The following is a 54845-nucleotide window of genomic DNA, read 5'->3' on the forward strand; positions in this document are numbered from 1 at the left end:
GTCCTCCGCCGTCCTGACCCCGGGCGGCCGGGTGCTGCGGCGCTCCGCCGCCGAAGCGGACCTGCCGGCCGCCTACGCCACCCGGTTCTCGCTCTCGCACGGCTGCTGGCTGCTGACGTACCCGCTCGCCGGATGGCTGGCAGCGGGCGCCGGAGTGCCCGTCACGGCGATGGTGCTCGGGGCCCTGTCGCTGGCCGCCGGGGTCACCGCCACGGCCGCCTGGCCGGCCCGCGACCCCGCCCGGATCGCCCACGTCCACCCCGACCTGCCGCCCGGCCACCCCCACCTGTCCACCGGCGGCCGACGGCACACCCACCACTACGTGATCGACACGCACCACCCGGCCTGGCCCTGACCGCCGGCTACCCGACCCGGGCCGTCCGGACGAGCAGCAGCACGAACGATCCGGCGAGCACGGCGAGCCAGAAGCAGAGCGTGGCCGCGCCCTTCATGTAGACCAGCCGTCCGCAGCCGGCGCACCGCCGGCCCTCCGCGCACTTCACCAGCCCCCGATGGCGGCACGGCGCCGTGATCACGACGCACCCCGCGCCCGGTCGATCTCCTGCAACCGCGCCGGCCGCAGATCGGCGGCGGTGGCCCGCCAGTGGACATCGGGATCGTCGAGCGCCCGCAGGTCCAGCGGCAGCCCGCACGTGGCGGCGAACATCACCTCGCCCACCCGGTTCTGCCGGTCACTCCACAGCGCCATCCCCGGCAGTACGGCCGGACGCAGCGCCCCGGCGAGCAACTGCGACCCGACGCGGCGCGCGACGGCCACGCGCATCCCCAGGATGTTGATGACCGGCGGCGCGGACCCGACCTTCACCTCCTGCACGGCGGTGGGCGGAACATCCAGCAACGCCAGCAGATCCCGCAACTGCCGCACCACCCGCTCCCCGTCGCGGCTCACCGCCCGCCCCTCCGCACCAGCGCGGCGAGCGCGCCCGCCACCTCGGGCGTGCAGCGCCCGAGTTCCACCAGAGGTCGCACGGACGACCCGCTGAAGGTGTGCAGGTCGACGTCCAGCGAGGGCAGCACCACCCCTCGTGCGCCGAGCACGTCCCGGAGATCGTCAACAGCACGCTGCGCGGCCTGCCGTGACGCTGTGAGATCAGCCGTGGTCATGGTGCCTGTGGTGACCGGTTCCGCTGCCATGAACGATGCCCCTTCGCTGTGTGTTTCCTTCGGTACACAGCGTCGGCTCTGCGCCATACGATCCACCAGTGGGTTGCTGTCCCACCCCGCGAAACGGGACGTGGAGCGAAGATGTTCAACGCGAGTGCGCTGACTCCCAACCAATCGGCGCGTCACTTCTACGGTGCTGAACTCCGTCGCCACCGCGACGGCGAGGGTTGGTCGCTCTCGCGTGCCTGCGAACGGCTACTCGTCAGCAAGAGCACGCTGGCCCGTCTTGAGACGGCAGAGGTCATGCCGCAGCCGGGGTTCAGTGAACGGGCGGATCATGTTTACGCCACGGAGGGCCATTTCCTGCGTCTCTACGGCCTGGTGCGCAAGGAACGCTTCCCGGACAAGTACCGGCGTCGGATGGAGCTGGAGGAACGCGCCCGTGTGATTGAGGAGTTCGCCGGGCACGTGGTGCCGGGTCTCCTCCAGACCCCGGACTACGCGCGTGCCCTCTTCCGGGTGAGCAACCCGAAGGCGGGGCCCGAAGCGATCGAGGACATGGTGAGCATCCGGACGAGTCGCCAGGACATCCTGCTGTCCGATGCGCGTCCCGACATGTCCGCGATCATCGACGAGGCCGTCCTGCGCCGTCCGGTCGGTGGGCGGGCAACCATCCATGCACAGCTCGCCCAGTTGGCCTCGCTCGCGCGAAGCCCTCGGACAACCATCCAGGTCCTGCCGTTCGCGCATGGGGAACATGCTCTTCTCTCTGGTTCCCTCACGTTGTTGACCCTCCCCGATGCAAGGTGCGTCGCCTACGAAGAGGGCATCACCACGGGCTTCCTGCTGGAAGACGCGGAAAGCGTCATCGCTCACCGTCGGTCGTACGATCTGCTGAGGGCGTACGCCCTCACGCCGCCGGAGTCAGCGGCTCTGATCCAGCGAGTGATGGAGGACTACCGAGCATGCGATCCCCTCAGCTGAGCACAGAATGGCGCCGGTCCAGTTTCAGCAATGGCGACGGAGGCAACTGCGTCGAGGTGGCGGACGGATGGCCCGGAGTGCTCCCGGTCCGTGACAGCAAGGATCCCAGCGGGCCCATCCTCCGCTTCGGTCACGCTGAATGGGCGGTGTTCGTGGCCCAGATTCGTGCCGGGCGGCTGTGACCGCATGGCTTCCGGTGTTGTCGGAGGCCGCAATCGGTGGCATGGCGACAGCGCAGCGAATCCACCAGAGCGGCGGCGCCGCATGGCGCCGGTCCAGCTACAGCAATCAGGACGGCGGTCAGTGCCTTGAGGTGGCCGATGGCCACCCGGGCGTCCTGCCGGTCCGGGACAGCAAGCGGTCCGACGGGCCCGTCGTCCGCTTCGGTTCCGGTCCGTGGTCTGCTTTTGTCGCCGCGTTGCGGGGCGGGCAGCTCTGAGTTCGACGGAGAAACTCTTGATCACCGAGCAGGTCCGGGCAGATGCCCGGCTGGTCTGGGCGTACCACCGCATGGAGCACGAGGCGCGGCCGTGTGATGTGGTGATCGGGCTGGGCAGTCATGATCTCGGGGTCGCGGATGTCGCCGCCGGGCTGTACCTGCGGGGGCTGGCGCCGGTGGCGCTGTTCACCGGCGGGAACAGCCCGACGACCCGGGCGCGGATGCCGCGCGGTGAGGCCGTGCACTACCGGGAGCGGGCGATCGCGCTCGGGGTACCCGAGGACGCCATCCTGCTGGAACCCCGGGCGTCGAACACCGGCGAGAACATCGCCTTCTCCCGCACTGTCCTCGCCGACGCCGGCCGTTCCGTCTCCTCCGTGCTGCTGGTCAGCAAGCCGTACGAGGAGCGCCGGGCGCACGCCACCGCGCGCAAGGTGTGGCCCGAGGTGGAGGTGGTCAGCGCCTCGGCGCTCGTGGATTACGACGGGTACGTATCCGCCCTCGGTGACGAACGGCTGGTCATCGACATGCTGGTGGGGACGCTCCAGCGGCTGATCACCTACCCGGCGCTCGGGTTTCTCGTCGGGCCGCCCGTACCCCCGGGGGTACGGGCGGCCTTCGAGCGTCTCTGCGCGTCGGGGTTCGTGTCGCGGCTCAGCCGTTCAGCGCGTTGAGGAAGGCCGCCGCCACCGGGCCGGCGTCGCTGCCGCCCGAGCCGCCGTCCTCCAGGACCACCGCGAACGCCAGATCCCGCTCGCCGAGGTAGCCGATGATCCAGGCGTTGGTGGACAGTTCGCCGTCCGCGTTCTCGAACTCCGCCGTGCCTGTCTTGCCGTGCGGCACTCCGGGCACCTCGCGCAGCGCCGACGCCGAGCCTTCGGTGACCGTCGCCCGCATCATCGTGCGCAGGCCGTCCACCGTCTGCGGGTCCAGCGTGATGGGGGCCTCGTGCCGTTCCTCCACGGCGTCCGGGACCAGCACCGGCTGCCGGAACGTCCCGTCCGCGACCGTCGCCGCCACCGACGCCATCACCAGCGGGCTGGCCTGCACGCGGGCCTGGCCGATGAGGGAGGCGGCCAGCTCGTTGTCGTTCTCCGCCACCGGAACGTTGCCGTCGTAGGTGGACGCGCCCACGTTCCACTCCGTGCCGATGCCGAACGCCTGCGCCGTCGTGTGCAGGGAGTCGTTCGCCAGCCGGTCGCGGTTCTCGATGAGCGCCGTGTTGCAGGAGGCCGTGAACGCCTCGTGCAAGGTGGTGTCCGGGCCCAGCTCGAACTCGTTCTGGTTCTCGTACCGGAACCCGTCGACGGTCGCGTACTTCGGGCAGCCGATGACATCGCCCGGCGTCAGGCCGCCCTCCAGCAGCGCCGCCGCCGTCACCACCTTGAAGGTGGAACCCGGCGCCAGCTGTCCGGTCAGCGAACGGGCGAAACCGTCGACGGGCCAGTCGGCGGCGGCCAGCACCTCGCCCGTCGAGGGCCGGACGGCGACGATCGCGCCCTCACGAGCGGCGTCCTCCAGCGCGGCCTCGGCCGCCCGCTGCGCCGCCGGATCGATCGTCGTGGTCACCGGCTCGCCGGGGTCACCGCCCTCCTGCTCGTACAGGGGCTCCAGCGCGGCGCCCGACTCCCGGTCGGCGATCACGACGGCGGCCGACGCCGTACCCGCGAGCTGTTCGTCGTAGCGTTCCTGGAGTCCGGACGTCCCGGCGCCGCTGCCGTCCACGCCGCCGACCACGGCCCGTGCCGCGTGCGCCAGCTGGCGGCTGCCCTCGGTGAACTGGAGACCGGGCGCGGCCCGCAGGTCCTCCGCGTGCTCCTGGAAGACGCTGTCGCGCAGCGTCACCACCGGAACCGCCTCGTCCGGGTCGGCCTCCGCGACGCGGTCGGCGAGCGCGTCGGTGTCGATCCCGGCGTCGAGCGCGTCCAGGGCCGCCCAGGCGGCGGTCGGATCGGTCAGCCGCGCGGGCCACACGCTCACTTCCCACACGGTGGACGGGCCGGCCAGTTCGCTGCCGTCCGCCGCGAGGACCGGCGCCCGCTCGGCGTCTCCGTGGGAGAGCACCAGCGTCTGGCCCTCGGCCAGCTCCGGGTGGACGAGGGCGGACTCCCACGTCACCTGCCAGCCGTCGTCCGCGCCGCCGGGGCGTAGCACGGCCTGTGTGTCGTAGGTCCAGGGGCCGAGGCCGGGCAGGGTGAAGGTGACGGTGAACGGTACGGCCCACGCGTCCCCGCCGTCCGTCCCGCCGTCCTCCCCGCCATCCGCCGCGACGGCCTCGCCCGGCGTGCCGAACGTCAGCTCCTCGGCGCGCAGGTTGTTCTCCACCGACTCCAGCAGCGACTGTGCCGCCTCCGGGTCGTCCGTGAATCCGGCGGCCCGCTCCAGCTCTCCGGCCGCCCAGGCGTCCAGGAACCGCTGGGCACCGGCGTTCGCCCGGTCGGCGGGGTTCCCACCGTCGTCCCGGCGCAGCACCAGTACCGCGGCTGCTGTCGCGAGGAGGACGAGTACGAGCGCGAGCGCGAGCAGCCCGCTCCTCTTATATGTCCGGTTGGTCATGCGCCTCAGCATCGGCCGGTGCCGCGCGGCGGTCCAAGACACCATTGCGCGGCTTGATGCCGTTTCGGCATGGGGTCGGTCGGCGGTCGGTGGCCCGCCACCCCACGCCGATCAGGATTCGAGAAGCCCGTATCCGCTCCGGATGGCTACCGTGAGTGGCACCGAGTACCGCCGCGACCAGAGGAGCCAGGCCCATGAGCAGCGCGCCGAAGTCCAGTGACCGGAAGAGGAAGACCGCGTCCTCCGCCTCCTCCGGGGAGGGGTTCTCCGAGCAGGAGCGTGCGGCCATGAAGGAGCGCGCCGCGGAGCTGAGGACGCAGACGCGCCGTGGCCGGGGCGCGGCCAAGGCGGCGGCGGAGGAGAAGGAGTGTCTGGCCAGGATCGCCGAGATGCCGGACGGGGACCGGGAGCTGGGCGAACGCCTGCACGCCCTGGTCACCGAGGCCGCCCCGGACCTCGCGCCGAAGCTCTGGTACGGGCAGCCCGCGTACGCCAGGAACGGCAAGGTCGTGTGCTTCTTCCGCAGCGGGCGGATGGACAAGACCCGATACACCGTTTTCGGCTTCAACGAGACGGCGAACCTCGACGACCCCAGCGGCCTGTGGCCAACGTCCTACGCCATCACCGACGAGCTGAGCGAGGCGGCGGAGGCCACCCTCCGGGATCTGATCACCAAGGCCGTTTCCTGACGCGGATCCCGGAGCCGTCGCCGGTGTGCGGCCGGACCTCCCCGCTCCCCGTGGAGAGGTCCGGCACCCGAGATGCGCGGTTGCCGTGGAAATACGGGTTCTGCCGGTCGCACCGCTCCTAGCGTGGTCGCGGGCCGCGCGGCGCGGCCCCGTGAGCGCGCAGACACCAGGGGGCACCATGAGCGCATACCGTCCGGACCGGCGCGGGGTACTGAAGGCGGCCGGGTCGATCACCGCCGCGATGGCGTTGGGCGGCGGTGCCGTCCTGGCGACGGCGTCGGCGGCGCACGCGGTCGGCGACGGCTTCGGGCTGCGGATCGTGGAGCGCAACGAGGACAACGCCCGGATGCGGTACTACCGGTTCGCGACCGACGCGATCCAGTGGAACCCGGCCGTGAACGTGCTCCTGCCCGACGACTATCACACCAGCGGGCGCACGTACCCCGTCCTCTATCTCTTCCACGGCGGGATGGAGGACTTCAGGACCTTCGACACGGACCCCGGGCGCGACATCCGCGCCGTGACGGCCGGCAAGCCGCTCATCGTCGTGATGCCGGACGGCGGCCCGGCCGGCTGGTACAGCAATCCCGTCAACTCGCTCACCGGGCCCCGGAACTGGGAGCACTTCCACATCAACCAGCTCCTCCCGTGGGTCGAGGCGAACTTCCGCACCTACGCCGAGTACGACGGCCGCGCGGTCGGCGGCTTCTCGATGGGGGGCTTCGGCGCGCTGAAGTACGCCGCAAAGTACTTCGGCCACTTCGCCTCGGTGAGCGCGCACTCAGGACCGGCCAGCCTGCGCCGCGACGACGGCGCGGTGGTCCACTGGGCCAACGTGTCCTCCGCCGCCGTGGAACTGGGCACCGGCACGGTCTACGGCGTGCCGTGGGACCAGGCCCGGGTCAGCGCCGACAACCCGGTGGAGCGGCTGGAGAGTTACCGCAACAAGCGGATCTTCCTGGTCGCCGGGACCAGCCCCGATCCGACCAACCCGTTCGACACCCTCAACGAGGTGCATGTGCTGGCGGGACAGCGGGAGTTCCGGTCGCTGCTGACCGGGGCCGGTATCGGTCACGAGGGGCACGAGGTGGAGGGCGGGCACTTCGTCCGCAGGGATCTGCTGGCCGACGACATCAACGGCATCATCGGCCGGCTCCGCAAGGCGTAGCCCGGCACACCGCCCCGCCTCGCCCTGTACGCCTCGCCCCGGCCCGCCCCGAACGGCGCCGGGGCGGGGCGACTTGCGGCAGCCTGGCCTGCGGTGGGGCGTCAGGTGAGCAGGCGACGGCGGTAGCCCTCGGCCACCGCCGAGGCGCGATCGCGCACGCCGAGCTTGTCGTAGATGTGCTGCAGATGGGTCTTGATGCTCGCCTCGCCGATGAACAGCGCCGCGGCGGCCTCGCGATTCGACCTGCCGTTCGCGACCAGTTGCAGCACCTCCTTCTCGCGGTCGGTCAGCGTGCCGGCGCCGGGCCGGCGCACCTGCCCCATGAGGTGCTGCATCACCGACGGCGCGAGCACCGGTTCTCCCCGCGCGGCGGCGCGGACGGCGCGCATCAGTTCGTCGGGCAGCGCGTCCTTCAGGAGATATCCGATCGCACCCGCCTCGATCGCCGGCAGGACGTCGCTCTCGCTGTCGAAGGTGGTCAGGATCAGCACGCGGGCACGCGGAACCCGCTCGCGCAGGGCCGCGGTCGCGGCGACGCCGTCCATCCCGGGCATCCGCAGGTCCATGAGCACGACATCCGCTGCCAGCGACCGCGCGCGTTCGACGCCCTCGGCGCCGTCCCCGGCCTCACCGACCACGACAATGTCCCCGACGTCCGCGAAGGTGTCGCGCAGACCGCCCCGCACGATCGGATGGTCGTCGACAACGACCAGTCGGATCATCGGTCGATCTCCCCCTTCGCTCGCGTGCCCCCGGGCGCGATCGCCGGAACGCGCGCACTGACGGACACCCCGTCACCCGGTGCGCTCTGCACCTCCAGGTGACCGCCGACCCCTCTGATGCGCTGGCGCATGCTCGTCAGGCCGAAGCCGGTGCCGACCTCGTTCGCGAACCCGCGTCCATCGTCGCGCACGTCCAACAGCACCTCGGTGCCCGTGTACGACAGCGTGACACCGACGCGCGAGGCGTCCGCGTGCTTCGCCACGTTGGTCAGCGACTCCTGCGCGACCCGGAAGAGAGACACCTCGATCGCCGGGCTCAGCGGCTCCCGGGCGCCGGTGACCTCCACGTGCGCGCTGGTCCCCTGCTCCCGCGACCATCGCTCGGTCAGCGTGCGCAGCGCCTCGGGGAGGTGCGCCCGCCCCAGCTCCCGTGGAGCGAGCGCCTGTACGGACCGTCTGGCCTCGGTCAGGCTGCTGCGCGCGAGCCGAAGCGCGCGTCCCACATGCTCTTCCGTCTCGCCCCGCACCCGCGCGGAACGCTCCGCCGCCTGGAGCTGCGTGATGATGCCGGCGAGGCCCTGGGCCAGCGTGTCGTGGATCTCGCCGGCCAGTCGCTGCCGCTCGTCCTGCGCCCCGGCTTCACGGGCCTGGGCGACCAGTTGCGCGTGCAGTCCGGCGTTCTCGTGCAGGGCCGCCTCAAGCCGCTCGACGAGCGCCTCCCGCTTGCGTTCCTCGGGTTCGCTGCGCGCGGTCAGCACGATGCCCACCCCGATCGCCGCGGTCTGCACGGTGACGATCAGGATGAGTTCCGCGAGCGTCGGTGGGGTCGGGTCGTCCCACACGCTCATCGCCGCGCCGTTGAGGGCCACGGAGGTGGCCAGGACTCCGAGCACTCCCAACGGCCACGGCTTGAGCACGTACGCGTGGAAGAAGCCCGCGACGGTGAAGACGAGGAAGATGTCGGAGTACGTCATGAGGGTGACGGACAGGGCCAGTAGTCCCACGAAGTACAGGCCCGCCGACACGGGCCGCAGCGTCCTCCTTCTGAGGGGCAGTGTGTGCCCGAAGAGCACCCACAGCACCGAGGCCGCGACCAGCCCGAGGACGGACGCGCCCTCGGGCCAGAAGCGGTCACCGGAGGCCGGCAGCGTCCACGAGAAGTAGACCGCCGTCGAGATCGTCAGCAGCAGCCACGGTGTGACCAGCTGCAGCAGACCCCAGACCCGCAGTTGCTCCGCTTTCCAGGCCAACCGGGAGCGGTGCGCGCTTTCCACCTCTTCCGCGATGGCGGATGCGTGCGTCCCGGAGCCCGGGTGCTCACCGGCCCCGGCATCCCGCATCATCGACTCCTACTCCCACCGGAAGAGCTTCGCGGCGATCGCGCTCGCGGTCACGGCGATGCCCGCCATTATGGCAATCTGCAGCCAGAAGGGCTGGCCACCGGCGGTGGCGGTGACCTCGCCCGCCTCGGCGGACCACGCGGTGGTGAGAGCCTGAAGCCCGGGCGGTATGAACTCGCCGACGGTGCGCAGCACATCGGGCATGAGGGCACGGGGCAGGAAGGCCCCGCCGAAGAACATGAGTGCGACGAACATCAGGGTGCCGGTCTGGTTCGCGGCACTGCTCGTGCGGGCCACGGCCGCGGAGATCATGCCGATCCCCAGCAGCGCCGCGTAGCCGACGACGGAGGCGACGACGAACGCCAGGGGCCGCTCGGGCGGCGCGATGTCCAGCACCGCCCACGCGAGGAGGATCATGAGCGCCGCGGAGACGACCACCGAGGCGAACGCGACCATCATCTGCGCGAGCAGGACACCGCGCGGATGCGCGGGGGTGGTCGAGAGCCTGCGCAGGATGCCGCGCTCCCGGTACGTCGCGACCACCGCCGGGATGTGCTGCACGGCGATCATCACCATCCCGAACACCAGCGCCGTCGGCGCCCAGATGTCGATGGACCGGAGCCCCCCGTTCTCCGGCGACACCTCCCGGAGCGCCGGGATGGAACCCAGCACGAGCAGGAGCCCCGCCGGGAACAGCACACCGAAGACGACGGTGGCGGAGTCCCGGAGGAAGAGTGCCGTCTCGACCTTGACCAGCTTCAGCAGAGCAGGCATCAGTCCACCTCCGTGCCGGAGATTTCCGGGGTCTGCGGGGCGCGTCCGGTGAAGGCCACGAACGCGTCGTCGAGGCTGCGCTGGTCGACGCGGAGATCCTCCGCCACGACCTGCGCCCTGGCGAGAGCCCCCGCCACGCTGCTCAGCAACTGCCCCTGGCCGGTGACCCGCCAGCGTCCCCCGGTGATCTCGACATGGCTCACGTCGGGAAGATCGGTCAGGACACCCATGTCCAGCGGTTGGCTCACGCGGAACCGCACCTGCTGCACCGCGCTCGCCCGCGCGATCAGCCCCGCGGGCGTGTCCACCGCGGCGACCCGGCCACCGTCGATGACGGCGATCCGGTCGCTCAGGCGCTCCGCCTCATCCATGAAGTGCGTGACCAGGAGGATCGTGACACCCGTGTCGCGAACCCGCTCGATGAGGCTCCAGGTGTCGCGCCTCGCCTGCGGATCCAGGCCCGTCGTGAGTTCGTCCAGAATCGCGATCCTCGGATTGCCGACGAGCGCGAGCGCGATCGAGAGCCGCTGCTTCTGCCCGCCCGAGAGCGCCTTGTACCGTGTGTCGCGCTTCCCGGTCAGACCGAGGAGCTCCATGAGCTCGCGCCAGTCGGCGGGGTTCCGGTAGAAGGAGCTGTACAGATCGAGGGCTTCGGCGACCTTGATCGCGTCCGGGAAGCTGCTCTCCTGGAGTTGCACGCCGAGCAGCTCACGCACCTCGGCCCGGTCCTTGACCGGGTCGAGTCCCAGCACGGAGATCGAGCCCGAGTCGGGCGTTCGCAGGCCCGCGATGCTCTCGACGGTGGTCGTCTTGCCGGCGCCGTTGGGCCCGATGATGCCGAAGATCTCCCCCTCTTCGACGGTGAAGGAGACGTCCTCCACAGCAACGTGCCGCCCATAACGTTTGTGCAGATGTCGCACGTCCAATGCGGTCATACGGCGACGCTACGAGCGCACCACACCCCGCCACATCGACCATGAGGTCCGGGCTTCGGTTGATCCCCGTATCCACCGATCGGTGGATACGGGGCACCGTGCGGGGCCCCGCCGGCGGGCGGTGTCAGGCCGGGCGGACGGCGCTGTGCCAGGGCATGTAGTCGATCGACTCGACCTTGATCACATCGCCCGGCTTGGGTGCGTGGATCATCTGGCCGCCGCCGATGTACAGGCCCACGTGGCTGATGTCGCTGTAGAAGAAGACCAGGTCGCCGGGTTGCAGGTCGGACTTGGCGATCTTGGTGCCGATGTTCACCTGGTCCCAGGTCACGCGGGGGATGGTCACCCCGGCCTCGCGCCAGGCGGCCTGGGTCAGCCCCGAGCAGTCGTACGAGTTGGGGCCGGTGGCGCCCCACACGTACGGCTTGCCGATCTGCGCCTCCGCGAAGGCGATCGCGGCCTCCGCCTTCGTCGCGTACGTGCCGCCCGTGTCCGAGCCACCAGAGCCGGAACCCGAACCGGAGCCGGAGCCCGACCCGGAGCCGCCCGAGCCCTGCCCGGCCGCCGCGTCCGCCTCCTCCTGCGCACGGGCGGCCTCCTCGGCCGCGGCCCGTTCCGCAGCCTCGCGCTCCAGGCGCTCCTGCTCGGCGACCCGCTCGGCCTCTTCCCGCTCCAGCCGCTCCAGCTCGGCCAGTTCGTCCTGCTCCTCCTCGGTCAGCTGCTCCAGCAGCTGCCGCGCCTCCGCGAGCTTGCCCTGGACCGTCTCCTTCTGCTCCTGGAGTTCGTCCTCGCGCACCACCAGTTCGTCCAGCGCCTCCGTCGCGGCGTCGCGCTGCTCGGTGGCCTGCGACTGCCGTGCGGTGAAGTCGGTGAGCGCCTGCTGCTGCTGTTCGCCGAGCCGGTCCAGCGCGTACCGCTGGTCGAAGTAGCTCTGCGGATCGGCCGACAGCATGAAGGTGATGGTGGACGGCATCGCGGAGCCGGCGCCCGTACGGTACTGGGCGGCGGCGTAACTGCCGAGGGTGCGGCGGGCCTCGTTGACCCGGTCGGTGGCCTGGGCCGCCTCGTCCAGCAGCTGCTCGACCAGCTCCTGCTGCGCGGTCACGTCCTCCTGCGCCGCGTTGTAGTGCTGGGTGGCGGTGCCGGCCTCCCGGTAGAGCGCGTCCACCCGGTCCTTGACGTCGGAGGCGCGGCCGGCCGCGGCCTCGGCGCGTTCGCGCTGGTCGTCGATGTCGTCGGCGTACGCGGTCTGCGACGACAGCAGGGTGGCCGAGGCGAGCGCGGCGGCGCCCATGCCCAGGGCGCCCCGGCGGCCGGCGGGGGATTCCAGGATTCCGGTACGCGGCTTGCGGTGAGTACCCAAGGCCGGAGGTCTCCTTCTGTGTCCACTTCCTCTGCCGCCTACCGGGGGATGGTGGCCCCCACGGCGCACCCGGAGTCAGCGGTCGGCGGCTCGTGCCGCCGGGACCGGCGGGCGGGGGAGCGAGCCACCTGCCGTCGCACGGTAGCCATCATGAGGGGCTCTTGTGAAGACTGATGTGCGATATGACCGAAATCAATTTGTGACCTAGGACGGGTTTTCCCGCAGCCGACGCCGTTCCCACCGGTTCGGATGGCGGACGGTGACGCCGCCGATGCCGCCGTTTCCGGTCAGCCGCAGCCCGGGCGTGTGCTCGTCCGGCACCGCGTGCTCGGTCTTGACCTTGAACCCGCCGATGTCCGGTTCGAACTCGCTCGCCTCGATCACCCAGCCCACGGGGACCACCAGGGTCACCCCGCCGATGCCGGCGTGGATCTCCACCTCGGTCTCCACCGCGGTCAGTTCGGCCCGCGTGAAGTCGAGTTTGATGCCGCCCATGCCGCCCTTGGCGACGATCCTGGCCGGCGCCACCCAGTGGCCGGTGCGCTCGGCGCCGCTGACCCCGCCCTTGACCGTGATCTCGGGCGGGGTGGGGCGGGCCGGGGGCCGGGGCGTGAGCTGGGCGGGCGGGGCGGGCGCCGCCAGGGGTGCGGCGGGGGCGCCGGGCGCGGCCGGGCCCGGCAGGTCGGTGGTCAGTGCCGCCAGCTCGCCGTAGGTCCTGGCGGTCAGCGCCCGTTCCAGCCGCTCTTCCAGCTCATCGAGATCGAGCCGGCCCTCCCCGGCTGCCTCGCGCAGCCGTTCGACCACGATGTCCCGGTCGGCGTGCGAGGCACGCAGTTCGTCCTGCGATTGGCGCTCGGTCATGAGACCTGATTGTAGGAGCGGACGGCGATTCCGTGGACCCTCGGCCCGGCCAGAGCCCGACCGGACCTGGGCCGGAGCCAGCCGCGCCGAGGGCCGGACGCACGGCGGGGCCGCCACCCGGCGCGGGGTCCTAGACTCGGGAGACGATGAGCGGCCTCTTTGACGACAGTGTTCTGGCGGATCTCGTACCCCCCGGTGCGGAGCCGCCGCCTCCCCCTCCCGAGGACGACCACCACGAGGAGGAGGTCCCGCATGCCCTCTTCTCCGCGTCCTCCGAGGTGGCCGAGCGCGACCTCTGGTACCGCAACGGTGCCCCCAAGCCCGTCATGGACCCGGCGCAACTGCTCGAAGGACTGAACGAGCAGCAGCGCGCCGCCGTCACCCACAGCGATACGCCGCTGCTCATCGTGGCCGGCGCCGGTTCCGGCAAGACCCGCGTCCTCACCCACCGCATCGCGTACCTGCTGGCCGCCCGCGGCGCCCACCCCGGGCAGATCCTCGCCATCACCTTCACCAACAAGGCCGCCGGTGAGATGAAGGAGCGCGTCGAGGAACTGGTCGGCCCGCGCGCCGCCGCGATGTGGGTGATGACCTTCCACAGCGCCTGCGTGCGCATCCTGCGCCGCGAGAGCAAGCACCTCGGCTTCACCTCCAGCTTCTCCATCTACGACGCCGCCGACTCCAAGCGGCTGATGGCGCTGGTCTGCCGCGACCTGGACCTGGACCCCAAGCGGTTCCCGCCCAAGTCGTTCAGCGCCAAGGTCTCCAACCTCAAGAACGAACTCATCGACGAGGAGACCTTCGCGGGGCAGGCGACCGATGGTTTTGAGAAGACCCTGGCGGAGGCGTACGCGCTCTACCAGTCGCGGCTGCGCGAGGCCAACGCGCTGGACTTCGACGACATCATCATGACGACCGTCCACCTGCTCCAGGCGTTCCCCGACATCGCCGAGCACTACCGGCGGCGCTTCCGGCACATCCTGGTGGACGAGTACCAGGACACCAACATCGCCCAGTACACCCTCATCCGCGAGCTGGTGGGCACCGAGGAGCCGGGCGAACTGTGCGTGGTCGGTGACGCCGACCAGTCCATCTACGCCTTCCGCGGCGCCACCATCCGCAACATCCTCCAGTTCGAGGAGGATTATCCGCAGGCCACCACCCTGCTCCTGGAGCAGAACTACCGCTCCACCCAGACCATCCTCTCCGCCGCCAACGCCGTCATCGAGCGCAACGAGAGCCGCCGTCCCAAGAACCTGTGGACCCAGGCCGGCGCCGGCGCCCGCATCATCGGCTACGTCGCGGACACCGAGCACGACGAGGCCCAGTTCGCGGCCGACGAGATCGACCGGCTCACGGACGCGGGCGACGCGAAGCCCGGCGACGTCGCCGTCTTCTACCGCACCAACGCCCAGTCCCGCGTCTTCGAAGAGGTCTTCATCCGGGTCGGCCTGCCCTACAAGGTCGTCGGCGGCGTCCGCTTCTACGAGCGGCGCGAGGTCCGCGACGTCCTCGCCTATCTGCGGGTGCTGGCCAACCCCGAGGACACCGTGCCGCTGCGCCGCATCCTCAACGTCCCCAAGCGCGGCATCGGCGACCGCGCCGAGGCGATGATCGACGCGCTCGCCCAGCGCGAGAAGATCTCCTTCGCGCAGGCGCTCGCGCGGGTGGAGGAGGCGTACGGCATGGCGGCGCGTTCCATGAACGCCGTCAAACGCTTCAACGTCCTGATGGAGGAGCTGCGCACGATCGCCGAATCCGGCGCCGGGCCCGCCACCGTACTGGAGGCCGTGCTCGAACAGACCGGCTATCTCGCGGAGTTGCAGTCCTCCACCGACCCGCAGGACGAGACCCGGGTGGAGAACCTCCAGGAGCTGGCCTCCGTCGCCCTGGAATTCGAGCAGGAGCGCGAAGGCGAGGAGGAGGAGACCTCCGGCACCCTCGCCGAGTTCCTCGAACGGGTCGCGCTGGTCGCCGACTCCGACCAGATCCCGGACGAGGCGGAGGGCGAGGACAAGGGGGTGATCACCCTCATGACCCTGCACACCGCCAAGGGCCTGGAGTTCCCGGTGGTCTTCCTCAGCGGCATGGAGGACGGCGTCTTCCCGCACATGCGCTCGCTCGGCAAGACCAAGGAGCTGGAGGAGGAGCGCCGGCTCGCGTACGTCGGCATCACGCGGGCGCGCGAGCGGCTGTACGTCACCCGGGCCGCGCTGCGCAGCGCCTGGGGGCAGCCGCAGCACAACCCGCCCTCCCGGTTCCTGGAGGAGATCCCCGAACAGCACCTGGAGTGGCGCCGCACCGGCCCGCTCGCGCCGCCCCCGCCCGCCCCGGTCAGCCGCCGCCCCGCCGCCTCCGGGACGGCGACCGGCGGCTTCGCGACCAACCGGGCGCCCGCCAGGGGCGGTACGCAGCGGCAGGTGGTGGCGCTGACGGCCGGCGACCGGGTCAGCCACGACTCGTTCGGTCTGGGCCGGGTGGTCTCGGTGCAGGGCAGCGGGGACCGGGCGGAGGCGACGATCGACTTCGGCGGGGAAAAACCCAAGCGGTTGCTGCTGCGTTACGCTCCGGTGGAGAAGCTCTGAGGCATGTCGCTGTACTGTCACAGACGGGATAAAAACCTTGTGAAGTCACCCCGGACGAGATGAGATGACTCGGCATTGCCTTCGTCATTGCCTTAGTCGTTTCGTACGTGCTCCTCTTCATCACTGACCACGGAGTACGGATCACTCTCCACCCAGGGGGACTTCATGAGCCAGCCGTGGCAGCAGCCGCAACAGCCGGGCGGGTACGGCCAGCAGCCGCCGCCGAACCAGCCGCCGCCCGGCGGTGGCTACGGCCAGCCGCAGCCCCAGCAGCCGCCGCAGCCCGGTTACGGCTACCCGCAGCAGCCCCCGGCCGGTGCCCCCGGCGCCTACGGGCAGCCGCCGCAGCAGCCGTACGGCGGGGCGCCGCAGGGCGGCTTCCCGCCGCCTCCGCCGCCGGCCGCCGCCGGTGGTAACAAGGTCCTGCTCGCGATCCTGGCGGCGCTGGGCATCGGCATCGTGCTGTTCATCGCGTACGGCTACATCGTGGCCCAGATGTTCGACGAGGAGTCCGGCGAGTACCCGCAGTTCACCTATGCCGCGGTGGTCATCGGCGCGCTGATCGGGCTGCCGATCGGCAAGCTGGTCCCGCGCAACTGGGGCCTGTACGCGGCGGGCGCGGCGATCGCGCTGGTCTCGATGTTCCTCGGTGAACTGTTCGCGCTCTCGGCGATCATCGCCGACCAGGCCGACAGCATCTCCGCCAGTGAGGCGGCCATGTACGGGATCGAGCAGAAGAGCGCCTTCGGTTACCTCTTCGGCGACTTCGGGGACATCTTCGACTCCTGGAAGGAGTCGGCCGAGGCGATCAACTGGATCTTCGTCTTCGTGGCCCCGCTGGCCGCCCTCGGTGTCGCCTACCGGGTGGGTCAGAGCCAGAACTGACCGGCACCTCGGGCCCGCACGCGCAATGGCCCGCCTCCCTTCGGGGAGGCGGGCCATTGCGCGTGATCAGCCGTGCGTCAGTTGGGCTCAAGACCCTTGTTGCGCAGCCAGGTGAGCGGGTCGATGGTGCCGCCGGACGCCGGTCGTACCTCGAAGTGCAGGTGCGGCCCGGTGGAGTTGCCGGAGTTGCCGGAGTAGGCGATGACCGTGCCGGCCTGGACGTAGCCGGACTGGTAGGCGGTGCTGCTCAGATGCGCGTACCAGGTCTCGGTGCCGTCGGCCGCGGTGAGGATCAGCAGGTTGCCGTAGCTGATGTGCCACTGGGTGCGGATGGTGCCGTCGGTGGCGGCCTTCACGGGGGTGCCGTAGCTCACCGGGAAGTCGATGCCGGTGTGCAGCGAAAGCCAGTTGATGCCGGCCTGGCCGTAGTACGAGCTGAGGCCGCGCTGGTCGACCGGGAGCGCGAACTTGGGGCGCTCCGCCTCGATCCGCGCGGCCTCGGCCTCGGCGTCCAGCCGTTCCTGCTCCAGCCGTTCCTCCAGGTCAAGACGGCCCTGGGTGCGGTTGGCGCGGTCGGCGTAGTCGTCGACGGCGGCCGACAGGCTCTCCAGCTGGGTGTCGAACTCCTTGTTCGCCTCGACCGTCTTGGCCTCGCCGGGGTCGGGGGCGGCCACCGGGGGCTCGTCCTCGACGCTGTCGGAGGTGGAGACGGTGGCGGCGGTGGCCACGGCGGTCATGCCCAGGACGGCGAGGGAGGGCGCGGCGACCGAGAGGAAGGCGGAGCGCTTGGGCTTGACGCAGCGGCGCCGGCCGCGGCCCGCCGGGCGTTCGGGGGCGCACTCGTCCTGGAGGTCGTCCTGCGGGCCCTCCGAGGGCTGCCAGGGCTCCGGCGTCCAGGCGTCGGCCGTGGACGGGTCGTCGCCGGCCTCATCGGCCGTCTCCCGCTCGTACGGTGCCTCGGTGTCCGGTGCGGCCACTGTGGTGGCGTCCGGTTCGCCGTGCGCCTCCGCGCCCATCCCCGGGGCCGTGCCCGGCTCCTGTTCGGGTTCGGGCTGATACTCCTGTTCGTACAGGGGAGTTCCGTGCACGGGGGTGTCGTACGGGTCCGCGGCCGGGGAGCCGTAGGTCTCGTACGCGTCGTAACCGGCGTACGTCTGCTGCCCGTCGGCGGTGGCGGTGGAGGCGGCCTCGTGCTCCGGCGCCAGGGTGGCGGTGCCGGTCGCGGGGGTCTGCTGCTCCCAGCCGTAGGTGCTGTCCCAGCCGCCCTGGCCCTGGTACGCCTCGTACCCGTCGTACCCGTGGGTCTGTGCCGGCGTCTGCCCGTGGGCCTGCGCGTAGGTCTGCTCCGGTGCGTGGCCCGGTGCCTGGTACCCGTCGTACGTCGCGTAACCGTCGTACGAGAGCGTCCCGTAGGAGGGGTTTCCGATCTCGTCAGTGTGGCCAGTCGGAGTGAAGACTCCCGACGGGTGACGATCGCTCACTGACTACGCCTTTCGGCTCGACTACAGGAGCTGGGGTGGGGACCCGGCGGCTGCGTACGGCAGCGCGACTGTACCTGCCGTTTCCGGGCCGCGACAATCTTTCCCGGGGTTTCGCGAGTTCAAGAATCGGGCAATCAGTCGTCATTCGGGACCGGCACCATCGGTGCCACACGATTTGTTCGATATCTGTTCGGATGAAAGGTCCCGCCGGTGCCCCGCGCCCCCTCTTTTCCCCCTCCCATGTGATCTGTCTCGCGGCGCGTGCGTAAGCCTGGCCCGTTGCGGGATGCTGAGGTTAATGTCCGTTCACTCCGGCATCGGTGCCGGAGCTCCTCGGGAGGCTTCTGATGGGTGTTTCCGGACCGATCCGCGTCGTGATCGCCAAGCCAGGGCTCGACGGTCACGACCGCGGCGCGAAGGTCATCGCGCGCGCCCTGCGGGACGCGGGGATGGAGGTCATCTACACCGGCCTGCACCAGACCCCCGAGCAGATCGTGGACACCGCCATTCAGGAGGACGCCGACGCGATCGGCCTTTCCGTCCTCTCCGGCGCGCACAACACACTCTTCGCCCGGGTGATCGAACTCCTGAAGGAAAGGGACGCCGCCGATATCAAGGTCTTCGGGGGAGGGATCATCCCGGAGGCGGACATTCCGCCGCTGAAAGCCGCCGGTGTCTCGGCGATCTTCACCCCCGGGGCGCCCACCGGCGACGTCGTGACCTGGGTCCGCGACCACATCAGGGTCGCCTGAGGGGTCCGCGGCGACCCGTGCCGTACGGTTTTGTGACCCTTGTCACCACCCAGGTGTGACCTGGATTTCAGATAGGCAAATTGCCCCCCGGTACGCTGCTCTGCGGACCTGCCGCGTGCTCGCATGCGCTGCGGCCACCCGGCACGCCCACGCTGAATCGACGAACCGCGAGACCACTGATTGAGGGACGGACGCGCGTGGACCTGTTCGAGTATCAGGCGAGGGACATCTTCGCCAAGCATGACGTACCGGTGCTGGCCGGTGAAGTCATCGACACGCCGGAGGCGGCGCGCGCGGTGACCGAGCGACTGGGCGGCCGTGCGGTCGTCAAGGCGCAGGTCAAGGTCGGTGGCCGCGGCAAGGCCGGCGGCGTGAAGCTGGCCTCCGACCCGCAGGACGCGGTCGAGAAGGCCGGCGCCATCCTGGGCATGGACATCAAGGGCCACACCGTTCACAAGGTGATGCTGGCCCAGACCGCGGACATCGCGGAGGAGTACTACGTCTCCTTCCTGCTGGACCGCACCAACCGCACCTTCCTCGCCATGGCCTCCGTCGAGGGCGGTGTCGAGATCGAAGAGGTCGCGGCCACCAACCCCGAGGCCCTGGCCAAGATCGCGGTCGACCCGATCGACGGCGTGACCGAGGCCAAGGCGCGCGAGATCGTCAAGGCGGCGAAGTTCCCGGCCGACATCGCCGACCAGGTCGTCTTCACCCTCCAGAAGCTGTGGGACGTCTTCATCAAGGAAGACGCCCTGCTGGTCGAGGTCAACCCGCTGGTGAAGACCGGCGACGGCAAGATCATCGCCCTGGACGGCAAGGTCTCCCTGGACGCGAACGCCGAGTTCCGTCAGCCCGGCCACGCCGAGCTGGAGGACAAGGCCGCGGCCAACCCGCTGGAGGCGGCGGCCAAGGCCAAGGGCCTGAACTACGTCAAGCTGGACGACGGCAACGTCGGCATCATCGGCAACGGCGCCGGGCTCGTCATGAGCACCCTGGACGTCGTGGCGTACGCGGGCGAGGCCCACGGCGGCGCCAAGCCGGCCAACTTCCTCGACATCGGTGGCGGCGCCTCCGCCGAGGTGATGGCCAACGGTCTGGAGATCATCCTGGGCGACCCCGACGTCAAGTCGGTCTTCGTCAACGTCTTCGGCGGCATCACCGCGTGCGACGCGGTCGCCAACGGCATCGTCCAGGCGCTCGATCTGCTCGCCGGCAAGGGCGAGGAGGTCACCAAGCCGCTGGTCGTCCGTCTGGACGGCAACAACGCCGAGCTGGGCCGGCAGATCCTGACCGACGCCAACCACCCGCTGGTGGAGCAGGTCGACACCATGGACGGCGCGGCCGACCGTGCCGCCGAGCTGGCCGCCAAGTAACGACGGACGAGGACACCGAACACACCATGGCTATCTTTCTCACCAAGGAAAGCAAGGTCATCGTCCAGGGGATGACCGGCTCCGAGGGCCAGAAGCACACCCGGCGGATGCTCGCCGCGGGCACCAACATCGTCGGCGGTGTCAACCCGCGCAAGGCGGGCACCACCGTTGACTTCGACGGCACCGAGATCCCGGTCTTCGGCGGCGTCAAGGACGCCATCGAGGCGACCGGCGCCGACGTGACCGTCATCTTCGTGCCGGAGAAGTTCACCAAGGACGCGGTCATCGAGGCGATCGACGCCGAGATCCCGCTGGCCGTCGTGATCACCGAGGGCATCGCGGTGCACGACACCGCCGCGTTCTGGGCGTACGCCGGCAAGAAGGGCAACAAGACCCGCATCATCGGTCCCAACTGCCCCGGCCTGATCACCCCCGGCCAGTCCAACGCGGGCATCATCCCGGCCGACATCACCAAGCCGGGCCGGATCGGTCTGGTGTCGAAGTCCGGCACCCTGACCTACCAGATGATGTACGAGCTGCGCGACATCGGCTTCAGCTCGGCGGTCGGCATCGGCGGTGACCCGATCATCGGCACCACCCACATCGACGCCCTGGCGGCGTTCGAGGCCGACCCCGACACCGACCTGATCGTGATGATCGGCGAGATCGGCGGCGACGCCGAGGAGCGGGCCGCGGACTTCATCAAGGCCAACGTCACCAAGCCGGTCGTCGGCTACGTGGCGGGCTTCACCGCGCCCGAGGGCAAGACCATGGGCCACGCCGGCGCCATCGTCTCCGGCTCCTCCGGCACGGCGCAGGCCAAGAAGGAGGCCCTGGAGGCCGCGGGCGTGAAGGTCGGCAAGACCCCGTCCGAGACGGCGCTGCTGGCGCGCGAGCTGCTGGCCGCGAGCTGACCGTTCCGTAGTACCCGTAGCACCCGTAGCACCCGTAGCACCGCACGAGGGTGCCCTCCGCCGCACGGCGGAGGGCACCCTCGTGCGTTTTCCCGGTCCCCCTTCCGCCGTGCGGCGGGCGCTCACGGCGTGCGCAGCGTGCCCAGCGGCTCGGGGTCCGCCTCCAGTGCGGTGGCCGCCGCCTTCCAGCGCGTGTCACCGGGGCGCAGGGCGCTGTGCAGGAAGGCGGTGCTGAGCCGCTGGACCAGCGCTACCCGGGCGGGGTTCTCGTCGGTCGTCTCGGCGGCCTCGTACCCGCTGATGCCGCCGAGCGAGTGTTCCGCGCCGGACAGGGTGAGCAGGGACGTGGTTCCGGGGCTGTGGGTGTGGGCGTCGGTGAACCAGTCGGGGCCCCGGGTGGAGAGCGCGGACTGATCCCGGTCCCCGGCGACGATGAGCGCCGGTGTCGTCATGGTGGCGAAGGACGGCCGCATGAAGGGGAGGTGCTCCCGCGCGAAGGGGCTCAGGTCATCGCCCAGACCGGTCACGGCGAACAGCGCCCCCGCGCGGACCCGGGGGTCGGACAGGTCGTCGCCCGGCGTGCCGTCGGCGTCCAGGACGCGCGCGCCCAGCAGCATGCTGGCGCTCTGGGCGCCCCAGGAGTGGCCCGCCACGGCGATCCGCTCGTGGTCGACACGCCCGGCGAGGCCCGGTACGGCGGCCTCCAGTACGTCGAGACGGTCCAGCACACGGAACAGGTCCTCGACGCGGAAGCGCCAGATCCTGGGCGTGCGGGGATCGTCGGCGGACAGGGCGAGCGTGCGGGAGTCCAGGTGGGTGGGCTGGAGGACGACGAACCCGTGGGCCGCCCAGTGGTCGGCGAGCGGGCCGTAGCCGTGCAGCGAGGACCCGTGGCCGTGCGAGAGGACGATGACGGGCAGGTCGCCGCCGGTGGCGGGGGCCGACACCCGTACCCGCAGGTCCGTTCCCCGGCCGGGGGCGGGGAGGACGACGGGCTGTGCGGATATCACTGTGGCGGGCGCGTGGGTGGGGGGCGTGGTGGCGGTGGTGGTCGGGTCGGTCATGGCTGTGCCTTCCGTCGTGTCCCGCCGCGCGCTCCCGGCCTGATCAGGGCAGGGGAGGGCCCGGCGGTCTGTCATCATGGGAAAACGGAACCGTGCTCCGCTCCCGACGATACGGAACGCTGTTCCGCTTTGCAATCTCGTGGAAGGACCTCGTCGTGAACGACAGCGGCCAGGGCGCGGACGGCGCGCCCGGAGCACGGCGCAAGGACGCCCGGCGCAACCGCCAGACCCTGCTGGAGGCGGCCGCCACGGTCTTCGTCACCTCGGGCGTGGAAGCCCCGGTGCGCGACATCGCCACCGCGGCCGGGGTCGGCATGGGCACCATCTACCGGCACTTCCCCACCCGGGCGGACCTGGTCATCGCCGTCTACCACCACCAGATCGACGCCTGCGCCGATGCGGGGCCCGCCCTGCTGGCGGAAGGGCCGTCCCCGCATGCCGCCCTGGGGCGGTGGGTCGACCTCTTCGTCGACTTCCTGGTCACCAAGCACGGCCTCGCGGCGGCCCTCCAGGCCGACAACGCCCGCTTCCAGACACTGCACGCCCACTTCCTGGACCGCCTCGTACCGGTGTGCGCGCACCTCCTGGACGCCGCCGTCGACTCCGGTGAGATCCGCCCCGGCATCGAGGCGCTCCAGCTCATGCACGGCATCGGCAACCTCTGCATCGGCGCCGACCGTGACCCCGACTACGACGCGCGCCTGCTGGTCGGCCTCCTCGTCGCGGGACTGCGCCGACCGGACCCCGTGCCGTAGCCCGGACGCCGTAGCCCGGACGCCGGACGCCGCACCCGGGGCGGCCACGCGTGCGGCGGAATGTGGGAGAGTCCGCTCGTCCGCTCGCCGCCGCCGTCGAGTGCCCGCGCCGGACCTCCCCCGGCGCGCTTCCCCCGGCCCGCAAGGAGGCCCGCGCCATGACCGTCCCGCACGCCTTCCCCCTGGAACCCACCCCGATCCGGGTGCCCGACCAGGCCCTCGACGACCTGCGCACCCGCCTCGCCCTGACCCGCCCACCGCTGGACGAGGCGAACGAGGACTGGTCCTACGGCGTCCCGGCCGGATACCTCCAGGAACTGGTCGCGTACTGGCGGGACGGTTACGACTGGCGTGCGGCCGAGGCCGCCATCAACGCGTACGAGCACTACCGGGTGGACGTCGCCGGTGTCCCGGTGCACTTCCTGCGCCGCGCGGGCCGCGGCCCCCGTCCGGTCCCGCTGATCCTCACCCACGGCTGGCCGTGGACGTTCTGGCACTGGTCGAAGGTCATCGACCCGCTCGCCGACCCCGCCGCCCACGGCGGTGACCCGGCCGACGCCTTCGACGTCATCGTGCCCTCCCTGCCCGGCTTCGGCTTCCCCGGCCCGCTCACCGGCTTCCCGGACGTCAACTTCTGGAAGGTCGCGGACCTCTGGCACACCCTGATGACCGAGACCCTGGGATACGCGCGGTACGCCGCCGGAGGCTGCGACATCGGCGGGCTCGTCTCCAGCCAGCTCGGGCACAAGTACGCCGATTCCCTGTACGGCATCCACATCGGCTCCGGACTGCCGCTCGACTTCTTCAACGGCCCCCGCGCCTGGGACTTCACCCGCAACCGGCCCCTCACCGATGACCAGCCCGCCGAGGTCCGGGCCCGGATCATCGACCAGGACCGCCGCTTCGCCTCCCACCTCACCGTGCACATGCTGGACGGCGCCACCCTGGCCCACGGACTGAGCGACTCGCCCGCCGGACTGCTCGCCTGGCTGCTGGAGCGCTGGAACGCGTGGAGCGACAACGGGGGCGACCTCGCCTCCGTCTTCACCCGGGACGACCTGCTCACCCACGCCACCATCTACTGGGTGAACAACTCCGCCGCCACCTCCCTGCGGTACTACGCGAACGCCAACCGCCACCCGTGGACCCCCGCCCACGACCGGACGCCCGTCGTGCAGGCCCCGGCCGGGCTCACCTTCGTCACGTACGAGAACCCGCCCGGCATCCACACCGCGGACGAGCGCGTCCGGGCGTTCACGGCCGGCCCGCAGGCCGACTGGTTCCACCCCGTCAACGTCAACGCGCACGAGCACGGCGGCCACTTCATCCCCTGGGAGAACCCCGACGCCTGGGTGGACGACCTGCGCCGCACCTTCCGGGGCCGCAGGCCCTGAACGAAGCCGCCCGGAGCGCCAACTCAGCGCATGGCCGGGAGCAGGGACGCCGTGATCGCGGTCAGGGTCACCGCCATCAGCAGGAGGCAGGCGCGGGTGCGGCGGGCCGTGGCGCGTTCGCCGGCCCGGCGGACCGCGTCGGGGCGGCGGGTGCGTACCGGTACCGCCGCCGCCAGCGTGGCCAGGGGCGGGAACCCGGCGGGCAGCGCCGCCCGCCCCGTCGCCAGCCGCGCCCCGGTCACCGCCACGGTGGCCTCCGTCTCCGCCGCCGCCGCGCTCAGCCCGACGCCCGCGCAGTCGTGCAGCACCACCGTGCCCCGCTGGTGCGGGGGCAGTTCGAGCAGCACCGGCAGGACGGGCCGGGGCCGGCCCCACGGCCGCAGCCGGTGCCACGGCGAGAGCGCGTACCCGTACACCGCCGCCCGCACCCGCCCCACCGGGTCGGCGTCCGCCGCCACGGCGGGCCACTCCTCCCAGCAGCGCTGGAAGCCGCGCTCCATCGCCCGGGCCGCGAACCGCGTGTCACCGCCGCACAGCAGATACGCCTGCCGGGCCAGGGAGGCCGCGTGCCGTTCGTACAGGGCCGCGAACGCCGCCTCCGGTGAGCCCGCCGGGTTCAGCCCTCGAACGAGCGTGCGTCTTCGGCCCGGTGCGCTGGTCAGAGTCTCCACTGGCTGCCGTTCCTTCCCTGTCCGGACCGTGGCGATACCTCAGCCTGCCGGGCGTTATTGGCAGCATGGCCGCGTGCGCCTCCTTATCCAGCGATTTGCCCCGGACGGCCGAGTCGCCCGCACCCGATGGTTCGGTGAGGGCCTGGTGGCGGCGGGACTCGGGTTCGGCGTGCTGGCCGTGACCGGCCTCGTGCTGTGGACCACCTCCCCCTTCCCCGACAGCGGCGCGGGCGGCGCGCTGCGCGTGGTCGCCGGACTGTGGCTGCTGGCGCACGGCACGGAACTCGTGCGCGCCGAGACGCTCAGCGGCGTCCCCGCGCCCATCGGGCTGACCCCGCTGCTGCTGACCGCGCTCCCGTGCTGGCTGCTGCACCGGGCGGTGCGGGTGGCGCTGATCGGCGAGCGGAACCCTGCGGTGGGGCCGCGCGCCGCCGCCTGGGTCAGCGCCGGCTATCTGCTGCCCGCGGTGCCCGCCGTGCTGTACACGCTCGGCGGGCCGATCAGCGCGCGCCCGCTCAGCGCGCTGGCGGTGATGCCGCTGCTGACGGTGGTGGTGACCGGGGCGTCGGCGGTGGCGGTGCTGGGCTGGCCGGCGCCGTGGCCCGACCCCTACCGGCTGGCGGCGGCCGGCCGGGCGGCGCTGGCGGGTACGGCGGCGGTGTGCGGGGCGGGCGCGCTGCTGGCGGCCGGGGCGCTGGTGCTGCACGCGGACACGGCGCAGCGGACGTTCGGGCAGCTCTCCGGGCCCTGGTCGGGGCGGTTCGCGGTGCTGCTGCTCGGCCTGGCGCTGGCGCCGAACGCGGCGGTGTGGGCGGCGGCGTACGGGCTCGGCCCCGGTTTCACGCTGGGGGCGGGGAGCGTGATCGCCCCGCTGGGCCTGGCCGGAACGGGCACGGACGGCGCCGAACCGCGGCTGCCGGCCTTCCCGCTGCTGGCGATGGCACCGGGCGGGGTGGGCGACGGCTGGGCGGTGTGGGCGACGGCGGCCGTCGTGCCGGTGGTGGGGGTGGGGGTGCTGGCGTGGTTCACGGCCAGGGGCGCCGTACGGTCCGGCTCGGGGCCGGCGGCCACGGCGCTCACCGCGCTGCTGGCGGCGCTGGGGTGCGGGCTGACGCTGGGCGGTCTCGCGGCGCTGGCGGGCGGCCCGCTGGGCACCCTGGCGCTGGCCGAGTTCGGCCCCGATCCGGTGCTGACCGGAGCGGCGGCGGCCGGGTGGGGTGCGGTGGTGGGGGTGCCGCTGGCGCTGTTGCTGCGGGTGTGGCAGCTGCGGACGGTGAGCCCGTGGGAGGCGGTCGCGGGGAGGCTGCGGCGGCGGCGCGCGGAGCCGCCGGTGGGGGAGGGGGCGCGGAGCGCGGGCGCGGCGGAACGGGGCGGTGCCCCGGAGGGCATGGCCCACGAGGGGCGGCGGCCGGAGCGGCGCGGGCGCCGGTGGTGGCGCCGGCGCGCGGGCGAGGAACACCCGCTGCACACGACGATCAGCCGCCTCCGCCGGCGGCTGCGTCCCGACCCCGCCGACACGCCGCCGCCCGTCGGCGTGCCCCGCACCCCGGACATGCCCTTCGACCAGGAGACGGACCTCTCCCCCCTGAAGGACGCGGCCCGGGAGCCCTGAGTGGCGCGTGTGAGGATGCCGTCATGGATACGAGTTCGCACACGCGTGCCGTGGTGGAAGAGCTGCTGAAGCGCATCGGCGCCGGCGACCCCGAGCGGATCGCGGAGCTGTACGCGCCGGAGACCGACTGGAAGCTGGACTGGCCGGAGGCCGAACACGGCCGCGCGCGGACCCCGTGGATCCGGCACCGCCGCACCCGCGCCGACATAGCCGCCCACTACCGGGAGGTGGCGGAGCACCACGTCCCGGAGGAGGCGGGCACGGTCATCGACCGCATCCTGGTCGACGGTACGGACGCGGTGGTCACCGGAGAGATCCGGCAGACCGCCCGGCCCACCGGCCGCGCCTACACGGCGGCGTTCGCCCTCTACCTGACGGTCGAGAACACCCAGGTCACCCGCCACCACATCTACGAGGACAGCCTGGCCGTGGCCCAGGCGTTCGCCCCCGGCGACTGACCCGTGCCCGGCGTGCCCGGCCGGAGGCGGCACGACGGCGGCGCGGCACCGGCGGGGGTGTCCCGGCTGGTGCCGCGCCGCCGCCGTCAGTCCCGCTCGCCCAGGATCGGGCGCAGCTGCTTGGGCAGCTGGTCCTCGCACGCCTCGCGCGTGGGGGTGGTCAGCGCGTCCTGGACGCAGTCGAAGTAGTCCTTGTACACCAGCTGAACGGTGTAGGTGGTGAAGACGATCACCAGCGCCATCCCGGCCAGCACCAGCCCGCCGATCGCCATCCCGACCGGGGAGCGCCGGGCGGCGGCCCCGGCACGCGGCGGGGTCGTGGGGCGGGGCGGGAGCGGGGCCTCGCCCTCCACCTCGGCGACGGTCGCGCGGTGGTGCTCGGGGGCGGGCTTCTCCTCCGGCTCCCCCTTCTCGCCGCTCTCGCCGGGCTTCTTCTCGTCCTTGGGGCCGCCGCGCAGCGCGCTGATGCCCCAGTACAGGGCGAGGGCGCCCAGCAGCAGGCCCAGCCACTCCCAGCCGAACACACCGGCGAAGATGCCCCACAGGCCGGCCAGCACCGCGTACCGCGCGTGCCGCTGCGCCGGGTCGGTCGGGTCCCAGCGTGGCCCGAAGGGCCCGCCGCCGCCCGGGCCGCCGTCGCGGCCGTTGCCGCCGGGCTGCCGGGGTTCGCCGAAGGCTCCGTTGCCGCGGCCCGGCTGGCGCCGGCTCCACTGGCTGCCCCAGCGCGAACGCTGGTTGTCGTCGCCGGTCTCGGAGTCCTTGTGGTCCTCGCCGTTCCCGCTGCCGCGCCCGCTGTCGCCGTTGTCGTTCCGGCGGGACCGCCACGGCCGGTCGGGCTGGTTCTCGGGAGGAGCTGCGAAGGGGTTGTGCTCCTCGCCGGGCAGGTCCTGTCGCCCCGAGGCTCGCCGTCGATCGGTCATTTGGTCGGCTGTCCCCTTCGTCCACGGTTCCGCTGGCAATGACCGTACCCGGCAGTGGCCGCACCCGTCGCACGGGGGAGGCCCGGTATGCCGGTATGGTGACCGGTGGCCGACGGCCTGTCGTGCTTCGCCCACCGCTGAAGGAAGATTCCCGCCGTGGCCCCAGCTCCGCAGCCCAAGGATCCCGCACGCCTTGTCGTACTGGTATCCGGCTCCGGTACCAATCTTCAGGCCCTGCTGGACGCCCAGTCGGCGCTCGGGCCCCGCTGGTACGGAGCGCAGGTGGTGGCGGTCGGCGCCGACCGCGAGGGCATCGAGGGGCTGCGGCGTGCCGAGCGCTCGGGGGTGCCGGCGTTCGTTCGCCGGGTGCGCGACTACCCGACCCGCGCCGACTGGGACCGTGCCCTCACCGACGAGGTCGCCGCGTACGAGCCCGATCTCGTCGTCTCGGCAGGTTTCATGAAGATCGTGGGGCCCGCCTTCCTCGCCCGGTTCGGCGGGCGATTCATCAATACCCATCCCGCGCTGCTGCCGAGCTTCCCCGGCGCCCACGGGGTACGGGACGCGCTCGCCCACGGCGTCAAGGTGACCGGCTGCACGGTGCACTTCGTCGACGCCGGGGTCGACACCGGCCCGATCATCGCCCAGGGCGCCGTGGACATCCGCGAGGAGGACGACGAGTCCTCGCTCCACGAGCGGATCAAGGAAGTCGAACGCTCCCTGCTCGTCGACGCCGTGGGCCGCCTCGCCCGCGAGGGATACCGCATCGAGGGACGAAAGGTTTCCATCCCGTGACCTCCGAAGAAGGTACGAAGCGCCCGGTCCGCCGGGCCCTGGTCAGCGTGTACGACAAGACCGGTCTGGAGGAGCTGGCCCGCGGTCTGCACGCCGCCGGGGTGGCGATTGTCTCCACCGGCTCGACCGCCAGGACGATCGCCGCCGCCGGGGTGCCGGTGACCCCGGTCGAGGAGGTCACCAACTTCCCCGAGATGCTCGACGGCCGGGTCAAGACCCTGCACCCGCGCGTGCACGCCGGCATCCTCGCCGACCTGCGCCGTGCCGAGCACCGGCAGCAGCTGTCGGAGCTTCAGATCGAGGCGTTCGATCTGGTCATCGTGAACCTCTACCCGTTCCAGGAGACCGTCGCCTCCGGCGCCTCCTTCGACGAGTGCGTCGAACTCATCGACATCGGCGGCCCCTCCATGGTGCGCGGCGCCGCCAAGAACCACCCCTCGGTGGCTGTGATCGTCAACCCGGAGCGGTACGCGGACGCGCTGTCCGCCGTCGCCGAGGGCGGCTTCACGCTGCCGCAGCGGCGTGCCCTGGCGGCGGAGGCGTTCGCGCACACCGCCGAGTACGACGCGGCGGTGGCCGGCTGGTTCGCCGCGCAGGGTGAGCCGGTGGGCGAGGGTGCCGAGGCCGGAGAGTTCCCCGCCGCCGCCCGGCTGACCTTCACCCGGCAGGGCGTGCTGCGGTACGGCGAGAACCCGCACCAGCGGGCCGCGCTCTACGCGGACGGCTCGGGCACCGGCCTGCCGGCCGCCGAGCAGCTGCACGGCAAGGAGATGAGCTACAACAACTACATCGACGCCGAGGCCGCCCGCCGCGCCGCCTACGACCACCAGGCGCCGGCCGTGGCGATCATCAAGCACAGCAACCCGTGCGGGATCGCGGTCGGCGCCGATGTCGCCGAGGCGCACCGCAAGGCGCACGCCTGCGACCCGCTGTCGGCGTACGGCGGCGTGATCGCCGTCAACCGCCCGGTGTCGGTGGCGCTGGCCGAGCAGGTCGCGGAGATCTTCACCGAGGTCATCGTGGCCCCGGCGTACGAGGACGGCGCCGTCGACGTCCTGGCCCGCAAGAAGAACATCCGGGTGCTGCGCGCCCCAGGCGCCCCAGCCGCGACCGGCGAGTACCGGCCGCTGGAGGGCGGCACGCTGCTCCAGGTCGCGGACCGGCTCCAGGCGGACGGGGACGACCCGGCGCACTGGACGCTGGTGGCGGGTGACGCGCTGGGCGAGGCGGAGCTGGCCGAGCTGGCGTTCGCGTGGCGGGCGTCGCGCGCGGTGAAGTCGAACGCGATCCTGCTGGCCAAGGACGGTGCCACGGTGGGCGTGGGCATGGGCCAGGTCAACCGGGTGGACTCGGCGCGGCTCGCGGTGCAGCGGGCGGGCGAGGACCGGGCGGCCGGGGCGTACGCGGCCTCGGACGCGTTCTTCCCGTTCGCCGATGGTCTGGAGGTGCTCACGGCGGCGGGGATCCGCGCCGTGGTGCAGCCGGGCGGTTCGAAGCGGGACGGCGAGGTCATGGAGGCGGCCAAGGCGGCCGGGGTGTCCATGTACTTCACCGGGACCCGGCACTTTTTCCACTGATTGCGCCGACGGGCGCCCCGTGGCGTCCGATCGGTGACGGACGACGGTCAACGGCCGCCCCCCTGGGCTACGGGGGTGCGGCCGTTGACCGTTGCCGGGTCAGGCCGTCACGGCTGGGGGCGGTGCAGCAGCTCGACGAGGATGTCGTGCAGGACGCCGGCGTCGCGCGCGTCGTACAGCTGGTAGGGAGCGCCCTCCAGCGTGTACCACTCGTTCGCGCCCGCGTAGCGGACGCGCAGGGTGAGGACGCCGTCCTCGTCGGCTCTGGTGTGCAGTTCCAATTCGCCGGTGATGGCACCGACTTCCTTGGTCATGACGCCACCGCGCGGCGGCTTGAAGGTGGAGAACCGCTCGCTGTGCTCGCTCTGTGCGTTCTGTGCCTCACTCATACCGGACATCTGACCATGATCAGCAGGTGTTGAGCATGCTTGTCAGGGCGGTCTTCTCGGCCGAATCCACGCTCAGGTTCCAGCGGTACTTGGCGCGTATCCACATCCGCGCGTAGGTGCACTGGTACGAGGAGACCGGCTTCCAGTCCGCCGGGTCCTGGTCGCCCTTGGAGCGGTTGGAGCTGGCGCTGGAGGCGATCAGCTGCGGGTTGGACAGGTCGTTGGCGAAGGAGCGCCGGGTGTCGGTGGTCCAGGAGTTGGCGCCGGAGCGCCAGGCCTCGGCGAGCGGCACGATGTGGTCGATGTCCACGCCGGAGGCGCTGGTGACGGTGACGCCGTCGTACGGGCTGTACCAGCTGCCCGAGGTGGGCTGGCAGTTGCTGTCGACCACCACGTTGGAGCCGTCCCGCTTGAGGACGGTCTGCCGGGTGGTGCACCCGCCCGAGGAGGTCCAGTGCGGGAAGAGGTCGCGCGAGTAGCCGGTCATCGAGCCCTCGGCCGCGACGCGCAGGGCGTTCAGCTCGGTGCGGGCGGTGGCGGCGGAGGGGATGTTGGGGGGTGCGGCGGTGGCCGGCTGGCCGAGGAGGACGAACAGCAGCGCGGTGCTCAGTGCGGTGGTGAGCACGGCGACGCTGCGTCGTGCGCGCGTCAGCATCAGGATGCCTCCCATAGGGGGTGTGGGGGTTCCTGACAGATTGTTGAGCGCGTAGATGACGTGCTCATGACGATTTCTACGCGAGTTGATAACGCACCGCCCAACAGCCGTGCGCGGCAGGCCCGTTGGCCCCGTCCCCCGCAGGCCCCGTGGTCGGCCGCCCCGGGAATGGGTCAGGCCCGGGGCCGGTCACCCCGGGGCCGGTTACCTGGAACCAGTCAGTCCTGGGGCCTGGCGAACCAGTCGCGGCTGTCCCGCATGGCCAGCAGGGCCACCAGGGCGATCGAGGCCGCCAGCACCAGCAGGCCCAGCGTCCCGGTGCCGAAGCCCAGCACCACCCCGGCCACGCCCCACACCATGGCGCCGATCCGCACCCGCGCCCCGCCCCGGGCGAAACGGGTGGCCAGCGCGATGCCGACCGCCCCGAACGCCAGGAAGATCACCCCGAGGGTGATCACCGGGCCGGCCGTCACGTTCAGCTCGCGCAAGGTCTCCTCGTCGCCGAATCCGGCCTGCAACGAGATGAGGGCCATCAGCAGGGTCAGCCCGGCCACGGTGTACGAGACGGCGCGGGCGGAACGGATACGGCCGGGAAGCCGCGGGGGCGGCGGAGTGCTCATGCGGTCAACGGCCCTCTCGGATCTTCTTTTTGTACACAATGCTGCCCGTTATTTGATCGTGCCTGCCCGCCCCTGTCCAGGGTTTCCCGGCGGGCGATTGGAGGGCACACCCCCGCATCCGCGAGGATGGGGGCATGAGCGCCCAGATTCTCGATGGCAAGGCGACCGCCGCCGCGATCAAGTCCGACCTGACCACCCGGGTCCAGGCCCTCCGCGAGCGCGGCATCACGCCGGGCCTGGGCACCGTACTGGTCGGGGAGGACCCCGGCAGCCAGAAGTACGTGGCCGGCAAGCACCGCGACTGCGCCGCCGTGGGCATCGCGTCCATCCAGCGCGAGCTGCCCGCGACCGCCACCCAGGAGGAGATCGAGGCGGTCGTCCGCGAGCTGAACGAGGACCCCGGCTGCACCGGCTACATCGTCCAGCTGCCGCTGCCGCGCGGCATCGACGTCAACCGCGTCCTCGCCCTCATGGACCCTGACAAGGACGCCGACGGCCTGCACCCGGTGAACCTCGGCCGGCTCGTCCTCAACGAGACCGCCTCGCTGCCCTGCACCCCCAACGGCATCATCGAGCTGCTGCGCCGGCACGGCGTGGAGATCGCCGGAGCCCAGGTCGCCGTCGTCGGCCGCGGCATCACCGTGGGCCGCTCGCTGCCGCTGCTGCTCACCCGCCGCAGCGAGAACGCCACCGTGACCCAGTGCCACACCGGCACCCGCGACCTGTCGGCGCAGCTGCGCGCCGCCGACATCATCGTGGCGGCGGCCGGGGTGCCGCACCTGATCAAACCGGAGGACGTGAAGCCGGGCGCCGCCGTCCTCGACGTGGGCGTCAGCCGGGACGAGAGCGGCAAGATCGTCGGCGACGTCCACCCGGGCGTCGCGGAGGTGGCCGGCTGGATCTCCCCGAACCCCGGCGGCGTCGGCCCGATGACCCGGGCGATGCTCCTGCGCAACGTGGTCGAGGCCGCCGAGCGGCAGGTGGCCACCGCATGACCCCACGGCTCTCGCTGCCCCGTCCGGTCCGGGAGTGGATCGGCCGGGTGCGCAAGGTGGCCACCGTGGGCGGCGGCGGCAGCCCGTCCGACAAGTACAGCACCCGGGACACCGCGCGCCCCCAGGGCGGGCGGCGCACGGCGCCCGGCAGCGCGCCTGCGGCGATACGGCAGTGGCCGCTGCTGGGCGTGCTGGGCGGCACCCTGGTCGGGCTGCTGGTCACGCTCGGGAACTTCCGGGTCGGCCTGCTGATCGTCGGCGGCGCCCTGGTGGCGGCCGCCGCGCTGCGCGCCTGGCTGCCGGAGGTGGGGATGCTGGCGGTGCGCTCACGGGCCACGGACATCGTCACGTACGGGCTGCTGGGGCTGACGATCGTGCTGCTGACGCTGATGGCCCAGCCGAAGCCGTGGCTGGAGGTCCCGTTCTTCAACGACGTGCTGAGGTTCTCGGCGGGATAACGGCTGTACCGGGACGGTCACGGGCCCGTCCCGGAGCTGTGCCGCGCCGTGTGCGGGGGCCACGGCCGGGCAGGAGGCCCGCAGGGAGAGGGGCGGCCGTGCCGATCGAGACGTTTGTCATCGTGTTCCCCATCGCACTGGTGCTGTTCTGGGGCACCCTGCTGCTGGTCATCATCCGGAGCCTGGGCAAGCGGGCCCGGGCGGGACGCCGCCCCGGGGGCGGGACCAGCTCATCGGGCGGCGGCGGTTTCTTCGCCGCCGGGGATGGTGGCGGCGGGGGAGACGGCGGTGGCGGTGGCGGTGGGGGAGACGGTGGCGGGGGCGGCTGCTGAGACGCGTGTGCGATTCGTCTCCGCACGGAAATCGAATCGTGACACATACATCTTTCCCCATAGGGCAGGCGCGCAACGTTGACCAGGTCGTTTACGCGGCCTACGCACCGCCCAGAGGGGAAACACATGTCGGACCGGAAACCCACACCGTCACCACCCGTGAAATCGCAACCGTGGTTTCAAACGATCGCCCCATGGGTCTTCTGGCCCTCGGTCGCGATCATCGGGGTCTTCGTGCTGTGGGCCATCATCTGGGACGACGCCGCCAACCGCGTGGTCATGAACCTCAACTCGGATGTGGTGGGCAACCTCGGCTGGTACTACATGGTGCTGGTCTCGCTCTTCGTGATCTTCGTGGTCTGGGTCGGGCTCAGCCGCTTCGGTGACATCAAGCTCGGCAAGGACGACGACAAGCCGGACTTCTCCACCGCCTCCTGGCTGGCGATGCTGTTCGCCGCCGGCATGGGCATCGGCCTCGTCTACTGGGGCGTTGCCGAGCCGCTGACCTTCTACGACTCGCCGCGCCCCGGCGTGGACGGCGGCGAGGCCGAAGCGGCCAGGGCCGCCTTCTCCCAGACCTTCCTGCACTGGGGCATCCACCCCTGGGCGATCTACGTGGTCGTCGGTCTGGCCATCGGGTACGCCGTGCACCGCAAGGGCCGCCCGGTGTCCATCCGCTGGGCGCTGGAGCCGCTGCTGGGCGACCGCGTCAAGGGCCGCTGGGGCGACGCCATCGACGTCATCGCGCTGGTCGGCACCATCTTCGGTGTCGCCACCTCGCTGGGCTTCGGTGTGCTCCAGATCTCGGCCGGCGCCGACTTCCTCGGCTGGGCCGACAACCCGGGTACGGCGCTCCAGGTGGCGCTGATCGTCGGCATCACGCTGCTGGCGCTGATCTCGGTGCTCTCCGGCCTCGGCAAGGGCATGAAGTGGCTGTCCAACACCAACATGGTGCTGTTCTTCGCCCTGATGGCCTTCCTGCTCATCGGCGGCTCCACCACGCTGCTGCTGTCGGACTTCACCGAGAACATCGGCAACTACCTCCAGTCCCTGCCCTCCCTCAGCTTCGACACCGGCGCCGCCTACGGCGAAGAGGGCAAGTCGTGGGTCAGCGGCTGGACCGTCTTCTACTGGGGCTGGTGGATCTCCTGGGCGCCCTTCGTCGGCATCTTCATCGCCCGGGTCTCCAAGGGCCGTACCGTCCGTCAGTTCGTCGGCGGCGTGCTGCTGGTCCCCGCCGCGCTCACCTTCTTCTGGTTCTCCGTCGTCGGTGGCTCCGCCGTGCACCAGGAGCGCAACGAGCCGGGCAGCATGGTCGGCGCGGACGGCGTGAACAAGGACAGCGCCCTCTTCCAGCTGCTGGACCACTTCCCCGGCGGCGCCCTGATCGCGGGCATCACGATGCTGCTGATCGTGCTGTTCTTCGTCACCTCCTCGGACTCCGGTTCGTACGTGGTGGACATGCTGGCCTCCGGCGGCGACCCGACGCCGCCGCGCTGGAGCCGCGTGTTCTGGTCGGTCGTCGAGGGCACGGTGGCCATCGCGCTGCTGGTGGCCGCGGGCAGTGACGCCTTGACCACACTCCAAACGGTGGCGATCATCATCGCCCTGCCGTTCAGTTTCGTGATGATCGCGATGTGTATCGCCACGCTGAAGCAGTTCCGCGCCGAACGGGCCGCCTACCTGGCGGCCCAGCGCCGCAAGACGGAGACGCGTCTGATCGAGGAGGCCGTGGCCGCGCTCGAGGAGGCCGACAAAGCGGCCACCGAGGGCGTGAACGGCACCGGCAAGAAGCCGGCGGCCACCACCCGCACCTGATCAGCACGTCCCTCTCCACAGCCCCCGGGCGCCGGTCCACTCCCGTACCGGCCCCGGGGGCTTCCTCATGCGCGGCGGCGCCGGGGGTCGAGTTTCTGGTCGAACCGGCATTCCGGCGCCCCGGCGGGCGCCGGTTCGCCGCTGAGCGCGTGGCACAACCGCGCGTGCAGGAGTTCCGCCTCGACGGCGGAGAGCGCGACCATCCGGGTCTCGCCGTTCACCGGCACGGGCACCCGGACCGGCGGCGTCACGGCGCCACCACCGTCAGGACCTCGCGCAGACTGCGCTTGAGGACGCAGAAGTGGTACGTCAGCTCCTCGGTGGAGGCGGAGTCGAGCCGCAGGCTCTCCGCATCGGCCAGATTCTCCCGTGCCACCGTCAGAACGGCTTGTTGACGCACCTCCGGCACCGTCGTCCCGACCGATACCGCGTTAGCCTTCGCCATGTTGACGCTCCTTTCCGAGCGTTGACCACGCCCCGGGGCGGCCTCCATCCGTCGCCGGGGCTCCTGAACCGCTGACGTTCTCTCACCCTTCCGGTCAGAACCACGTCATTCCGGTGACAGATCCGACACTTCGCTCCAAGCTTCAGAAGTGTCAGTTCTGACGGAGGAGTGACGTTGAACGAGGCGCTGAAGCGTGCGATCTCTGAAGCGGGAATGTCCGCACGCCAGTTGGCGCGGTCCTGCGAAGTCGAGGACCGTACAGTTGAACGGTGGCTGTATGAGGGGCGGGTCCCCCATCCGCGAACGCGGGGTGCGGTGGCCGAACGCCTGGGAGTGGAGGAGTCTGTGTTGTGGCCCGCCGCCGCGAAGGCCGTGATGAAGATGGGGCCCGACCGGGAAGTGGTCTCGGTCTACCCGTACCGTTCCGCGTGCCCGTCGTCCGTGTGGCGGTCGCTGATCTCGGAAGCACGGCAGGAGCTGACCTTCGCCGGATACACCAACTACTTTCTGTGGCTCGATCACCCGAATCTCTCCGTCGCCCTGCGCAAGAAGGCGGAGGCCGGTGTCCGGGTGCGCTTTCTGCTCGGCGAGCCGGACTCGGAGATCACCCGGCGGCGCGAGGTGGTGGAGGACACCGCGCTCACGCTGTCCACCCGCATCCACATCTCGCTGGAGCACCTGCGCAGGCTGGGCGGGACGGCGGGCATCGAGGCGCGGTACAGCGCCGCCGAGGCACATGTCGCGCTGTCCGTCTTCCGATTCGACGATCAGATGCTGGTGACCCCGCACCTGGCGAATCTGGTCGGGCACGACTCACCCATGCTTCATCTGCGCAGGCTCCAGGACGACGGCCTCTTCGACCGGTTCGCGTCGCACACGGAGCAGCTCTGGGCGGACGGGTCGCCGGTGTAGGGGCCCCGTCGCTGCGGGGTCAGGTGGGCGGCGGGTTCTCGTCCTCCTGGGCCAGTGCCGCCTCGTACGTCTGGAAGGTGTTGACGAACAACTGCCGCTGGTCCGGGGTGAGGGTCTCCACTCACCGTGACGTGCCACAGGTGGTCCACGCGGCGTCAAAGAGGGCGTCAAATGGGTGTCATTCACCGACGGTTGGCGTTACCGTGAGGAGCGTGACGACCACACCGAACAGCGCTCTGCGAGCCGTCCGCATGGGATTGCTCATGAGCCAGGACGACTTGGCCCGTGCGATCAGGGAGGCCGGGGTGCCAGGGGCCTCGAAGCGGCTGGTCCAGCGCTGGGAGGCGGGCGTCACCACCAGTCCGCGGCCGGTGTACGCGCGGGCGCTCGAGCAGGTGACCGGGTTGCCGATCGAGGCGTTGGGTTTCGCCGCGCCCATTCCCCTGGGGGAAGTGGCGGACGACGGCCGGGGCGGCCACGACATGACGGTGGCCGGTACGGAGGCCACCTCCGCGCCGGTGGCCCACGGTCATCGGGCCAACCACTCCGGCATCTGGCTGTCGCGTTACGAATACTTCAGTTCGGGCCGTGGGGCCGCCTTCGTCGGGCTGCACCATGTCGTGGTGCTCCAGCACGGCAGCCGGCTGACGGTCCGCAGCCTCCCCGGCTCCTCGGACTCGGCGCTGATCATGGACCTCGTGGTCGACGGCAATGTCGTCACCGGTACCTGGACCGAGGAGACCGCCCGCGACAGTTACTACCAGGGCGCGCGTTACCACGGCGCGATACAACTCCTGGCCGAGCCCACCGGCCGCCGGATGGCGGGCAAGTGGGTCGGATTCGGCAAGGAATTCGATGTGAACACCGGACCGTGGCAGCTGGTCTTCCAGGACGCCTCCACGGCGAAGGCCGCGGTGGAGAGATACAACCACCGCCCACAGGAGTAACCGCGACCCGCCGGGTCCGCCCGGCGGCCCCTCTCAGGAGTGCGGCTGTTCGCCGATCTCCTGAGCCAGTGCCTCCTCGTACGTGTGGAAGGTGTCGACGAACAACTGCCGCTGGTCCGGGGTCAGCGGGGCCAGGGCCTTGCGCCAGGCCGTCGCGCCGGGGGAGAGCCACTGGGTGATGGCGGGGCGCATGGTGTCGGTGATGCTGATGATGCGGCGGCGGCGGTCGTCCGGGTCCTCGCGGCGTTCCAGGATGTCCTTGCGGCTCAGATCGCCCACCATCAGGCTCACCGTGGTCGGGGCGACCTCCAGCCGGGCGGCGAGGTCATTGACGGTCAGGGGCCCGTCGAACAGCAGACAGGACAGCAGCGACAGATGGCGCGGGGCCAGTGCCATCGACTGGAGCGCCTCGGGCACCTGGATGCGCTTGACGCGCCCGACCATCCGGGGCACCAGCAGCAGGAGTCTCCTGATGGCCTCGTCCACGTCCGCCGCGTCGGAGGGGTTCGACATCACGCACCTCGGGAGTTGTCGTCGTTCGCCGTTCACCGTTCATCGTCGCCGTTGGCCCGGGGGCGCGGGCACGGGGTACGGGCACGGATCAATCCTGCGGCTCCGGCAGCCACTGCTCCACGGCCTCGGGGTTCTCCGTCACCCAGCGCTCGGCCGCGGCCATCGGTGACAGCCCTTCCGCCTCGATCAGCCGGGCGACCTCGTTCTGGTCGTCCGTCGTCCACCGGAAGGCGCGCAGGAACTCGGCGGCCGGGGTCTCGGTCTGGGCGAAGGCGGCGTTGAGGTACTTGCGCGGGGCCAGGTCGGGGTAGGCGCAGGCGACCGTCTCCGGGTCGCTCTGGCAGCCCAGGGTGTACCGGGGGAGCTTTATCTCGGCCATCTCCACCTCGGCGTTCAGCCAGTGCGGCTGCCACCAGTAGGTGAGCAGGGGCGTGCCCTCGGCCGAGGCGCGGGTGATGTTCTCCACCAGGGCGCTCTCGCTGCCCGCTGCCACGGGGGTGAGGTCCAGGCCGAGTTCCTCGATGATCGCCGCGTCGAAGGTGGCGTAGGCGGCGTCGGCCTGGAGAAGTTCGCCGTTGAAGTCCTCGGCGAAGTCGTTGAGGTTCTCCCAGTCGAGGACCTCGGGGTGCGCGTCGGAGAACCGTTTCGGCACGAACCACCCTATGTGGCCGGTGATCCCCAGGTCGCCGGCGTCCACCACGCTGCGCTTCTGCCGGACGTACAGCTCCGTCTTCTCCGGCAGACCGCCCCAGTCCTCCAGCACCGCCTGGACGGTGCCGTCGTTCAGGCCGTCCCAGGCGCGGGCCTGGTCCACCGGCAACCGGTCCACGCCGACGCCCAGCTCGGTCTCCAGCACGTACGCCGCCACGGCCGCGTTGGCCTGCCCGCCCGGCCAGTCGGGGACCGCTATCGCGATCCGTTCGCCCGGCTCCTCACCGGCGCCGGCCACCCCTTCGTCCAGCAGAGCGCAGCCGCCGCTCAGGGTGAGGCCCAGCACCGCGACTCCTGCGATCAGGACGCGCCGGCAGTTCCGCATGGTGTCCGTTCCTTCGGCCTTCAGGCTGGGCGGCGGTGCGGCCCCGTGGCGCGCGCGCGAACGCACGCGCGTACGGGGCCGCATTCCCGCAGGATATGCCCAACCGGTCAGATCAGGCCCAGTGCGCGCACGGCCTCCCGCTCGTCCGCGAGCTCCTGGACGGAGGCGTCGATCCGGGTGCGGGAGAACGCGTTGATCTCCAGACCCTGGACGATCTCGTACGTACCACCCGAAGTGGTGACCGGGAAGGAGGAGATCAGACCCTCGGGAACGCCGTACGAGCCGTCCGACGGGATCGCCATCGAGGTCCAGTCACCGGCGGCGGTGCCGTTCACCCAGGTGTGGACGTGGTCGATGGCGGCGTTGGCGGCCGACGCGGCCGAGGAGGCGCCGCGCGCCTCGATGATGGCGGCGCCGCGCTTGGCGACGGTGGGGATGAATTCATCCGCCAGCCACGCCTCGTCGTTCACGGTTTCGGCGGCGTTCTTCCCGCCGATCTCCGCGTGGAAGATGTCGGGGTACTGGGTCGCCGAGTGGTTGCCCCAGATGGTCAGCCGGCGGATCTCGGAGACCGGGGCGCCAGTCTTCTTCGCCAGCTGGGTCAGCGCCCGGTTGTGGTCGAGGCGGGTCATCGCCGTGAACCGCTCCGCCGGCACGTCGGGGGCCGCCGCCTGCGCGATCAGCGCGTTGGTGTTGGCCGGGTTGCCCACCACCAGCACCTTGATGTCGTCCGCCGCGTGGTCGTTGATGGCCTTGCCCTGCGGCTTGAAGATCCCGCCGTTGGCCTCCAGCAGATCGCCGCGCTCCATGCCCTTGGTACGGGGGCGGGCGCCGACCAGCAGCGCCACGTTGGTGCCGTCGAAGGCGACGTTGGGGTCATCGGAGATGTCGATGCCGTCCAGCAGCGGGAAGGCCGAGTCGTCCAGCTCCATGGCGGTGCCCTCGGCGGCCTTCAGTGCCGGGGTGATCTCCAGCAGCCGCAGCCGGACCGGGACATCGGGGCCGAGCAGCTGGCCGGAGGCGATCCGGAACAGCAGCGCGTAGCCGATCTGGCCGGCCGCGCCGGTGACGGTGACGTTGACGGGGGTGCGGGGCATCTCTGACCAACTCCGGTGATGTGGTGGGGTTCCGAGCGCGCGCGGGCCCCGGTGCCGTTCCGGGGCCCACGCGGTACTGCCGAACTGCCGAACTGCCGAACCGCTGCCGCGTTACGCGGTGGCGGCGATCTTCTTCTTCAGGTTCTCGTCGAGCGCGGCGAGGAACTCCTCGGTGGTCAGCCACGGCTGGTCCTTGCCGATGAGCAGCGCCAGGTCCTTGGTCATCTGACCGGCCTCGACGGTCTCGATGCAGACCTGCTCCAGCTTGTGCGCGAACTCGGTCACCTCGGGGGTGTTGTCGAGCTTGCCGCGGTGGGCCAGACCCCGGGTCCAGGCGAAGATCGAGGCGATCGGGTTGGTGGAGGTCGCCTTGCCCTGCTGGTGCTGCCGGTAGTGGCGGGTGACCGTACCGTGCGCGGCCTCGGCCTCGACGGTCTTGCCGTCGGGGGTCATCAGCACGGAGGTCATCAGGCCCAGTGAGCCGAAGCCCTGGGCGACGATGTCGGACTGCACGTCACCGTCGTAGTTCTTGCAGGCCCACACGTAGCCGCCCTCCCACTTCAGGGCGGCGGCGACCATGTCGTCGATCAGCCGGTGCTCGTAGGTGAGCCCGCGCGCGTCGAACTCCGCCTTGAACTCGGCGTCGAAGACCTCCTGGAACAGATCCTTGAAGCGGCCGTCGTAGGCCTTGAGGATCGTGTTCTTGGTGGACATGTAGACCGGGAAGTTGCGCTCCAGGCCGTACCGGAAGGAGGACCGCGCGAAGTCGCGGATGGAGTCGTCCAGGTTGTACATGGCCAGGGCGACGCCGGAGCTGGGGAAGTCGTAGACCTCCAGCTCGATGGGCTCGGAGCCGTCCTTCGGGGTGAAGGACAGGGTCAGGGTGCCCTCGCCGGGGATCTTGACGTCGGTGGCGCGGTACTGGTCGCCGAAGGCGTGACGGCCGACGACGATCGGCTTGGTCCAGCCGGGGACCAGACGCGGCACGTTCTCCATGATGATCGGCTCGCGGAAGATGACACCGCCCAGGATGTTGCGGATGGTGCCGTTGGGCGAGCGGTACATGCGCTTGAGGCCGAACTCCTCGACCCGCGCCTCGTCCGGGGTGATGGTGGCGCACTTCACGCCGACGCCGTACTGCTTGATGGCCTCGGCCGCGTCGACCGTCACCTGGTCGTTGGTGGCGTCGCGGTGCTCGATGCCGAGGTCGTAGTACTTCAGCTCGACGTCGAGGTACGGAAGGATCAGCTTGTCCTTGATGAACTGCCAGATGATGCGGGTCATCTCGTCGCCGTCGAGTTCGACGACGGGGTTGGCTACCTTGATCTTTGCCATGGGTACGGTCTGTCCCTCCGGGCCGGCTGGGTCGTTCTGGGATCTCAATATCTCGTCATCAAGATACCCAGGCCCACCCTAGCCCCCGCCCCGGCCCCCGCCCAAGGGCCGGGCGCCCCGTCCCGCCCCGCGGCTAATGCCAGGGAGAGTCCTGGGTGGCGTGGATGCAGTACGGCTCCCAGTCACCCGCCCGCTCCCGGCCGGTGGTGGGGGTGGCGCAGACGGTGACCTGGAAGCCCGTGTTGTCGACCTTCGTCATCCTCGTGAAGACGTCTCTGCTGAAGGCGATGCGCGCCTCACGGACGGGCCCGCCGGCCACCTCGGTGGTGACCACGTCGCCCACCTCCCCGGCCGCGATCCTGCCCCAGACGGCATGGCAGTCCGGGCTGTGCCGGATCTGGAGAGCGATGGGGTTGTTCTCCTGCGGGAAGAAGGAGAAGGCGTCGGCGCCGCAGGCCGCGTTCTCCGGGTTGCGGCCGTCGCAGTCCGCACCGGGACAGGTGGCCGGCGGATCGTCCGCGAACATCCGCTCGGCGAGACCGGTGCCTACTGCCCCTGCCCAGCCCACGGCGGCGACACCGGCCAGGCCGCCCACCCACGCCACCGCCTTGTGCCGCCGCACGGCGTCGCGCAGCCGGCGCCAGCGGGAGGCGGTGGGCGGCGGCGCGTCGCTGTCCCCCGGCGCGGTACGGGGCTCGGGGACGGCGGCCCGCCGCCCTTCGTCGTCCGGGAGCGGGGGAGAAGCGTCCCCGGATCCGGTGCTGGTTCCGGTCATGAACCACCTCCGTCGATCACGTCGAATACCGGTAGGGAGCGCGTGCCCCCGGGGGTGGGGCGGCAATCCGGCGCGTGGTCGTACGGGGGTGGGGGTTCGGGAGCGTGTACCGGCGCGTCGGTGGGCAGGGAAGTGCGCCCGGGTACGCCCCCGCCCCTGCCCCCGCCTTCTGGGCCCTCGGCTCAGCCCGCCGTCAGCCGCCCGTCAGCTCCGCCCGCAACTGCTCAAGACCCCAGTCCAGATCCTCCTTGGAGATGACCAGCGGCGGGGCGATACGGATCGTGGAGCCGTGGGTGTCCTTCACCAGCACCCCGCGCCGCAGCAGCCGCTCCGAGATCTCCCGGCCCGTGCCGAGCGCCGGGTCGATGTCCACCCCCGCCCACAGACCGCGCCCGCGCACCCCGGTCACCGCCCCGGCCCCCACCCAGCCGGCCAGCTCCTGGTGCAGCCGCTCGCCCAGGTCGCGCGCCCGGCGCTGCGGCTCGCCCTCCCGCAGCATCGCGATCACCTCCAGCGCCACCGCGCACGCCAGCGGATTGCCGCCGAACGTCGAGCCGTGCTCCCCGGGCCGCAGCACCCCCAGCACCGCGGCCGAGGACACCACCGCCGACACCGGCAGCACCCCGCCGCCCAGCGCCTTGCCCAGGATGTACATGTCGGGCACCACGTGCTCGTGCTCGCACGCGAACGTCGCCCCGGTGCGGCCCAGGCCCGACTGGATCTCGTCCGCCAGGAAGAGGACGTCACGGGCCCGGGTCAGCTCCCGCACCCCCGCCAGATAGCCGGGCGGCGGCACCCGTACCCCCGCCTCGCCCTGGATGGGCTCCAGCAGCACCGCCACCACGTCCCCGGCGTGCTCGTCCAGCACCGCCTCCAGTGCCGCCAGGTCCCCGTACGGCACGATCTCGAAGCCCGGCGTGTAGGGGCCGAAGTCCGCCCGCGCCTCCTCGTCCGTCGAGAAGCTCACGATCGTCGTGGTCCTGCCGTGGAAGTTCTGGTCCGCGACCACGATCTTCGCCCGCCCGGGGCGTACGCCCTTCACACGGTAGCCCCACGCCCGCGCCGTCTTGACCGCCGTCTCCACCGCCTCGGCGCCGGTGTTCATCGGCAGCACCATCTCCATCCCGCACAGCTCGGCCAGCTCGGCGCAGAACGCGGCGAAGTGCTCGTGGTGGAAGGCGCGCGAGGTCAGGGTCAGCCGGCTCAGCTGCGCCCTGGCCTCGGCGATCAGCCGCGGATGCCCGTGCCCGAAGTTGAGCGCCGAGTAGCCGGCGAGCAGGTCCAGATAGCGGCGGCCCTCCACATCGGTCATCCAGGCGCCGCGCGCCGAGGCGATCACCACCGGCAGGGGGGCGTAGTTGTGCGCGCTGTGCTCCTCGGCGGCGCCGATCAGCTCGGCCGACGACTTCCCGGACACGTTCGCGATCATGGGCGCTCTCCTGTGATCTTCCGGCGGCTCTGACGGGGATCATCCGCCGCCGATTGTCGCGCCGGGTGCCGGGACGCGGAAGAAAGCGCGGGCGAACGTCCGGTCAGCGGACAGTGTGCGGCGCCGCCCCCGCACCCGCCGGAACCCCCGCCCCACCCGTGTCACGGACCACCGCGCGCCTGAGACAATGGGTGCCATGGCCACTGATCGTCCCCGCGTGCTCTCCGGAATCCAGCCGACCTCGGGCTCGTTCCACCTCGGCAACTACCTCGGCGCCGTCCGCCAGTGGGTGTCGCTCCAGGAGACGCACGACGCCTTCTACATGGTGGTCGATCTGCACGCCATCACCATCCCGCAGGATCCGGCCGAGCTGCGCGCCTCGACCCGGCTGGCCGCCGCCCAGCTGCTGGCCGCCGGGGTGGACCCGGACCGCTGCACGCTGTTCGTCCAGAGCCATGTCGCCGAGCACACCCAGCTGGCCTGGGTGATGAACTGCCTCACCGGCTTCGGCGAGGCGTCCCGGATGACGCAGTTCAAGGACAAGTCCGCCAAGCAGGGCGCGGACCGCACCACCGTGGGCCTGTTCACCTACCCCGTGCTCCAGGTCGCCGACATCCTGCTCTACCAGGCGGACCAGGTGCCTGTCGGCGAGGACCAGCGCCAGCACGTGGAGCTGACCCGCGATGTCGCCGAGCGCTTCAACGGGCGGTTCGGTCAGACCTTCACCGTCCCGGCGGCGTACATCCTCAAGGAGGCGGCGAAGATCTACGACCTCCAGGACCCGACCGCGAAGATGAGCAAGTCGGCGTCCTCGCCGAAGGGCATCATCAACCTGCTGGACGAGCCGAAGGCGTCCGCCAAGAAGGTCAGGTCGGCGGTGACCGACACCGGTACCGAGGTCCGCTACGACCCGGTGAACAAGCCCGGCATCAGCAATCTGCTGGTCATCCACTCGGCTCTGACCGGCACGACCGTGCCCGAGCTGGAGGAGAAGTTCGCCGGACAGTTGTACGGTGCGCTCAAGACCGAACTCGCCGGGATCGTCGCCGACTGGGTGACGCCGTTCCGGGCGCGGACCCAGGAGTTCCTCGCGGATCCGGCCGAGCTGGACGCGGTGCTCGCCAAGGGCGCCGCCAAGGCCCGCGAGGTGGCCGCCGGGACCCTGGCCACCGCGTACGACCGGGTCGGCTTCCTGCCGCCGCGGCCGTAACCGCCGCACCTCGGGAAGACGACGCAAAAGGGACCACGGCCGCCGCGCGCGGCCCACTCCCACCGGCACACTCGCGGCCGGGCACAGCAGGACAGGAAGGGAGCAGGTTGTGGGGACCGTCACGCTGGGCGTGTCGATCGCGGTGCCTGAGCCGCACGGCAGCAGGTTGCAGGGCTGTCGCCTGGGCTTCGGTGACGCCGCCGCCGCCAAGATCCCCACGCATGTCACCCTGCTGCCGCCGACCGCGGTCGACCCGGCGGCCCGCCCCCGGATCGAGGAGCACCTGGCGGGCATCGCCGCCGCCGGGCGCCCCTTCCCCATGCGGCTGTACGGCACCGGCACCTTCCGGCCGCTGTCCCCGGTGGTCTTCGTCCAGGTGGTCGAGGGCGGTTCGGCGTGCGGCTGGCTCCAGGAGCGGGTGCGCGACCCGCGGGGCCCGCTGGCGCGGCAGCTCCAGTTCCCGTACCACCCGCATGTGACCGTGGCGCACGGCATCGAGGAAGAGCGCATGGACGCCGCCGAGACCGAGCTGGCCGAGTACGAGGCGGCCTGGACGGCGAGCGGCTTCGCCCTGTACGAGCAGGGCCGCGACGGCGCGTGGCGGCTCCAGCGGGAGTTCCTCTTCGCGACGGTGGAGACGGCCGAGCGCACCCCGGAGCCGGAGAACGCCGCGTGACCCGCGCCGCGTAACCCCTTGTCCGCCACTCCCACGGCCCTACAGTCTCCACCATGGAAAACGGGAGAAGCGGGAGAAGTACGGAGAAAGCCCCCGGCCGTCCGGCGGGGGCCACCGGCATCGGCGGCGCCCACCCCGGCACCCTCAGGGAACGCGGCCTGACCGTCCAGGAACGCCTGGCCCGGGTGCCCCGCGTCGGGCCCGCCTTCGCCGCCCTGTTCGCCTCCCGCCCCTACCGGGTCTGGGAGTATCTGGAGGACCGGGTGTGGACCCGGCTCGCCGCCGCGATCACCTTCACGTCCTTCCTCACGCTCTTCCCCGCCATCGCGCTGGCCGCCGCCATCACCGCCGCCGTGCTCAACGACGCCCAGGTCGTCCGCGTCGAGGACTGGTTCACCGACCAGGTCCCCGGCATCTCCCAGCAGCTCGACCTCCAGTCCTTCTTCGCCAACTCCCGCGCCATCGGCCTGGCCGCCCTGCTCCTGCTGCTGCCCACCGGTGCCGCCTGGATCGACTCGCTGCGCGGCACCCTGCGCGCCGTGTGGGACCTGCCGGAGCCCGACGGGAACCCGCTGCTGCGCAAGATCAAGGATGTCGGCGTCCTGGCCGGCCTCGGCGCCGTGGTGCTCGCCTCACTGGGCGCCTCCGCCCTGGCCATCAACGCCGTGCACTGGGCCACCAGCTGGCTCGGCGTGGAGCGCAACGGTGTCGCGCAGGCCCTGCTCCAGGCCGCCGCGTACGTCCTGGCCATGGCGGTGACCTTCGCCCTGCTGCTGTACGTCCTGGCCTGGCTGCCCGGCGTACGGCCGCCCCGGGGCGCCCTGCTGGGCGCCTGCCTGGTCGGCGCGATCGGCATCGAGCTGCTCAAGCTGCTGCTCGGCGGCTATCTGATCAACATCGCCGGGCGCACCGTCTACGGGGCGTTCGGCGCGCCGATCGCCCTGCTGGTGTGGATCAACCTGATCGCCCGGCTGCTGCTGGCGTGCTGTGCCTGGACGGCCACGGCGGTCAGCGCGGGGGAGCGGACCGGCGCAGACGTTCTGGGAGCTTCTGGAGGGCGGCGGGCAGCGGGTGGCGTCGGTGGAAGACGTAGGCGGCGACGGCCATCAGGACCAGCGCCCCGCCCGTGACGCCCAGGACGGTGCCCACGCTCGCCGGTCGGGCGTCGGTGCCCGCGGCGGTGGCGCCGTCGATGGGGGTGCCGCCCTTCCCGTCGCCCTCGGAGACGCTCGCCTCGCGGGCGGCGGCCTCGATCTCGCTGAGCGGCGGCACCAGCTCGCCGACCGGCTCGATGTGGTCGGCCGCCTCGAAGCCCCAGTCGAAGAGCGCGGCGGTCTCCCGGTACACCTGGAGGCTGTCGCCCTCGGACGGGTTCATGCAGGTGACCAGCAGCACCCGGTCGCCGCGCTCGGCGACGCCGGTGAAGGTGTGTCCGGCGTTGGTGGTGTAGCCGTTCTTCACCCCGGCGACGCCCTCGTACGGCTCCAGGCCGCGGTCGCCGACCAGCAGCCGGTTGGTGGACTGGACCTGGTACGGCTCGCGCTTGCCGGGCTTGCCGTCCTCGTCCTCCTCCGGCGCGCCGCCGGGGAACTCGGTGCGGACGGTGGCGGCGTAGCGGCGGAAGTCCTCGTTCTTCAGACCGTCGCGGGCGATGAGGGTGAGGTCGTAGGCCGAGGAGGTCTGGCCTTCGGCGTCGTAGCCGTCCGGGCTGACCACGTGGGTGTCCAGCGCCTGGAGGTCGGCGGCGCGCTCGTTCAGCTCGGCGACGGTGGCCTCCATGCCGCCGTTCATGGCGGTGAGCGCGTGCACGGCGTCATTGCCGGAGGCGAGGAAGACCCCGTGCCACAGGTCCTCCACGGTGTACGTCTGGTGGTCGGCGATACCCACCGCGCTGCTGCCCGCGCCCATGCCCACGAAGTGCTCCGGCTCGGCCGTGTACACCTCGTCCGCGTCGAACTTGGGGATGAGGGTGTCCGCGAACAGCATCTTGAGGGTGGAGGCGGGGGCCAGCCGGCGGTGCGCGTTGTGGGCGGCCAGCACCTCGCCGGTCTCGGCGTCGGCCACGATCCACGCCCGGGAGGAGATGTCCTCGGGCAGTTCGGGGGCGCCGGGCCCCAGCGACACCTGCGGGCCCGGCACGCCGAGTCGCTCGCCGCCGATGACGGTGGTGTCGTCGGAGGAGACCGAGGGGGCGGCGGGGGCGGCTGTGGCGGGGGCGGCGGCCGGGAGCAGGACGGCGGCCGGCAGCAGGGCGGCGGCGAGGGGGAGCGTCAGGGAGTGGCGCACGCGGGGGCGGCGGGCCATGATCCGAAAAGAGGGCGATCGCAGAATCGGCACAACGCGAACTTACCCATAGCCGGTACGGCCCTGGCCAGCGCAGGGGCCCGAATCGGTGAGGCGGCGCGTTCATCCGGGCGATGATCGTAGGAGCATCGGTCGGGCGTGTCATCGCGTTCGGTGGTTTCTGCGTCTTGACCGGTGAACCCGTGTCAGTGAGAGGATCTGGATCTTCATGGCCATCGTCGGGGCCCTTGTCGTACTGCTGCTGCTCAGCGCCGTTCACTGGTACCTGTGGAAACGGCTCGTCGCGGACGTGTCCGCGCCGGGCGGGGTGTACCGGCGGGTGGGGACCGTCGTGCTGGTGGTGATGCCGGTCACCACCGTGCTGTTCCAGTTCGGCGCCACCTTCGGCCTGCCGTTCGAGGTGGAGAAGGCGGTCGCGTGGCCGGGCAGCTACTGGATCGCGGTGCTGCTGTACCTGCTGCTGTCGCTGGCGGTGGGGGAGGTGCTGCGGCCGCTGCTGCTGCGGGTGCTGCGCCGTCGTGACGCGCGGCGCGCGGAGCGGGCCGGCGGGCCGGGCGAGTCCGTGGAGGCAGCGGGGGCCGAGGTGTCGGACGAGCCCGTGGCGGACCGCGAGGACGAGCCGGTGACGGTCGGCGCCGCCGGTGGTGGTGGCGCGGGTGGTCCGGGCAAGGGCGCCGGTTCCGCCGGGCTCCCGGACGCGCCGGAGCAGCAGGCGGAACCGGCGGGGCCGGCGGACGCCGCACCGGAGCGGGCACCGGAAGGCGCGCCGGGCCGTACCGAGCCGGACCGCCGTCAGTTCGTGGCCCGTACGGTGGCGGCCGGCGCCGGCCTGGTCGCGGCGGGCACCGTCGGCTACGGCAGCTACCGCTTCCGGCAGCTGACCACCAAGCACGTGCGGGTCCCGCTGGCGAAGCTGCCGCGCGCCGCGCACGGCTACCGGATCGCGGTGGTCAGTGACATCCACCTCAGCGCGATACTCGGCAGTTCGCACAGCCGCCGGATCGTGGACGCCATCAACCGCTCCCAGCCCGACCTGATCACGGTGGTCGGGGACATGGTGGACGCGGAGGTCTCCGACCTGCGCTCGGCGGCGGCGCCGCTGGCGGAGCTGGAGGCGGCGGACGGCGCGTACTTCGTCACCGGCAACCACGAGTACTACGTGGACACCCTGGAGTGGGTGGACCACGTCCGGGAGCTGGGCATGATCCCGCTGGAGAACGCCCGGGTGGAGCTGCCGTTCTTCGATCTGGCCGGGGTCAACGACGTCCAGGGCGAGGGCACCGCGCACGGCGGTCCGGACTTCGAGGCGGCGCTGGGGGACCGCGACCGGCAGCGGGCCAGTGTGCTGATGGCGCACCAGCCGGTGCTGATCCATGACGCGGTGGACGCGGGCGTCGATCTCCAGCTGTCGGGGCACACGCACGGTGGCCAGATGTGGCCGTTCACCTATGCCGCGGATCTGGCCAATCCGACCCTGGCCGGGCTGGAGCGGTACGGGGACACCCAGCTGTACGTGTCGCGCGGCGCCGGGGCGTGGGGTCCGCCGGTCCGGGTCGGTGCGGACCCGGACATCACGGTCATCGAGCTGGCTTCGACGCAGACCTGAGCCGTCGCCCGGAAACATGGCCCGAGCGGGGCCGGACCGGACATCCGTCCGAATTTCGTCTCATCCTCTTCTGTCGGTCAACTATTCGGCCCACTCTGATGTCTTGGATAACGACATGGGAACAGATGAAGTGCGCAACAGCTACGATGCGCATGGACATAGGAGGACAAAGTGAGCAAATCGGAGTCCGGGGCCGTTGCGGGGGACGCTCTGGTCATCCGGGGTACGGTCCGCGACTCGCTCGGTGTGGCGCTGCCGCGGGCCGTGGTGACCCTGGCTGTTCCTGGGGGCAGACAGCTGGAGAAGACACGAAGCGCCGCCGACGGCGGCTTCCAGGTGCGGGCGCCCGGGGAGGGCGACTATCTGCTGGCGGCCTTCTCGCCGCAACTGGGCACGCAGAGCGTTACGGTGAGCCTCGACGGGCGGCCTGTCGAGGTGGAGTTCCGCATCGATGTGCCGGGCACAGTGGTGCCGTAGCGGCTTGATCACGGGGCGAGTTGTGGCCGGTCCGTTGTCTCCCGCGTGGTGCACGGGATATGCCCCTGTGGTTGGCTTGGCCCGCGACATGTCTTCCGATGAAGGGCGCGGCGGGTGCGAGGGATCCGAGCCAAAGGGGCCATAGGCATTGGGCTGGCCGTAGTGCTGGTCTTGGGCGCCTTTGGCGGTTGGTTGCTGTTCGGGCCGAAGGGGAGCGACAAGGACCCGATCGTGGTGGGGAGCACATCCCCACCCACCAGCGTGGACCCGGGGGCCGCCACCGACGCGGCGGCCTGGTACCTGATGAGCAACCTGTACCAGTCGCTGCTCACCTTCGTTCCGGGGAAGGAAGAGCCGGAGCCGGACGCGGCCGAGAGCTGCGGCTTCACCGACACCGAGCTCACCGTCTACCGCTGCACGCTGCGTGAGGGCCTCACCTTCAGCAACGGGCGGGAGATCACCCCGGACGACGTGAAGTTCTCCTACGACCGGATCCTCGCCATGGGCGAGCGGGCCAGCCGCGAGGCGGATGACCCGAACATCCCGGAGGGCGAGAAGTTCAACTACTCCGGGCCGATCACTCTGCTCAGCTCGCTGGAGGCGGTCCGGGTCGACGGCCAGGACATCGTCTTCGAGCTCTCCCACACCGACGCCACCTTCCCGTTCATCGTGGCCGGTACGACGGGCGCCATCGTCGACCGGGAGAAGTACGAGGAGCTGGAGGTCCGTACGGACAACAAGGTCGACGGCTCCGGTCCGTACCTGCTGAAGTCGTTCACCCCGGACGTGAGCGCCGAACTGGTGCCCAACCCGAACTACGACGGCCCGTACGAGGTCTCCGACTTCCCCATCACCGTCCGCTACTTCGTGCAGGACGAGGACGGCACCTCCGCCGAGGACCTGCTGGCGGAGTCGTGGGACCGGGGCGAGATCGACGTCGCGGACGGCAAGCTGCCGCCCGAGGTGGTCGCCGAGATCAACTCGGCCTCGCCCGAGTACCGGGTGTACGAGTCGACCGGTGGCTCGATCCGCGTGATGACGCTGGCCACCGACATCGAGGGTTCGGTGATGTCGGACGAGACCGTGCGCCAGGTGGCCGCGGCCGTCCTGGACCGGCAGGCGATCGCCCGCCAGGTGCAGCGCAACACGGTGGAGCCGCTGTACTCCCTCATACCCGTGGGCTTCACCGGCCACGGCACCCCGTACCACGACCTGTACGGTGACGCGCCCGACCCGGCGGAGCTGACCCAGAAGCTGGAGTCGGCCGGCTACGAGCTGCCGATCCCGTTCCACCTCGCCTACTCGCGTGGTGCCGCCAACCACGAGGAGGCCGAACTCATCCAGCAGCAGCTGGAGGCCGACGGCCTGTTCGACGTGGAGATCGAGTACTACGACTGGCAGGAATTCATCCCGATGAAGAACGCCGGGGAGTTCGAGGCGTACCTCATCGGCTGGCGCCCGGACTACCCGGACCCCGCCACCTTCACCGACTCGCTGCTCGGCCCCGGTGACAGCATGCGCACCGGTTACGTCAACAGCGAGATCTACGGTCTGATCGAGGAGACCCAGGCGGAGTCCGACCGGGGCCGCACCGACGACAGCTTCCGCGAGATCCACGAACTGGCCGCCGACGCCGCCACCATCGTGCCGATCTGGCAGGAGAAGCGGCTGGTGCTGGCCGGTCCCGACATCACGGGCCTGCAGCACCTCCAGGGCAGCTCCGGCGTTTGGCGCCTGTGGGAACTGAGCCGCCTGTAAGGGCCGTTGCCCCCACCGACACACTGCCGCCGCCCGGCCGGACACCTTCCGGCCGGGCGGCGGCATGTCTGCGTCATGCGGGACCATGGCGCACATGACACGTTTGCGCCACACGATCTCCGTGCCGGCCCTCGACCGCCGCGAGACGGAGAGCCTCCTCCCGGCGCTGCACGAGATCGCCGAGAGCCAACTGGTGTGCCAGGCCGACGCGATACCCGACGAGGAGATCCGCGCGCACGCCGAGCGCGGCGAACTGGCGCTGCCCCGTAGGCTGCGCCAGGGCGAACGGTTCACGGCACCGCTGGACGACACCGCGCAGCTGACCACGACCGTCTGGGCGTGGGACCGCCGTGCGGAGAGCGCGGTGAAGCTGGAACTGGCCTCGTCGCGCCCGGACCTGGAACAGGCCGAGGGCACGGCGGAGGTGAGCTTCCGCAGCGCGGAGCACCCGGGGCGGCTCGAGGTGTCGGCGCGCGGGGCGCTGAACCGTTGGACGGTGTTCGGCCGCCGGATGGTGTGGGGAGAGGGCAGCGCGCGGCTGGACTGGCCCCGCTGGTGGGAGGCGGTGACCACCGGCGCGGACGGTCCGGCGCCGGTGACGGCGGAGGCCGCGTTCACCCTGGCCCGTGCCACGGTGGCGATCACCCCGGGCCGGGGCGAGCCGGGCGAGTGGCTGCTGGAGATCAGCGTGACCGTCAGGGGCCGTGGCATCTGGCGCCCGCTGGCCGGCACGGCGCTGTGGCTGGCGAGGGGGGCCGTCCGCCGGCGTTTCGCGGAGCAGTTGGACGAGGCGGCGCGGGAGCTGCGCGACGAGGACTTCGGCCGGTTCCCCCGTACCCCCGAGGAACTCCTGGCGCTGTACCTGGAGTCCGTCCTCCACGACACCGAGGAGGACGAGGAGAACGAGGAGGAGAACGGCGCACCGCGTGACACGGTGGGCGAGGTGTTCCTCGGGAAGGGCGGCGAGGAGAAGGCCGCCGGGCCCGACCGGGCCACGGACCGTCCCTGACCCGCCGCGGCGGCCGGGGCTCACCCGGCGAACGCGCCCGGCCCGCGCCGCGGTCCCGACGGCCCGGCGCGGGACCCCGCTCGGGGCGCCCCGCCTCCCGCCGCATGTGCGGTGCGCCCGGCCGTACCGGCGGGATCCGGGAACGCCCCCGCTGTCCCGGATCCCGCCGGCTCCGCCGCCCGGCCACCGCCCCCCGTCAGCCGGTCCGTTCCGGTCGGTGGCGGGAAGACAGCAGGGCCGGGATCAGGGCCAGCAGGACCGCCGCCATGGGCCACAGGTACGCGTGCCGGACGGCCTGCGTCATCGTCTCCGGACCGGCCTGCGTGAACGACTCGGTCAGGCGCCGCGACATCAGCAGGGAGACCGCCGCCGCGCCCACGGAGGCGGCGATCTGGGAGAAGATCGCGATCAGCGTGGACGCCGCCGGGGCCTGGTCCGGGGGCAGCCCCCGGGTGGCGGCGGCGATGCTCGGCATCAGGGTCATGCCGCCCCCCGCGCCGATCACGATCAGCGCGATCATCAGCCGCCAGTACGGGGTGTCCGCCTGCGCCTGGAGCGCGAACCCGGCGAACCCGGCGGCGCCCAGCAGCACGCCCGGCACCACGATGTACCGGGGCGCCACCCGGTCGGTCAGCCGGGTCGCGAACTGCATCACCGTTCCCGACGCGAGCGCCAGTGGCGCGCCCATCAGCCCGGCGGTCAGCACGGACGCGCCCCGTACCGACTGGAAGTAGATCGGCGCCAGCATCATCGAGCCGAAGTAGCCGGTGGCGAAGAGGAACACCGTCGCCACCCCCACGGCGAGCCGGCGTTCCGCCAGCAGCCGCAGCCGTACCAGGGGCGCGGTCGTGCGCAGGGCGCGTACCGCGAAGGCCGTGATCAGCACCAGGCCGGCGGCGGTGGGCACGAGCGCCTCCGCCGAGGTCATGCCCGACTCGCCCTCCGCGCCCCGGGTCAGCCCGTAGATGAACGCGCCGAGACCGGGCGAGAGCATCAGCAGCCCCGGCAGGTCCAGGCGCTGCCCCGACCGGGGTGCGTCGCGCGGCAGCAGCCGTACCGCCAGCAGCACGGCGAGCACGCCGACCGGCACGTTGATGAGGAACATCCAGCGCCAGGAGACGGAGTCGATGAGCAGTCCGCCCAGCACCGGGCCGGTGAGCGGGCCGATGAGGATGGGGATGCCCAGCAGGCTCATCACCTTTCCGTTGTCGCTGCCGCGCCGGGCCGCCGCCTGGAGCATGACGGCCATGCCGACCGGGGACACCAGGCCGCCGGCCAGGCCCTGCAGGACGCGGAAGGCGATCAGCGATTCCATGTTCCAGGCCAGGCCCGCCAGCGCGGAGCCGACCGTGAAGGCGGCGACGGCGGTGAGGTAGACGCGCCGGTTGCCGAACCGGCCCATCGCCCATCCGGCGGTGGGGATGACGGCGGCCAGCGCCAGGGTGTACCCGGAGGAGACCCACTGCACGGTGGTGATCGCGGCCCCGAACTCCCGGGCCAGGGTGGGGTAGGCGATGGCGACGATGGTGGTGTCCAGCACGATCATCACCGAGCCGATGATGATGACGGTGGCCAGCGCCCCCAGCCGCGGCGCGGGTGACCGCGGCGGGAGCGGGGCGGCCGGCCTGTCGCCGGGGGATATCGCGGGGTCGCCGGCCTCGGCGGTGCGCATCAGCGGGCTCCGTACGGCTGTACGGCGCGGGCCTCGCTCAGCGCCCGGCCCCACCAGGCGAGTTGGTCGAGCATGGTCTTGGCGGCACCGCCGCAGCCCTCGGGGTCCACGGGGCGGCCGGTGTCGTCGAAGCTGCCCCACACCCCGTGGAAGCTGACGGTGTCGCGGACGGAGACGGCGTGCAG

General features: G+C 71.5%; 58 protein-coding genes and 1 pseudogene (2 of these 59 only partly in view). 31 read left to right on the forward strand and 28 right to left on the reverse strand.

What is annotated here, in order from left to right; genetic code table 11:
• Window positions 1-355, forward strand: the 3' end of a protein-coding gene (locus ACTFAP_RS17780) for an MFS transporter (protein ID WP_500466824.1). It extends 959 nt beyond the left edge of the window; only the last 355 of its 1314 coding nucleotides appear in the window; the start codon falls outside the window, past its left edge; it ends in the stop codon at window positions 353-355.
• A 7-nt stretch (window positions 356-362) separates the two neighbouring features.
• Here ACTFAP_RS17780 and ACTFAP_RS17785 read toward each other — a convergent pair whose 3' ends face one another.
• From ACTFAP_RS17785 to ACTFAP_RS17795, 3 genes are read right to left on the reverse strand one after another with little or no spacing between them, the layout of a single operon-like run.
• Entirely contained in the window at window positions 363-536 is a 174-nt protein-coding gene (locus ACTFAP_RS17785) for a hypothetical protein (protein ID WP_495681473.1), read from the reverse strand.
• Window positions 533-910, reverse strand: a complete 378-nt coding sequence (locus tag ACTFAP_RS17790) for a hypothetical protein (RefSeq protein WP_500466825.1) — start codon at window positions 908-910, stop codon at window positions 533-535. The genes ACTFAP_RS17785 and ACTFAP_RS17790 overlap by 4 nt, the downstream gene beginning before the upstream one ends.
• A complete protein-coding gene (locus tag ACTFAP_RS17795) occupies window positions 907-1155 on the reverse strand; it encodes a hypothetical protein (protein ID WP_500466826.1) in 249 nt (82 codons plus the stop codon). Before ACTFAP_RS17795 ends, ACTFAP_RS17790 begins: the two co-directional genes overlap by 4 nt.
• Before the next feature lie 111 nt (window positions 1156-1266).
• Between ACTFAP_RS17795 and ACTFAP_RS17800 the strand changes: the two genes are divergently transcribed.
• Genes ACTFAP_RS17800 through ACTFAP_RS17815 form a run of 4 tightly spaced genes read left to right on the forward strand, consistent with a single transcriptional unit; the run spans window position 1267 to window position 3222 of the window.
• Window positions 1267-2109: a helix-turn-helix domain-containing protein gene (locus ACTFAP_RS17800; RefSeq protein ID WP_500466827.1), complete on the forward strand. Its 843-nt coding sequence runs from the start codon at window positions 1267-1269 to the stop codon at window positions 2107-2109.
• Window positions 2091-2291, forward strand: a complete 201-nt coding sequence (locus ACTFAP_RS17805) for a DUF397 domain-containing protein (protein ID WP_495681476.1) — start codon at window positions 2091-2093, stop codon at window positions 2289-2291. The genes ACTFAP_RS17800 and ACTFAP_RS17805 overlap by 19 nt, the downstream gene beginning before the upstream one ends.
• A gap of 41 nt (window positions 2292-2332) precedes the next feature.
• Complete coding sequence (locus tag ACTFAP_RS17810) at window positions 2333-2548, forward strand: DUF397 domain-containing protein (protein WP_500466828.1); 216 nt, start codon at window positions 2333-2335, stop codon at window positions 2546-2548.
• Between the two features lie 17 nt (window positions 2549-2565).
• Window positions 2566-3222: a YdcF family protein gene (locus tag ACTFAP_RS17815; RefSeq protein WP_500466829.1), complete on the forward strand. Its 657-nt coding sequence runs from the start codon at window positions 2566-2568 to the stop codon at window positions 3220-3222.
• Here the strand turns inward: ACTFAP_RS17815 and ACTFAP_RS17820 are convergent.
• Window positions 3203-5104 carry a penicillin-binding transpeptidase domain-containing protein gene (locus ACTFAP_RS17820; protein WP_500466830.1) on the reverse strand — a complete coding sequence of 634 codons (1902 nt, stop codon included), beginning with the start codon at window positions 5102-5104 and terminating at the stop codon, window positions 3203-3205. The genes ACTFAP_RS17815 and ACTFAP_RS17820 overlap by 20 nt on opposite strands.
• Before the next feature lie 194 nt (window positions 5105-5298).
• Here ACTFAP_RS17820 and ACTFAP_RS17825 point away from each other — a divergent pair, with 194 nt between their 5' ends.
• Together ACTFAP_RS17825 and ACTFAP_RS17830 are read left to right on the forward strand one after the other, a co-directional pair.
• Window positions 5299-5793 carry a DUF1801 domain-containing protein gene (locus ACTFAP_RS17825; protein ID WP_500466831.1) on the forward strand — a complete coding sequence of 165 codons (495 nt, stop codon included), beginning with the start codon at window positions 5299-5301 and terminating at the stop codon, window positions 5791-5793.
• 178 nt (window positions 5794-5971) lie between these two features.
• Window positions 5972-6961, forward strand: coding sequence for an alpha/beta hydrolase-fold protein (locus tag ACTFAP_RS17830; RefSeq protein WP_495681481.1), 990 nt, complete (start codon window positions 5972-5974; stop codon window positions 6959-6961).
• 101 nt (window positions 6962-7062) lie between these two features.
• On the opposite strand, the gene ACTFAP_RS17835 is transcribed toward ACTFAP_RS17830, so the two are convergent.
• The 6 genes from ACTFAP_RS17835 to ACTFAP_RS17860 all read right to left on the reverse strand — a co-directional run bounded on the left by ACTFAP_RS17835 (window position 7063) and on the right by ACTFAP_RS17860 (window position 12956).
• Window positions 7063-7683, reverse strand: coding sequence for a response regulator (locus tag ACTFAP_RS17835; protein WP_500466832.1), 621 nt, complete (start codon window positions 7681-7683; stop codon window positions 7063-7065).
• The gene (locus tag ACTFAP_RS17840) at window positions 7680-9026 is read right to left on the reverse strand and encodes a sensor histidine kinase (RefSeq protein WP_500466833.1); all 1347 of its coding nucleotides are present in this window, start codon (window positions 9024-9026) and stop codon (window positions 7680-7682) included. Before ACTFAP_RS17840 ends, ACTFAP_RS17835 begins: the two co-directional genes overlap by 4 nt.
• Before the next feature lie 6 nt (window positions 9027-9032).
• Window positions 9033-9797 (reverse strand): ABC transporter permease, encoded by a 765-nt coding sequence (locus ACTFAP_RS17845; RefSeq protein ID WP_495681484.1) that lies wholly within the window; start codon window positions 9795-9797, stop codon window positions 9033-9035.
• Window positions 9797-10732: an ATP-binding cassette domain-containing protein gene (locus tag ACTFAP_RS17850; RefSeq protein WP_495681485.1), complete on the reverse strand. Its 936-nt coding sequence runs from the start codon at window positions 10730-10732 to the stop codon at window positions 9797-9799. The genes ACTFAP_RS17845 and ACTFAP_RS17850 overlap by 1 nt, the downstream gene beginning before the upstream one ends.
• 124 nt (window positions 10733-10856) lie before the next feature.
• Window positions 10857-12095: an NlpC/P60 family protein gene (locus ACTFAP_RS17855; protein ID WP_495681486.1), complete on the reverse strand. Its 1239-nt coding sequence runs from the start codon at window positions 12093-12095 to the stop codon at window positions 10857-10859.
• Window positions 12096-12299: 204 nt separating this feature from the next.
• Entirely contained in the window at window positions 12300-12956 is a 657-nt protein-coding gene (locus ACTFAP_RS17860) for a DUF1707 domain-containing protein (RefSeq protein WP_495681487.1), read from the reverse strand.
• Between the two features lie 146 nt (window positions 12957-13102).
• Here ACTFAP_RS17860 and pcrA point away from each other — a divergent pair, with 146 nt between their 5' ends.
• The gene (pcrA, locus tag ACTFAP_RS17865; RefSeq protein ID WP_495681488.1) at window positions 13103-15541 is read left to right on the forward strand and encodes a DNA helicase PcrA; all 2439 of its coding nucleotides are present in this window, start codon (window positions 13103-13105) and stop codon (window positions 15539-15541) included.
• A 165-nt stretch (window positions 15542-15706) separates the two neighbouring features.
• Entirely contained in the window at window positions 15707-16426 is a 720-nt protein-coding gene (locus tag ACTFAP_RS17870; protein WP_495681489.1) for a hypothetical protein, read from the forward strand.
• A 77-nt stretch (window positions 16427-16503) separates the two neighbouring features.
• Here ACTFAP_RS17870 and ACTFAP_RS17875 read toward each other — a convergent pair whose 3' ends face one another.
• Window positions 16504-17907: a peptidoglycan DD-metalloendopeptidase family protein gene (locus ACTFAP_RS17875; protein WP_495681490.1), complete on the reverse strand. Its 1404-nt coding sequence runs from the start codon at window positions 17905-17907 to the stop codon at window positions 16504-16506.
• Between the two features lie 347 nt (window positions 17908-18254).
• Here ACTFAP_RS17875 and icmB point away from each other — a divergent pair, with 347 nt between their 5' ends.
• The 3 genes from icmB to sucD all read left to right on the forward strand — a co-directional run bounded on the left by icmB (window position 18255) and on the right by sucD (window position 20946).
• Window positions 18255-18659 carry a coenzyme B12-dependent isobutyryl CoA mutase small subunit gene (gene icmB, locus ACTFAP_RS17880; RefSeq protein WP_030728992.1) on the forward strand — a complete coding sequence of 135 codons (405 nt, stop codon included), beginning with the start codon at window positions 18255-18257 and terminating at the stop codon, window positions 18657-18659.
• Window positions 18660-18856: 197 nt separating this feature from the next.
• Complete coding sequence (gene sucC / locus ACTFAP_RS17885; protein WP_500466834.1) at window positions 18857-20032, forward strand: ADP-forming succinate--CoA ligase subunit beta; 1176 nt, start codon at window positions 18857-18859, stop codon at window positions 20030-20032.
• Between the two features lie 26 nt (window positions 20033-20058).
• On the forward strand, window positions 20059-20946 hold the full coding sequence (sucD, locus tag ACTFAP_RS17890; RefSeq protein ID WP_030728988.1) for a succinate--CoA ligase subunit alpha: 888 nt from the start codon (window positions 20059-20061) through the stop codon (window positions 20944-20946).
• Window positions 20947-21068: 122 nt separating this feature from the next.
• Here the strand turns inward: sucD and ACTFAP_RS17895 are convergent, their stop codons facing one another.
• The gene (locus ACTFAP_RS17895; protein ID WP_500466835.1) at window positions 21069-22010 is read right to left on the reverse strand and encodes an alpha/beta hydrolase family protein; all 942 of its coding nucleotides are present in this window, start codon (window positions 22008-22010) and stop codon (window positions 21069-21071) included.
• Between the two features lie 155 nt (window positions 22011-22165).
• Here ACTFAP_RS17895 and ACTFAP_RS17900 point away from each other — a divergent pair, with 155 nt between their 5' ends.
• Window positions 22166-22765: a TetR family transcriptional regulator gene (locus tag ACTFAP_RS17900; protein WP_495681492.1), complete on the forward strand. Its 600-nt coding sequence runs from the start codon at window positions 22166-22168 to the stop codon at window positions 22763-22765.
• A 158-nt stretch (window positions 22766-22923) separates the two neighbouring features.
• Window positions 22924-24159, forward strand: coding sequence for an alpha/beta fold hydrolase (locus ACTFAP_RS17905; RefSeq protein WP_495681493.1), 1236 nt, complete (start codon window positions 22924-22926; stop codon window positions 24157-24159).
• A 23-nt stretch (window positions 24160-24182) separates the two neighbouring features.
• Here the strand turns inward: ACTFAP_RS17905 and ACTFAP_RS17910 are convergent, their stop codons facing one another.
• Entirely contained in the window at window positions 24183-24830 is a 648-nt protein-coding gene (locus ACTFAP_RS17910; protein ID WP_500466836.1) for a SigE family RNA polymerase sigma factor, read from the reverse strand.
• Between the two features lie 73 nt (window positions 24831-24903).
• Here ACTFAP_RS17910 and ACTFAP_RS17915 point away from each other — a divergent pair, with 73 nt between their 5' ends.
• Window positions 24904-26442, forward strand: coding sequence for a cell division protein PerM (locus tag ACTFAP_RS17915; RefSeq protein WP_500466837.1), 1539 nt, complete (start codon window positions 24904-24906; stop codon window positions 26440-26442).
• Window positions 26443-26465: 23 nt separating this feature from the next.
• Complete coding sequence (locus tag ACTFAP_RS17920) at window positions 26466-26900, forward strand: nuclear transport factor 2 family protein (RefSeq protein ID WP_436979298.1); 435 nt, start codon at window positions 26466-26468, stop codon at window positions 26898-26900.
• Window positions 26901-26986: 86 nt separating this feature from the next.
• On the opposite strand, the gene ACTFAP_RS17925 is transcribed toward ACTFAP_RS17920, so the two are convergent.
• Complete coding sequence (locus ACTFAP_RS17925) at window positions 26987-27820, reverse strand: hypothetical protein (RefSeq protein WP_500466838.1); 834 nt, start codon at window positions 27818-27820, stop codon at window positions 26987-26989.
• Window positions 27821-27967: 147 nt separating this feature from the next.
• Between ACTFAP_RS17925 and purN the strand changes: the two genes are divergently transcribed.
• The gene (purN, locus tag ACTFAP_RS17930; RefSeq protein WP_174864364.1) at window positions 27968-28615 is read left to right on the forward strand and encodes a phosphoribosylglycinamide formyltransferase; all 648 of its coding nucleotides are present in this window, start codon (window positions 27968-27970) and stop codon (window positions 28613-28615) included.
• On the forward strand, window positions 28612-30192 hold the full coding sequence (gene purH, locus ACTFAP_RS17935) for a bifunctional phosphoribosylaminoimidazolecarboxamide formyltransferase/IMP cyclohydrolase (protein ID WP_500466839.1): 1581 nt from the start codon (window positions 28612-28614) through the stop codon (window positions 30190-30192). Before purN ends, purH begins: the two co-directional genes overlap by 4 nt.
• A 107-nt stretch (window positions 30193-30299) precedes the next feature.
• Here purH and ACTFAP_RS17940 read toward each other — a convergent pair whose 3' ends face one another.
• From ACTFAP_RS17940 to ACTFAP_RS17950, 3 genes are all read right to left on the reverse strand, one after another.
• Window positions 30300-30581: a hypothetical protein gene (locus tag ACTFAP_RS17940; RefSeq protein WP_390117800.1), complete on the reverse strand. Its 282-nt coding sequence runs from the start codon at window positions 30579-30581 to the stop codon at window positions 30300-30302.
• Between the two features lie 19 nt (window positions 30582-30600).
• Window positions 30601-31236 (reverse strand): HNH endonuclease family protein, encoded by a 636-nt coding sequence (locus ACTFAP_RS17945; RefSeq protein WP_400010245.1) that lies wholly within the window; start codon window positions 31234-31236, stop codon window positions 30601-30603.
• 218 nt (window positions 31237-31454) lie between these two features.
• On the reverse strand, window positions 31455-31856 hold the full coding sequence (locus ACTFAP_RS17950; protein WP_495681498.1) for a hypothetical protein: 402 nt from the start codon (window positions 31854-31856) through the stop codon (window positions 31455-31457).
• Window positions 31857-31990: 134 nt separating this feature from the next.
• Here ACTFAP_RS17950 and ACTFAP_RS17955 point away from each other — a divergent pair, with 134 nt between their 5' ends.
• From ACTFAP_RS17955 to ACTFAP_RS17970, 4 genes are all read left to right on the forward strand, one after another.
• Window positions 31991-32851, forward strand: a complete 861-nt coding sequence (locus tag ACTFAP_RS17955; protein ID WP_500466840.1) for a bifunctional methylenetetrahydrofolate dehydrogenase/methenyltetrahydrofolate cyclohydrolase — start codon at window positions 31991-31993, stop codon at window positions 32849-32851.
• Complete coding sequence (locus ACTFAP_RS17960; RefSeq protein ID WP_390117792.1) at window positions 32848-33309, forward strand: DUF3017 domain-containing protein; 462 nt, start codon at window positions 32848-32850, stop codon at window positions 33307-33309. Before ACTFAP_RS17955 ends, ACTFAP_RS17960 begins: the two co-directional genes overlap by 4 nt.
• A gap of 98 nt (window positions 33310-33407) precedes the next feature.
• On the forward strand, window positions 33408-33641 hold the full coding sequence (locus tag ACTFAP_RS17965; protein WP_495681499.1) for a hypothetical protein: 234 nt from the start codon (window positions 33408-33410) through the stop codon (window positions 33639-33641).
• A gap of 159 nt (window positions 33642-33800) precedes the next feature.
• Window positions 33801-35459 (forward strand): BCCT family transporter, encoded by a 1659-nt coding sequence (locus tag ACTFAP_RS17970; RefSeq protein ID WP_500466841.1) that lies wholly within the window; start codon window positions 33801-33803, stop codon window positions 35457-35459.
• A 65-nt stretch (window positions 35460-35524) separates the two neighbouring features.
• Here ACTFAP_RS17970 and ACTFAP_RS17975 read toward each other — a convergent pair whose 3' ends face one another.
• Both ACTFAP_RS17975 and ACTFAP_RS17980 read right to left on the reverse strand, forming a co-directional pair.
• Entirely contained in the window at window positions 35525-35710 is a 186-nt protein-coding gene (locus tag ACTFAP_RS17975) for a hypothetical protein (RefSeq protein ID WP_495681501.1), read from the reverse strand.
• A complete protein-coding gene (locus ACTFAP_RS17980) occupies window positions 35707-35904 on the reverse strand; it encodes a hypothetical protein (protein ID WP_400010235.1) in 198 nt (65 codons plus the stop codon). The genes ACTFAP_RS17975 and ACTFAP_RS17980 overlap by 4 nt, the downstream gene beginning before the upstream one ends.
• A 345-nt stretch (window positions 35905-36249) precedes the next feature.
• Here ACTFAP_RS17980 and ACTFAP_RS17985 point away from each other — a divergent pair, with 345 nt between their 5' ends.
• Complete coding sequence (locus ACTFAP_RS17985) at window positions 36250-36816, forward strand: hypothetical protein (RefSeq protein WP_495681502.1); 567 nt, start codon at window positions 36250-36252, stop codon at window positions 36814-36816.
• Window positions 36817-37028: 212 nt separating this feature from the next.
• Window positions 37029-37763 (forward strand): helix-turn-helix transcriptional regulator, encoded by a 735-nt coding sequence (locus ACTFAP_RS17990; protein WP_500466842.1) that lies wholly within the window; start codon window positions 37029-37031, stop codon window positions 37761-37763.
• Window positions 37764-37796: 33 nt separating this feature from the next.
• Here the strand turns inward: ACTFAP_RS17990 and ACTFAP_RS17995 are convergent, their stop codons facing one another.
• The 6 genes from ACTFAP_RS17995 to rocD all read right to left on the reverse strand — a co-directional run bounded on the left by ACTFAP_RS17995 (window position 37797) and on the right by rocD (window position 43948).
• A complete protein-coding gene (locus tag ACTFAP_RS17995; RefSeq protein WP_500466843.1) occupies window positions 37797-38276 on the reverse strand; it encodes a MarR family transcriptional regulator in 480 nt (159 codons plus the stop codon).
• Window positions 38277-38364: 88 nt separating this feature from the next.
• Complete coding sequence (locus ACTFAP_RS18000; protein ID WP_495681505.1) at window positions 38365-39312, reverse strand: glycine betaine ABC transporter substrate-binding protein; 948 nt, start codon at window positions 39310-39312, stop codon at window positions 38365-38367.
• A gap of 107 nt (window positions 39313-39419) precedes the next feature.
• Window positions 39420-40409, reverse strand: a complete 990-nt coding sequence (locus ACTFAP_RS18005) for a malate dehydrogenase (protein ID WP_453854231.1) — start codon at window positions 40407-40409, stop codon at window positions 39420-39422.
• A gap of 111 nt (window positions 40410-40520) precedes the next feature.
• Window positions 40521-41744, reverse strand: coding sequence for an NADP-dependent isocitrate dehydrogenase (locus ACTFAP_RS18010; protein WP_390117776.1), 1224 nt, complete (start codon window positions 41742-41744; stop codon window positions 40521-40523).
• Between the two features lie 133 nt (window positions 41745-41877).
• Entirely contained in the window at window positions 41878-42519 is a 642-nt protein-coding gene (locus ACTFAP_RS18015) for a DUF2690 domain-containing protein (RefSeq protein ID WP_495681506.1), read from the reverse strand.
• 193 nt (window positions 42520-42712) lie between these two features.
• On the reverse strand, window positions 42713-43948 hold the full coding sequence (gene rocD, locus ACTFAP_RS18020; RefSeq protein WP_495681507.1) for an ornithine--oxo-acid transaminase: 1236 nt from the start codon (window positions 43946-43948) through the stop codon (window positions 42713-42715).
• 196 nt (window positions 43949-44144) lie between these two features.
• Between rocD and trpS the strand changes: the two genes are divergently transcribed.
• From trpS to ACTFAP_RS18035, 3 genes and pseudogenes are all read left to right on the forward strand, one after another.
• Complete coding sequence (gene trpS, locus ACTFAP_RS18025) at window positions 44145-45158, forward strand: tryptophan--tRNA ligase (protein WP_030728900.1); 1014 nt, start codon at window positions 44145-44147, stop codon at window positions 45156-45158.
• 109 nt (window positions 45159-45267) lie between these two features.
• Complete coding sequence (locus ACTFAP_RS18030; RefSeq protein ID WP_500466844.1) at window positions 45268-45834, forward strand: 2'-5' RNA ligase family protein; 567 nt, start codon at window positions 45268-45270, stop codon at window positions 45832-45834.
• Between the two features lie 53 nt (window positions 45835-45887).
• Window positions 45888-46781, forward strand: a pseudogene (locus ACTFAP_RS18035) (YhjD/YihY/BrkB family envelope integrity protein); the annotation flags it as partial.
• Between the two features lie 61 nt (window positions 46782-46842).
• On the opposite strand, the gene ACTFAP_RS18040 reads toward ACTFAP_RS18035, so the two are convergent.
• A complete protein-coding gene (locus ACTFAP_RS18040; protein ID WP_500466845.1) occupies window positions 46843-48138 on the reverse strand; it encodes a D-alanyl-D-alanine carboxypeptidase family protein in 1296 nt (431 codons plus the stop codon).
• Window positions 48139-48346: 208 nt separating this feature from the next.
• On the opposite strand from ACTFAP_RS18040, the gene ACTFAP_RS18045 reads away from it, so the two are divergent.
• The 4 genes from ACTFAP_RS18045 to ACTFAP_RS18060 all read left to right on the forward strand — a co-directional run bounded on the left by ACTFAP_RS18045 (window position 48347) and on the right by ACTFAP_RS18060 (window position 52988).
• A complete protein-coding gene (locus ACTFAP_RS18045; protein WP_500466846.1) occupies window positions 48347-49744 on the forward strand; it encodes a metallophosphoesterase in 1398 nt (465 codons plus the stop codon).
• Window positions 49745-49915: 171 nt separating this feature from the next.
• A complete protein-coding gene (locus ACTFAP_RS18050) occupies window positions 49916-50221 on the forward strand; it encodes a carboxypeptidase-like regulatory domain-containing protein (protein ID WP_451749542.1) in 306 nt (101 codons plus the stop codon).
• 231 nt (window positions 50222-50452) lie between these two features.
• Complete coding sequence (locus ACTFAP_RS18055) at window positions 50453-51979, forward strand: ABC transporter substrate-binding protein (protein ID WP_500466847.1); 1527 nt, start codon at window positions 50453-50455, stop codon at window positions 51977-51979.
• Window positions 51980-52073: 94 nt separating this feature from the next.
• Window positions 52074-52988 (forward strand): hypothetical protein, encoded by a 915-nt coding sequence (locus tag ACTFAP_RS18060; protein ID WP_500466848.1) that lies wholly within the window; start codon window positions 52074-52076, stop codon window positions 52986-52988.
• A gap of 196 nt (window positions 52989-53184) precedes the next feature.
• On the opposite strand, the gene ACTFAP_RS18065 is transcribed toward ACTFAP_RS18060, so the two are convergent.
• Together ACTFAP_RS18065 and ACTFAP_RS18070 are read right to left on the reverse strand one after the other, a co-directional pair.
• Window positions 53185-54660, reverse strand: a complete 1476-nt coding sequence (locus tag ACTFAP_RS18065) for a DHA2 family efflux MFS transporter permease subunit (protein WP_500466849.1) — start codon at window positions 54658-54660, stop codon at window positions 53185-53187.
• A protein-coding gene (locus ACTFAP_RS18070; RefSeq protein WP_400010214.1) for an NADPH-dependent FMN reductase crosses the window boundary here: on the reverse strand, window positions 54660-54845 show its final stretch. The gene runs 396 nt beyond the window's last position; the window shows 186 of its 582 coding nt (coding positions 397-582); its start codon lies beyond the right edge, outside the window; its stop codon occupies window positions 54660-54662. The genes ACTFAP_RS18065 and ACTFAP_RS18070 overlap by 1 nt, the downstream gene beginning before the upstream one ends.

It is taken from the genome of Streptomyces sp. PH9007, from assembly GCF_059813725.1.

Bases quoted from the DNA above. Each gene is read 5' to 3' on its own strand.
- ACTFAP_RS17795 (WP_500466826.1), bottom strand. From the start codon at position 1,155: ATGGCAGCGGAACCGGTCACCACAGGCACCATGACCACGGCTGATCTC.
- ACTFAP_RS17800 (WP_500466827.1), top strand. From the start codon at position 1,267: ATGTTCAACGCGAGTGCGCTGACTCCCAACCAATCGGCGCGTCACTTC.
- ACTFAP_RS17805 (WP_495681476.1), top strand. From the start codon at position 2,091: ATGCGATCCCCTCAGCTGAGCACAGAATGGCGCCGGTCCAGTTTCAGC.
- ACTFAP_RS17810 (WP_500466828.1), top strand. From the start codon at position 2,333: ATGGCGACAGCGCAGCGAATCCACCAGAGCGGCGGCGCCGCATGGCGC.
- ACTFAP_RS17820 (WP_500466830.1), bottom strand. From the start codon at position 5,104: ATGACCAACCGGACATATAAGAGGAGCGGGCTGCTCGCGCTCGCGCTC.
- ACTFAP_RS17825 (WP_500466831.1), top strand. From the start codon at position 5,299: ATGAGCAGCGCGCCGAAGTCCAGTGACCGGAAGAGGAAGACCGCGTCC.
- ACTFAP_RS17830 (WP_495681481.1), top strand. From the start codon at position 5,972: ATGAGCGCATACCGTCCGGACCGGCGCGGGGTACTGAAGGCGGCCGGG.
- ACTFAP_RS17835 (WP_500466832.1), bottom strand. From the start codon at position 7,683: ATGATCCGACTGGTCGTTGTCGACGACCATCCGATCGTGCGGGGCGGT.
- ACTFAP_RS17840 (WP_500466833.1), bottom strand. From the start codon at position 9,026: ATGATGCGGGATGCCGGGGCCGGTGAGCACCCGGGCTCCGGGACGCAC.
- ACTFAP_RS17845 (WP_495681484.1), bottom strand. From the start codon at position 9,797: ATGCCTGCTCTGCTGAAGCTGGTCAAGGTCGAGACGGCACTCTTCCTC.
- ACTFAP_RS17850 (WP_495681485.1), bottom strand. From the start codon at position 10,732: ATGACCGCATTGGACGTGCGACATCTGCACAAACGTTATGGGCGGCAC.
- ACTFAP_RS17860 (WP_495681487.1), bottom strand. From the start codon at position 12,956: ATGACCGAGCGCCAATCGCAGGACGAACTGCGTGCCTCGCACGCCGAC.
- pcrA (WP_495681488.1), top strand. From the start codon at position 13,103: ATGAGCGGCCTCTTTGACGACAGTGTTCTGGCGGATCTCGTACCCCCC.
- ACTFAP_RS17870 (WP_495681489.1), top strand. From the start codon at position 15,707: ATGAGCCAGCCGTGGCAGCAGCCGCAACAGCCGGGCGGGTACGGCCAG.
- icmB (WP_030728992.1), top strand. From the start codon at position 18,255: ATGGGTGTTTCCGGACCGATCCGCGTCGTGATCGCCAAGCCAGGGCTC.
- sucD (WP_030728988.1), top strand. From the start codon at position 20,059: ATGGCTATCTTTCTCACCAAGGAAAGCAAGGTCATCGTCCAGGGGATG.
- ACTFAP_RS17895 (WP_500466835.1), bottom strand. From the start codon at position 22,010: ATGACCGACCCGACCACCACCGCCACCACGCCCCCCACCCACGCGCCC.
- ACTFAP_RS17905 (WP_495681493.1), top strand. From the start codon at position 22,924: ATGACCGTCCCGCACGCCTTCCCCCTGGAACCCACCCCGATCCGGGTG.
- ACTFAP_RS17920 (WP_436979298.1), top strand. From the start codon at position 26,466: ATGGATACGAGTTCGCACACGCGTGCCGTGGTGGAAGAGCTGCTGAAG.
- ACTFAP_RS17925 (WP_500466838.1), bottom strand. From the start codon at position 27,820: ATGACCGATCGACGGCGAGCCTCGGGGCGACAGGACCTGCCCGGCGAG.
- ACTFAP_RS17940 (WP_390117800.1), bottom strand. From the start codon at position 30,581: ATGAGTGAGGCACAGAACGCACAGAGCGAGCACAGCGAGCGGTTCTCC.
- ACTFAP_RS17945 (WP_400010245.1), bottom strand. From the start codon at position 31,236: ATGCTGACGCGCGCACGACGCAGCGTCGCCGTGCTCACCACCGCACTG.
- ACTFAP_RS17950 (WP_495681498.1), bottom strand. From the start codon at position 31,856: ATGAGCACTCCGCCGCCCCCGCGGCTTCCCGGCCGTATCCGTTCCGCC.
- ACTFAP_RS17955 (WP_500466840.1), top strand. From the start codon at position 31,991: ATGAGCGCCCAGATTCTCGATGGCAAGGCGACCGCCGCCGCGATCAAG.
- ACTFAP_RS17960 (WP_390117792.1), top strand. From the start codon at position 32,848: ATGACCCCACGGCTCTCGCTGCCCCGTCCGGTCCGGGAGTGGATCGGC.
- ACTFAP_RS17980 (WP_400010235.1), bottom strand. From the start codon at position 35,904: ATGGCGAAGGCTAACGCGGTATCGGTCGGGACGACGGTGCCGGAGGTG.
- ACTFAP_RS17995 (WP_500466843.1), bottom strand. From the start codon at position 38,276: ATGTCGAACCCCTCCGACGCGGCGGACGTGGACGAGGCCATCAGGAGA.
- ACTFAP_RS18000 (WP_495681505.1), bottom strand. From the start codon at position 39,312: ATGCGGAACTGCCGGCGCGTCCTGATCGCAGGAGTCGCGGTGCTGGGC.
- ACTFAP_RS18005 (WP_453854231.1), bottom strand. From the start codon at position 40,409: ATGCCCCGCACCCCCGTCAACGTCACCGTCACCGGCGCGGCCGGCCAG.
- ACTFAP_RS18010 (WP_390117776.1), bottom strand. From the start codon at position 41,744: ATGGCAAAGATCAAGGTAGCCAACCCCGTCGTCGAACTCGACGGCGAC.
- ACTFAP_RS18015 (WP_495681506.1), bottom strand. From the start codon at position 42,519: ATGACCGGAACCAGCACCGGATCCGGGGACGCTTCTCCCCCGCTCCCG.
- rocD (WP_495681507.1), bottom strand. From the start codon at position 43,948: ATGATCGCGAACGTGTCCGGGAAGTCGTCGGCCGAGCTGATCGGCGCC.
- trpS (WP_030728900.1), top strand. From the start codon at position 44,145: ATGGCCACTGATCGTCCCCGCGTGCTCTCCGGAATCCAGCCGACCTCG.
- ACTFAP_RS18040 (WP_500466845.1), bottom strand. From the start codon at position 48,138: ATGGCCCGCCGCCCCCGCGTGCGCCACTCCCTGACGCTCCCCCTCGCC.
- ACTFAP_RS18045 (WP_500466846.1), top strand. From the start codon at position 48,347: ATGGCCATCGTCGGGGCCCTTGTCGTACTGCTGCTGCTCAGCGCCGTT.
- ACTFAP_RS18060 (WP_500466848.1), top strand. From the start codon at position 52,074: ATGACACGTTTGCGCCACACGATCTCCGTGCCGGCCCTCGACCGCCGC.
- ACTFAP_RS18065 (WP_500466849.1), bottom strand. From the start codon at position 54,660: ATGCGCACCGCCGAGGCCGGCGACCCCGCGATATCCCCCGGCGACAGG.